The 56265-nt window shown below is 67.0% G+C and carries 55 protein-coding genes and 1 pseudogene (2 of these 56 only partly in view); 28 read left to right on the forward strand and 28 right to left on the reverse strand.

The annotated features are described in order from the left end of the window. Both KVT39_RS15115 and KVT39_RS15120 read right to left on the reverse strand, forming a co-directional pair. On the reverse strand, nucleotides 1-394 hold the 5' portion of the coding sequence (locus KVT39_RS15115; RefSeq protein ID WP_034181225.1) for a membrane protein. Its footprint begins 56 nt before the window's first position; only the first 394 of its 450 coding nucleotides appear in the window; the start codon lies at nucleotides 392-394; the stop codon falls past the left edge of the window. 303 nt (nucleotides 395-697) lie between these two features. Continuing rightward, complete coding sequence (locus tag KVT39_RS15120; RefSeq protein WP_034181226.1) at nucleotides 698-988, reverse strand: PsiF family protein; 291 nt, start codon at nucleotides 986-988, stop codon at nucleotides 698-700. 272 nt (nucleotides 989-1260) lie between these two features. Between KVT39_RS15120 and KVT39_RS15125 the strand changes: the two genes are divergently transcribed. Beyond that, nucleotides 1261-2283 carry an asparaginase gene (locus tag KVT39_RS15125; RefSeq protein ID WP_034181227.1) on the forward strand — a complete coding sequence of 341 codons (1023 nt, stop codon included), beginning with the start codon at nucleotides 1261-1263 and terminating at the stop codon, nucleotides 2281-2283. A 96-nt stretch (nucleotides 2284-2379) separates the two neighbouring features. On the opposite strand, the gene lysM is transcribed toward KVT39_RS15125, so the two are convergent. From lysM to gcl, 4 genes are all read right to left on the reverse strand, one after another. Beyond that, entirely contained in the window at nucleotides 2380-2850 is a 471-nt protein-coding gene (lysM, locus tag KVT39_RS15130) for a peptidoglycan-binding protein LysM (protein ID WP_034181228.1), read from the reverse strand. 459 nt (nucleotides 2851-3309) lie between these two features. Further along, nucleotides 3310-4218: a 2-hydroxy-3-oxopropionate reductase gene (locus KVT39_RS15135; RefSeq protein ID WP_368858924.1), complete on the reverse strand. Its 909-nt coding sequence runs from the start codon at nucleotides 4216-4218 to the stop codon at nucleotides 3310-3312. Between the two features lie 26 nt (nucleotides 4219-4244). Next, nucleotides 4245-5054 (reverse strand): hydroxypyruvate isomerase, encoded by an 810-nt coding sequence (hyi, locus tag KVT39_RS15140; RefSeq protein ID WP_217589474.1) that lies wholly within the window; start codon nucleotides 5052-5054, stop codon nucleotides 4245-4247. Between the two features lie 43 nt (nucleotides 5055-5097). After that, the gene (gene gcl, locus KVT39_RS15145; protein WP_217589476.1) at nucleotides 5098-6873 is read right to left on the reverse strand and encodes a glyoxylate carboligase; all 1776 of its coding nucleotides are present in this window, start codon (nucleotides 6871-6873) and stop codon (nucleotides 5098-5100) included. 172 nt (nucleotides 6874-7045) lie between these two features. Here gcl and KVT39_RS15150 point away from each other — a divergent pair, with 172 nt between their 5' ends. The 10 genes from KVT39_RS15150 (at nucleotide 7046) to KVT39_RS15195 (ending at nucleotide 14675) form a co-directional block, all read left to right on the forward strand. Further along, a complete protein-coding gene (locus KVT39_RS15150; RefSeq protein ID WP_034181231.1) occupies nucleotides 7046-7957 on the forward strand; it encodes a LysR family transcriptional regulator in 912 nt (303 codons plus the stop codon). Between the two features lie 177 nt (nucleotides 7958-8134). Next, complete coding sequence (locus tag KVT39_RS15155) at nucleotides 8135-8776, forward strand: RNA polymerase sigma factor (RefSeq protein WP_175750301.1); 642 nt, start codon at nucleotides 8135-8137, stop codon at nucleotides 8774-8776. Then, nucleotides 8766-9659 (forward strand): anti-sigma factor, encoded by an 894-nt coding sequence (locus KVT39_RS15160; protein ID WP_217589478.1) that lies wholly within the window; start codon nucleotides 8766-8768, stop codon nucleotides 9657-9659. The genes KVT39_RS15155 and KVT39_RS15160 overlap by 11 nt, the downstream gene beginning before the upstream one ends. 233 nt (nucleotides 9660-9892) lie before the next feature. Beyond that, nucleotides 9893-10267, forward strand: a complete 375-nt coding sequence (rpsF, locus tag KVT39_RS15165; protein ID WP_004193673.1) for a 30S ribosomal protein S6 — start codon at nucleotides 9893-9895, stop codon at nucleotides 10265-10267. 40 nt (nucleotides 10268-10307) lie between these two features. After that, entirely contained in the window at nucleotides 10308-10607 is a 300-nt protein-coding gene (gene priB, locus KVT39_RS15170) for a primosomal replication protein N (RefSeq protein ID WP_011657069.1), read from the forward strand. A 4-nt stretch (nucleotides 10608-10611) separates the two neighbouring features. After that, nucleotides 10612-10887: a 30S ribosomal protein S18 gene (gene rpsR, locus KVT39_RS15175; protein ID WP_034181234.1), complete on the forward strand. Its 276-nt coding sequence runs from the start codon at nucleotides 10612-10614 to the stop codon at nucleotides 10885-10887. Between the two features lie 27 nt (nucleotides 10888-10914). Continuing rightward, nucleotides 10915-11367 (forward strand): 50S ribosomal protein L9, encoded by a 453-nt coding sequence (rplI, locus tag KVT39_RS15180; RefSeq protein ID WP_105393807.1) that lies wholly within the window; start codon nucleotides 10915-10917, stop codon nucleotides 11365-11367. Nucleotides 11368-11506: 139 nt separating this feature from the next. Further along, the gene (locus tag KVT39_RS15185; protein ID WP_034181236.1) at nucleotides 11507-12889 is read left to right on the forward strand and encodes a replicative DNA helicase; all 1383 of its coding nucleotides are present in this window, start codon (nucleotides 11507-11509) and stop codon (nucleotides 12887-12889) included. A gap of 138 nt (nucleotides 12890-13027) precedes the next feature. Beyond that, on the forward strand, nucleotides 13028-13654 hold the full coding sequence (locus KVT39_RS15190; protein WP_034181237.1) for a DUF47 domain-containing protein: 627 nt from the start codon (nucleotides 13028-13030) through the stop codon (nucleotides 13652-13654). A 10-nt stretch (nucleotides 13655-13664) separates the two neighbouring features. Then, complete coding sequence (locus KVT39_RS15195; RefSeq protein ID WP_217589480.1) at nucleotides 13665-14675, forward strand: inorganic phosphate transporter; 1011 nt, start codon at nucleotides 13665-13667, stop codon at nucleotides 14673-14675. A gap of 143 nt (nucleotides 14676-14818) precedes the next feature. On the opposite strand, the gene KVT39_RS15200 is transcribed toward KVT39_RS15195, so the two are convergent. Both KVT39_RS15200 and KVT39_RS15205 read right to left on the reverse strand, forming a co-directional pair. After that, nucleotides 14819-15901 carry a C40 family peptidase gene (locus tag KVT39_RS15200; RefSeq protein ID WP_217589482.1) on the reverse strand — a complete coding sequence of 361 codons (1083 nt, stop codon included), beginning with the start codon at nucleotides 15899-15901 and terminating at the stop codon, nucleotides 14819-14821. A gap of 238 nt (nucleotides 15902-16139) precedes the next feature. Continuing rightward, a complete protein-coding gene (locus KVT39_RS15205; protein ID WP_034181240.1) occupies nucleotides 16140-17942 on the reverse strand; it encodes a PhoH family protein in 1803 nt (600 codons plus the stop codon). Here KVT39_RS15205 and KVT39_RS38020 point away from each other — a divergent pair. Next, nucleotides 17844-18082 (forward strand): annotated as a pseudogene (locus KVT39_RS38020) (hypothetical protein); the annotation flags it as partial. The gene KVT39_RS15205 and the pseudogene KVT39_RS38020 sit on opposite strands and share 99 nt — an antisense overlap. Before the next feature lie 192 nt (nucleotides 18083-18274). Here KVT39_RS38020 and KVT39_RS15210 read toward each other — a convergent pair. From KVT39_RS15210 to KVT39_RS15250, 9 genes are all read right to left on the reverse strand, one after another. Further along, nucleotides 18275-18736, reverse strand: coding sequence for a peroxiredoxin (locus KVT39_RS15210; protein WP_006756046.1), 462 nt, complete (start codon nucleotides 18734-18736; stop codon nucleotides 18275-18277). A gap of 107 nt (nucleotides 18737-18843) precedes the next feature. Continuing rightward, nucleotides 18844-19740, reverse strand: coding sequence for a polysaccharide deacetylase family protein (locus tag KVT39_RS15215; protein WP_034181241.1), 897 nt, complete (start codon nucleotides 19738-19740; stop codon nucleotides 18844-18846). A 13-nt stretch (nucleotides 19741-19753) separates the two neighbouring features. Beyond that, nucleotides 19754-20809, reverse strand: coding sequence for a bifunctional UDP-4-keto-pentose/UDP-xylose synthase (locus KVT39_RS15220; RefSeq protein WP_051983717.1), 1056 nt, complete (start codon nucleotides 20807-20809; stop codon nucleotides 19754-19756). Then, a complete protein-coding gene (locus KVT39_RS15225; protein ID WP_217589484.1) occupies nucleotides 20806-21753 on the reverse strand; it encodes a formyltransferase in 948 nt (315 codons plus the stop codon). Before KVT39_RS15225 ends, KVT39_RS15220 begins: the two co-directional genes overlap by 4 nt. Beyond that, on the reverse strand, nucleotides 21750-22787 hold the full coding sequence (locus KVT39_RS15230; protein WP_034181243.1) for a glycosyltransferase: 1038 nt from the start codon (nucleotides 22785-22787) through the stop codon (nucleotides 21750-21752). The genes KVT39_RS15225 and KVT39_RS15230 overlap by 4 nt, the downstream gene beginning before the upstream one ends. A gap of 6 nt (nucleotides 22788-22793) precedes the next feature. Continuing rightward, complete coding sequence (locus tag KVT39_RS15235) at nucleotides 22794-23945, reverse strand: DegT/DnrJ/EryC1/StrS aminotransferase family protein (protein ID WP_034181244.1); 1152 nt, start codon at nucleotides 23943-23945, stop codon at nucleotides 22794-22796. A gap of 131 nt (nucleotides 23946-24076) precedes the next feature. After that, nucleotides 24077-24448, reverse strand: coding sequence for an SMR family transporter (locus KVT39_RS15240; protein ID WP_034181245.1), 372 nt, complete (start codon nucleotides 24446-24448; stop codon nucleotides 24077-24079). A gap of 13 nt (nucleotides 24449-24461) precedes the next feature. Next, nucleotides 24462-26138 (reverse strand): glycosyltransferase family 39 protein, encoded by a 1677-nt coding sequence (locus tag KVT39_RS15245; protein ID WP_034181246.1) that lies wholly within the window; start codon nucleotides 26136-26138, stop codon nucleotides 24462-24464. A gap of 123 nt (nucleotides 26139-26261) precedes the next feature. Further along, nucleotides 26262-26636: an Mth938-like domain-containing protein gene (locus KVT39_RS15250; RefSeq protein ID WP_034181247.1), complete on the reverse strand. Its 375-nt coding sequence runs from the start codon at nucleotides 26634-26636 to the stop codon at nucleotides 26262-26264. Nucleotides 26637-26952: 316 nt separating this feature from the next. Here KVT39_RS15250 and KVT39_RS15255 point away from each other — a divergent pair, with 316 nt between their 5' ends. The 6 genes from KVT39_RS15255 (at nucleotide 26953) to KVT39_RS15280 (ending at nucleotide 33361) form a co-directional block, all read left to right on the forward strand. Next, complete coding sequence (locus KVT39_RS15255; protein ID WP_217589486.1) at nucleotides 26953-28191, forward strand: pyridoxal phosphate-dependent aminotransferase; 1239 nt, start codon at nucleotides 26953-26955, stop codon at nucleotides 28189-28191. Between the two features lie 53 nt (nucleotides 28192-28244). After that, nucleotides 28245-29573 (forward strand): homoserine dehydrogenase, encoded by a 1329-nt coding sequence (locus KVT39_RS15260; RefSeq protein ID WP_034181249.1) that lies wholly within the window; start codon nucleotides 28245-28247, stop codon nucleotides 29571-29573. 10 nt (nucleotides 29574-29583) lie between these two features. Then, entirely contained in the window at nucleotides 29584-31035 is a 1452-nt protein-coding gene (thrC, locus tag KVT39_RS15265; RefSeq protein WP_217589488.1) for a threonine synthase, read from the forward strand. 299 nt (nucleotides 31036-31334) lie between these two features. Then, nucleotides 31335-32582, forward strand: coding sequence for a gephyrin-like molybdotransferase Glp (gene glp / locus KVT39_RS15270; protein WP_105392289.1), 1248 nt, complete (start codon nucleotides 31335-31337; stop codon nucleotides 32580-32582). A 19-nt stretch (nucleotides 32583-32601) separates the two neighbouring features. Next, on the forward strand, nucleotides 32602-32859 hold the full coding sequence (gene moaD / locus KVT39_RS15275; RefSeq protein ID WP_011352296.1) for a molybdopterin converting factor subunit 1: 258 nt from the start codon (nucleotides 32602-32604) through the stop codon (nucleotides 32857-32859). Nucleotides 32860-32884: 25 nt separating this feature from the next. Further along, nucleotides 32885-33361, forward strand: a complete 477-nt coding sequence (locus KVT39_RS15280; protein WP_072437206.1) for a molybdenum cofactor biosynthesis protein MoaE — start codon at nucleotides 32885-32887, stop codon at nucleotides 33359-33361. A 75-nt stretch (nucleotides 33362-33436) separates the two neighbouring features. On the opposite strand, the gene KVT39_RS15285 is transcribed toward KVT39_RS15280, so the two are convergent. Then, nucleotides 33437-33997: a group III truncated hemoglobin gene (locus tag KVT39_RS15285; RefSeq protein ID WP_217589489.1), complete on the reverse strand. Its 561-nt coding sequence runs from the start codon at nucleotides 33995-33997 to the stop codon at nucleotides 33437-33439. A gap of 252 nt (nucleotides 33998-34249) precedes the next feature. Between KVT39_RS15285 and KVT39_RS15290 the strand changes: the two genes are divergently transcribed. Beyond that, the gene (locus KVT39_RS15290) at nucleotides 34250-34768 is read left to right on the forward strand and encodes an Rrf2 family transcriptional regulator (protein WP_034181254.1); all 519 of its coding nucleotides are present in this window, start codon (nucleotides 34250-34252) and stop codon (nucleotides 34766-34768) included. Between the two features lie 158 nt (nucleotides 34769-34926). After that, a complete protein-coding gene (clpB, locus tag KVT39_RS15295) occupies nucleotides 34927-37524 on the forward strand; it encodes an ATP-dependent chaperone ClpB (protein ID WP_034181255.1) in 2598 nt (865 codons plus the stop codon). 118 nt (nucleotides 37525-37642) lie between these two features. On the opposite strand, the gene KVT39_RS15300 is transcribed toward clpB, so the two are convergent. Further along, nucleotides 37643-38074, reverse strand: coding sequence for a YidB family protein (locus KVT39_RS15300; protein WP_175750308.1), 432 nt, complete (start codon nucleotides 38072-38074; stop codon nucleotides 37643-37645). Between the two features lie 88 nt (nucleotides 38075-38162). Further along, the gene (locus KVT39_RS15305; RefSeq protein ID WP_105392285.1) at nucleotides 38163-38762 is read right to left on the reverse strand and encodes a helix-hairpin-helix domain-containing protein; all 600 of its coding nucleotides are present in this window, start codon (nucleotides 38760-38762) and stop codon (nucleotides 38163-38165) included. Between the two features lie 285 nt (nucleotides 38763-39047). Between KVT39_RS15305 and KVT39_RS15310 the strand changes: the two genes are divergently transcribed. Continuing rightward, nucleotides 39048-39509, forward strand: coding sequence for a MerR family transcriptional regulator (locus KVT39_RS15310; RefSeq protein WP_175750310.1), 462 nt, complete (start codon nucleotides 39048-39050; stop codon nucleotides 39507-39509). Beyond that, the gene (locus tag KVT39_RS15315; protein ID WP_217589490.1) at nucleotides 39493-39927 is read left to right on the forward strand and encodes a carboxymuconolactone decarboxylase family protein; all 435 of its coding nucleotides are present in this window, start codon (nucleotides 39493-39495) and stop codon (nucleotides 39925-39927) included. Before KVT39_RS15310 ends, KVT39_RS15315 begins: the two co-directional genes overlap by 17 nt. A 19-nt stretch (nucleotides 39928-39946) precedes the next feature. Here KVT39_RS15315 and KVT39_RS15320 read toward each other — a convergent pair whose 3' ends face one another. Next, nucleotides 39947-41863, reverse strand: a complete 1917-nt coding sequence (locus KVT39_RS15320; protein ID WP_034181260.1) for a sigma-54-dependent Fis family transcriptional regulator — start codon at nucleotides 41861-41863, stop codon at nucleotides 39947-39949. A 537-nt stretch (nucleotides 41864-42400) separates the two neighbouring features. On the opposite strand from KVT39_RS15320, the gene KVT39_RS15325 reads away from it, so the two are divergent. From KVT39_RS15325 to lipA, 6 genes are all read left to right on the forward strand, one after another. Further along, complete coding sequence (locus KVT39_RS15325; RefSeq protein ID WP_105392282.1) at nucleotides 42401-43459, forward strand: ATP-NAD kinase family protein; 1059 nt, start codon at nucleotides 42401-42403, stop codon at nucleotides 43457-43459. Nucleotides 43460-43518: 59 nt separating this feature from the next. Beyond that, nucleotides 43519-44295 carry an SDR family NAD(P)-dependent oxidoreductase gene (locus KVT39_RS15330; protein ID WP_217589491.1) on the forward strand — a complete coding sequence of 259 codons (777 nt, stop codon included), beginning with the start codon at nucleotides 43519-43521 and terminating at the stop codon, nucleotides 44293-44295. 77 nt (nucleotides 44296-44372) lie between these two features. Next, nucleotides 44373-45356, forward strand: a complete 984-nt coding sequence (locus tag KVT39_RS15335) for a thiamine pyrophosphate-dependent dehydrogenase E1 component subunit alpha (RefSeq protein ID WP_217589492.1) — start codon at nucleotides 44373-44375, stop codon at nucleotides 45354-45356. Nucleotides 45357-45410: 54 nt separating this feature from the next. Further along, on the forward strand, nucleotides 45411-46415 hold the full coding sequence (locus KVT39_RS15340; RefSeq protein ID WP_072437216.1) for an alpha-ketoacid dehydrogenase subunit beta: 1005 nt from the start codon (nucleotides 45411-45413) through the stop codon (nucleotides 46413-46415). A gap of 4 nt (nucleotides 46416-46419) precedes the next feature. Next, complete coding sequence (locus KVT39_RS15345) at nucleotides 46420-47535, forward strand: acetoin dehydrogenase dihydrolipoyllysine-residue acetyltransferase subunit (RefSeq protein WP_217589493.1); 1116 nt, start codon at nucleotides 46420-46422, stop codon at nucleotides 47533-47535. 2 nt (nucleotides 47536-47537) lie between these two features. Continuing rightward, nucleotides 47538-48503 carry a lipoyl synthase gene (gene lipA, locus KVT39_RS15350; protein WP_034181265.1) on the forward strand — a complete coding sequence of 322 codons (966 nt, stop codon included), beginning with the start codon at nucleotides 47538-47540 and terminating at the stop codon, nucleotides 48501-48503. A gap of 41 nt (nucleotides 48504-48544) precedes the next feature. On the opposite strand, the gene KVT39_RS15355 is transcribed toward lipA, so the two are convergent. The 7 genes from KVT39_RS15355 to rho form a co-directional block, all read right to left on the reverse strand. Next, the gene (locus KVT39_RS15355; RefSeq protein ID WP_105392280.1) at nucleotides 48545-49903 is read right to left on the reverse strand and encodes an MATE family efflux transporter; all 1359 of its coding nucleotides are present in this window, start codon (nucleotides 49901-49903) and stop codon (nucleotides 48545-48547) included. Between the two features lie 2 nt (nucleotides 49904-49905). Then, entirely contained in the window at nucleotides 49906-51738 is a 1833-nt protein-coding gene (locus KVT39_RS15360) for a glycosyltransferase family 39 protein (protein WP_105392279.1), read from the reverse strand. Between the two features lie 145 nt (nucleotides 51739-51883). Next, nucleotides 51884-52144, reverse strand: coding sequence for a type B 50S ribosomal protein L31 (locus KVT39_RS15365; RefSeq protein WP_006753671.1), 261 nt, complete (start codon nucleotides 52142-52144; stop codon nucleotides 51884-51886). Between the two features lie 157 nt (nucleotides 52145-52301). Beyond that, nucleotides 52302-53135, reverse strand: a complete 834-nt coding sequence (locus tag KVT39_RS15370) for a zinc-dependent peptidase (protein WP_131947881.1) — start codon at nucleotides 53133-53135, stop codon at nucleotides 52302-52304. Between the two features lie 38 nt (nucleotides 53136-53173). Next, entirely contained in the window at nucleotides 53174-54730 is a 1557-nt protein-coding gene (locus KVT39_RS15375; RefSeq protein ID WP_217589494.1) for an MFS transporter, read from the reverse strand. Further along, complete coding sequence (locus KVT39_RS15380; RefSeq protein ID WP_131947883.1) at nucleotides 54727-55227, reverse strand: MerR family transcriptional regulator; 501 nt, start codon at nucleotides 55225-55227, stop codon at nucleotides 54727-54729. The genes KVT39_RS15375 and KVT39_RS15380 overlap by 4 nt, the downstream gene beginning before the upstream one ends. Nucleotides 55228-55359: 132 nt before the next feature. Next, nucleotides 55360-56265: the 3' portion of a transcription termination factor Rho gene (gene rho, locus KVT39_RS15385; protein ID WP_006478662.1), read on the reverse strand. The gene runs 357 nt beyond the window's last position; the window shows 906 of its 1263 coding nt (coding positions 358-1263); its start codon lies off the right edge, out of view; the stop codon is at nucleotides 55360-55362.

Consider the following 56265-nt stretch of genomic DNA (forward strand, 5'->3'; position numbering starts at 1 on the left):
GGATCAGTGCGATCACGACGCCGCAGGCGAACAGGAACGCGGCCGGTACGACCCAGTAGCCGACGAACGCATGCCACAGATAGCCCGCGAGCGTAGCGCGGCGCACCACGTATTCGTCGCGGGCCGCCTGCTGGCGCGGCGCGTTGGCGGCGAGCACGTCGGCCGGGCAGCCGGCCGCGCGCGCGTCGTCAGGATCCCCGTGGCACTTCGCGGCGGCGCCGGCTGCCTGCTGCGCGTCGGTGAGCTGCCAGGTGGTCAGCGCGAGCTGCAGGTCCGCCTTGTTGTAAGCCATTTCCTCGCGGATCTCGCGCACGGCGACGATCGCGACGGGCACGGCCCAGAACACGATCACGATCAGCCAGCGGCGGAACCAGCGGTGTTGTCTCCATGCCATCCATGCCTCCAATTGACGCGCGTGCGCGTCCGTCTCGAGGGCGGCCCGATGGCGCTTCTTGTACTTGGGTGGGCCGCGTTGCAGCCATCATAGAAGAAAACGCGGCGAATTGCCGCACCATGTGGCGGCGCCGGTACGGCGGGCCCGGAAAGCGGGACGGGTGGAGGCGGGCGGTCGAACGGCGGCGGCGGAACGCGTGCGGCAGGCGTTTCACGCGCGTATGCGTCGATGCGCATGCAACGAAAACAAAAATGCCGCGCCCGCCGAAGCGGTGCGCGGCATTCGATACGGGAGCGCCGGAACTCAGGCGGCCGGCTGGCTGCTCAGGCAGCTCTTCATGAACGCCTTGCGGTCGTCGCCCTTCTTGCCGGTGGCCTGCGTGTTGCAGGCCTTCATCTTTTCCTGCTGCGTCATCGCCTTCGCGGGCTTCGCCGACAGGCAGTCCTTCATGAACGCCTTGCGTTCGTCGCCCGTCTTGCCTGCTGCCTGGGTGTTACAGGCCTTCATCTTGTCCTGCTGGCTGTTCGCCGCGAACGCGGGGGAAGCCAGCATGCCGCCGAGGAGCACTGCGGCTACGAGCGATTGGATTTTCATTTCGACACTCCCATGGGGTGAATTGCGTGTTATCGATGCCGTCACGAAGCACGTTGCGATGAGGATAGGGCCACATCGCACCGCGCGCTCCGATTATGGCGAATCAATGTGAAAAACACCGAAACGGCACTTCCTATAACGTTGCGGGCGCCGCGGCCGTTGACGGCGCGCGCGACCGGACGATCGGGACAAACCATGATGCGCGGCGGCCGGCATCGGCCGTGGCGCCGGAACCTGCCGGATCCCGGCCGCGAGCCATTACAATCGCGGCCATGAATACTCCGAATCCCGCATCCCCCCCGTCCGCGGCGGCCCTGCCGCGCATCGCCGTGCTGGCCACCGGCGGCACGATCGCCGGTGCCGCGCCCGACGCGGCCAGCACGGCCGGTTACCAGGCCGGCGCGCTCGGCGTCGGTTTCCTGGTCGACGCGGTGCCGGCGCTCGCGTCGGTCGCACGCATCGACGCCGAGCAGATCGCCAGCATCGACAGCAAGGATCTCGCACTGCCGCTGTGGAACACGCTCGCCGCGCGGATCGACGCGCTGATGGCCGATCCGGCGGTCGACGGCATCGTGATCACGCACGGCACCGACACGCTCGAGGAAACCGCGTATGCCCTTCACCTGGTCGTGAAAGGCGACAAACCGGTGGTGATGACGGCCGCGATGCGGCCGGCGACCGCGCTGTCGTCCGACGGCCCGCTGAACCTGCTGAACGCGGTGACGGTGGCCGCGCATCCGGCCGCGCGCGGGCAGGGCGTGCTGATCGCGTTCAACAACCGGATCCACGGCGCGCGCGACGTCGTGAAGACGAGCACCTATGCGGTCGACGCATTCCAGTCGCCGGAACTCGGTGCGCTCGGCTGGGTGCAGGACGGCCGCGTCGAATTCGCGCGCCGCGTCACGCGCTCGCGCGATGCGCAACTGGCGATCGCCGCAACGTGGCCGCCCGTCGAAGTCGTCGCGAGCTACGCGGGCGTGACGCGCACGGCCGTCGATGCGCTGGTGGCGACCGGCGTGCGCGGGCTCGTCGTGGCCGGCACCGGCAACGGGTCGATCCATGCAACGCTGCAGGCGGCGCTCGCCGATGCGGTGAACGCGGGCGTTGCCGTGATCCGTGCGTCGCGCGTCGGCTCGGGGCACGTGATGCGCAACGGCGCGGCCAACGACGACGCGCTCGGCTTCGTCAGTGCGGGCTCGCTGAATCCGTTCAAGGCGCGCGTGCTGCTGATGCTCGCGCTGGCGAACGGCATCCGGGCGCGTGACGAACTGCAGCGCGTATTCGATACGTTCTGACCGATGTCCGTCCGCCGCTCGGGCGGTGCGGCATTGCCAAAGAAAAAGGCAGGCCGGATGGCCTGCCTTTTTTGTTTTTCAATCCTGCGCGGATGCTCAGGACTGCGGCGGAATCACGAGCTTCTGGCCCGGGTAGATCCGGTCCGGGCTCGACAGCATCGGCTTGTTCGCCTCGAAGATCGCCGGATACTTGTTCGCGTCGCCATACACTTCCTTGGCGATCGCCGACAGCGTGTCGCCCGGCTTCACGTCGTGGTATTGCACTTCCGGATCGTCCGGCTGCAGATCGTCGTCGTTGACGCCCGCGACGCCCTGCACGTTGCCGGCCGCGACCTTGACCTTGGCCTTCGTGTCGAGATCGGCGACGCTGCCCGACAGCGTGACGGTGCGCGATGCGCCGTCGAACGCGACCGTCAGGTTCGACGTGTCGAGACCCTGCGTGCTGATGTAGTTCTTGATCGCATCGGCCGCGGTCTGGTTCGCGGCATTCGGATCTTCCGCCGCTTGCGCGTCGGCATGACCCAGCAGTTTTTCACCCGCCTCTTTGATAAACGAAAGAAGACCCATCGCTGCACTCCTTAGGTGGTTGAAAAGAAAACGCGCCATGAAGTGGCGAAAAAAACACCGCGCTGGGCGCATTCACCGGAGTGAACGCAAGCGCGGCGGTTTTCTCGAAAGGCGTGGCGAAAGTGTAGGCGTTCAGCGCGACGATTGCATGAAAAATCGCAAGCTTGAACGTAAAGAAATGTAATACGCGAAATCCGACAGGCGGACACCCGACGACGACGTCTGACCGACCAAGGCTTCCCCGGCGCCGCCGGGTGCCGCTGCGGACCCCACCACGCCGCTCTCAGCCCAGAGCGGCGTTTTTCGCCCCGTCGCGCATGCGGTTAGCGATGCGCGGCGGGGCGCCCCACCGTGATGCGCGCGTGCGTCGCGCATCGATGCGATCGGCCGCGGCCGGATCGCGCGTGTTCTGCGCGCGCGTCCGCCATTGCAGCGGAACCGCGCGTCTTTGCGTCCGCGTTACGCGGCCGGTGTCTGGCCGATCTCGAAGTTCGACATGATCTCGAGCGCGCGCACGAGTGCCGAGTGATCCCATGCCTTGCCGCCGTGCGATGCGCACACGCTGAACAGCTGCTGCGCGCTCGCGGTATGCGGCAGCGCGAGGCCGAGCTTGCGTGCGCCGTCGAGCGCGAGGTTCAGGTCCTTCTGGTGCAGCTCGATGCGAAAGCCCGGATCGAACGTGCGCTTCGTCATCCGCGCGCCATGCACTTCGAGGATGCGCGAGGCGGCGAAGCCGCCCATCAGTGCCTGGCGAACGCGCTCCGGATCGGCGCCCGAGCGTGCGGCGAACAGCAATGCTTCGCCGACGGCCTCGATGTTCAGCGCGACGATGATCTGGTTCGCGACCTTGCAGGTCTGGCCCGCGCCGTTGTCGCCGACGAGCGTGATGTTCTTGCCCATCTTCTCGAACAGCGGCTTCGCGCGCTCGAAGGCCTGTTCCGGGCCGCCGACCATGATCGTCAGCGTCGCTTCGCGTGCGCCGACTTCGCCGCCGGACACCGGCGCGTCGAGGTAGTCGCAGCCGAGCGCGTTGATCTGCTTTGCGAATGCCTGCGTGTCGAGCGGCGAGATCGAGCTCATGTCGATCACGAGCTTGCCGGCCGTCAGGCCCTTCGCGACGCCGTCGTCGGCGAACAGCACGTTACGCACGTCGGGCGTGTCCGGCACCATCGAGATGATGATGTCCGCGTTCTGCGCGACTTCGGTCGAGTTCGCGACGACCTTGGCGCTCGCGCGCAGGTCGTCCGGGATCGGGAACGCACCGTTCACGACGAGCTGATGATCGCCCTTGAGCAGGTTGCGCGCCATGTGCGCGCCCATGATGCCGAGGCCGATGAAACCGATGGTTGCCATGTGAAAGTCTCCTATAGGGGCGAAAGCGGGAAGGGCGGATCTCAGGCGGCGCGGCGCGCCGAGCCCGGCGCGCAGCCGGCGATGCTGTGCAGCCAGCCGAGGCCTTCCGTCGTGGTGGTGCGAGGCTTGTATTCGCAGCCGACGTAGCCGTCGTAGCCGAGCCGGTCGAGCAGCGCGAACAGGAACGCGTAGTTGATCTCGCCCGTGCCCGGCTCGTTGCGGCCCGGGTTGTCCGCGAGCTGGACGTGGCCGATCGATGCGAGGTTGCGTTCGATCGTCGCGGCCAGTTCGCCTTCCATGCGCTGCATGTGATAGATGTCGTACTGCAGGAACAGGTTGTCCGAGCCGACCGCGCGGATCACGTCGAGCCCTTCGGACGAGCGGTTCAGCGCGAAGCCCGGGATGTCGAAGCTGTTGCACGGCTCGACGAGCAGGCGGATGCCTTCGCGCTTCAGCGCATCGGCCGCAAAGCGCAGGTTGTCGACGATCGTGACGAAGGTCTTGTCGCGCGCGGTGCTGGCCGACGGGATACCGACGAGGCAGTTCAGTTGCGGCACCTTCAGTGCCTTCGCGTATTCGATCGCACGGCCGACGCCTTCCTGGAACTCGCCGACGCGATCGGGCAGGCACGCGATGCCGCGCTCGCCCTGGTCCCAGTTGCCGGCGGGCAGGTTGTGCAGCACGAGGCGCAGGCGGTGCGTCTCGAGCCGCTCGGCGAGTTCCTCGTTCGCGTACGGATACGGGAACAGGAACTCGACGGCGTCGAAGCCCGCGTCCGCGGCCGCCTTGAAGCGGTCGAGGAACGGCACTTCGTTGAACAGCATGGTCAGGTTTGCAGCAAACTTCGGCATGAGCTAAGCCTCTTCGGTCGGTCAGTCAAAAATGTCCTGCGGATCAGTCGAGCATCGAGATGGCGGTCGGTGCGTGCTCGGCCTTTTCGGCGAGATCCTCGAATTCGTTGATCGCGTCGATTTCGGTGCCCATCGAGATGTTCGTCACGCGCTCGAGGATCACTTCGACGACCACCGGCACGCTGAACTCTTCCGCGAGCGATTGCGCCTGCCGCAGCGCCGGCTCGATTTCTTCCGGCTTGAACACGCGCAGCGCCTTGCAGCCGAGGCCTTCGGCGACGGCCACGTGGTCGACGCCATAGCCGTTCAGTTCCGGTGCGTTCACGTTGTCGAACGCGAGCTGCACGCAGTAGTCCATGTCGAACGCACGCTGCGCCTGGCGGATCAGCCCGAGGTACGAGTTGTTCACGACGACGTGCACGTACGGCAGCTTGAATTGCGCGCCGGCTGCCAGCTCCTCGATCATGAACTGGAAGTCGTAGTCGCCGGACAGCGCGACGATCGGGCGGCTCGGGTCGGCTGCACGCACGCCGAGCGCGGCGGGGATCGTCCAGCCGAGCGGGCCGGCCTGGCCGCAGTTGATCCAGTTGCGTGCCTTGAACACGTGCAGGAACTGCGCGGCGGCGATCTGCGACAGGCCGATCGTGCTGACGTAGCACGTATCGCGGCCGAACACCTTGTTCATCTCTTCGTACACGCGCTGCGGCTTGACCGGCACGTTGTCGAAGTGCGTCTTGCGTTGCAGCGTGCGCTTGCGTTGCTGGCATTCCGCGACCCATGCGCTGCGGTCCTTCAGCTTGCCGGCGGCCTTCCATTCCTGCGCGACGGCGACGAACAGTTCCAGCGCGGCCTTCGCGTCGGACACGATGCCGAGATCCGGGCCGAACACGCGGCCGATCTGCGTCGGCTCGATGTCGACGTGCACGAACTTGCGGCCCTTCGTGTAGACCTCGACGCTGCCCGTATGGCGGTTCGCCCAGCGGTTGCCGATGCCGAGCACGAAGTCGGACGCGAGCATCGTCGCGTTGCCGTAGCGGTGCGACGTCTGCAGGCCGACCATGCCGGCCATCAGCGGGTGGTCGTCCGGAATCGCGCCCCACGACATCAGCGTCGGGATCACCGGCACGCCGATCGTTTCGGCGAACCGGACGAGCAGGTCTTCGGCCGCTGCGTTGAGCACGCCGCCGCCCGATACGATCAGCGGCTTGTCCGCGTCGTTGAGCATCGCGAGCGCCTTCTCGATCTGCGCGCGGGTGGCCGCGGGCTTGTAGGCCGGCAGCGGTTCATACGTGTCGATGTCGAACTCGATTTCGGCGAGCTGCACGTCGATCGGCAGGTCGACCAGCACCGGGCCCGGACGGCCCGAGCGCATCAGGTGGAATGCCTGCTGGAACACGCGCGGCACCAGCGCCGGCTCGCGCACGGTGACGGCCCACTTGGTGACCGGCTTCGCGATCGACTCGATGTCGACGGCCTGGAAGTCTTCCTTGTACAGGCGCGCACGCGGTGCCTGGCCCGTGATCGCGAGGATCGGAATCGAGTCGGCCGATGCGGAGTAGAGGCCGGTGATCATGTCGGTGCCGGCGGGGCCCGACGTGCCGATGCACACGCCGATGTTGCCCGGGGCGGCACGGGTGAAGCCTTCGGCCATGTGCGAGGCGCCCTCGACGTGGCGGGCCAGCACGTGGCTGATGCCCCCCGACTTGCGCATGGCGGAGTAGAACGGGTTGATGGCTGCGCCCGGCACGCCGAACGCGGTCTGGATGCCTTCCTTCTCGAGCACGAGCACTGCTGCGTCGACGGCTCTCATCTTGGCCATGAATGTCTCCTTGAATGTGGCGGATCGTGCGAATCGGTCTGTTGGGGACACTTTAGGGATGCAGGAAAGGTTTGATAAGATCAGCCGGAGTCGCTTATTTCGAAACTAAAAGTATGGAATGACGGCCGGGCGGGGTTTCCCGCCGGTGTCGGAACGAAGACGGAGACGGCAGATGGATCGCTTCAAGCAGATCGAGACGTTCGTGCGGGTTGCCGATGCCGGCAGCCTCGCGGCGGCGGCACTCGAGGAGGGCGTGTCGCCGGTGGTGCTCGGGCGGCGCATCGACGCGCTCGAGAAGCGCCTCGGCGTGAAGCTGATGTATCGCTCGACGCGGCGGCTGGTGGTCAGCGAGGAGGGCGCGGCGTTCCTCGAGCGCTGCCGCGGGCTGCTGTCCGAATGGGACCAGGCCGAGAACGAGCTGGCCGCCGGGCGGCGCGCGGTCAGCGGGCACCTGATCGTGTCCGCGCCGGCCGCGTTCGGGCGCAAGCACGTCGCGCCGCACGCGCCCGGCTTTCTGGCCGACAAACCCGAGATGCAGCTGTCGTTCAACCTGACCGACCGTGTCGTCGATCTCGTGCGCGAAGGCTATGACCTGTCGATCCGGATCGGGGGTGCCGTCGATCCGAACTTCGTCGCGGTGAAGCTCGCGTCGAACCGGCGTGTCGTGTGCGGCACGCCCGACTATTTCCGCCGGCACGGCCGGCCGAAGTCGCTCGACGACCTGCTGAAGCACAACTGCCTCGCGTTCAACCTGCAGGGCGGGCAGAACCGCGGCTGGTATTTCCAGCGCCACGGCAAGATCGCGACGATGCGCGTCGCGGGCAATCTCGACTGCAACGACGGCGAGCTGCTGCACCGCTGGGTGGCCGAAGGCCTCGGGCTCGGCTGGCGCTCGACGTGGGAAATCGCCGCGCAGCTCGAGACGGGCGAGCTCGAGACCGTGCTCGACGAGTATGCGCTGCCCGACTACGACATCCTCGCCGTCTACCCGCAACAGCGCTACGTGCCGGCACGCGTGCGCTATTTCATCGACTACCTGCGCGACGCGTACGCGCGCCCCGGCTACTGGAGCACCACGCCGTAACGGCGGCGGGCGGCACGGCCACACGGCTGACCATGGATTTTTTGCGCTTCACGTGCGTTGCGCGGGAATAAACTCGACGCAACGACGGTAAGGTCATCGAGCGCGCACGTTGCCGGTCTGTCCGGGCGCCATGCGCGGAACGGGCGCGGTTTCGGCCGCCGGGACCAGGGAGGCCATGTGGGGCAAGCCGGACAGGCGGTCGATGAGCGGGCGGAGGGCGATGCGATAGCGCGCGGCGAGCGGTTTCGTACACTCGTGCTGCCGCATCTCGACGCCGCGTACAACCTCGCGCGCTGGCTGAGCGGCAACGCCGGCGATGCGGACGACGTCGTCCAGGACGCGTGCATGCGCGCGCTGCGCTTCATCGATTCGTGTCGCGGCGACAACGCGCGGCCGTGGCTGCTGACGATCGTGCGCCACACCTGGTACACCGAGTGGCGGCGCCGTACGCACGCGCACGAGGTCGCGCTGCCCGACACGCTCGACGACACCGACGTTCCCGACGACTGGCAACCGGCGACCGAGGATCCGCTCGCGCAGTTGCTGCGCGGCGAGAACGTGCGGCTCGTGAATGCGGCGCTCGCGAAGCTGCCGCCCGAATACCGCGAGGTGCTCGTGCTGCGCGAGATGGAGGACCTGAGCTACCGCGAGATCGCGGCGATCGCGGACGTGCCGGTCGGCACGGTGATGTCGCGGCTCGCGCGCGGCCGTCGCAGGCTCGCCGTGCTGCTGGGCGGCGAGTCCGCGCCGGCGGCCAAAGGCAGGCCGGGCCATACGCCGGCAGGCGGAACCGCATCGGAGGCTATCGATGGACTGTAACGAAGCGCGAGCATTGCTGGACGCGGACGTCGACCGCGAACTGTCGGCGCCCGATGCGTTGCGCGTCCAGCAGCATGTCGACGGGTGCGACGCGTGCCGCCGCGATCGCGCGCGGATCGTCACGCTGGTGCAGGCCGTGCGGCAGGCCGACTATCACCGCGCGCCGGAGGTGCTGCGGGCGAGCATCCTTGCGAGCCTGCCGGCAGCCGGGGACGGGCGGACCCGTGGGCAATCCCGGGCGGAACCCGAGCCTGAACCCGCGCCGCGATCGCAGCCGCGCCCGCGCGGCCGTCGCTGGTTCAGCTGGCTGGGCGGCGGCGTATCGGCACGCCCGGCGCCGACGGGCCCGGGGCCGCGTGTCGCCGCGCTACCCGGGCTCGGCTGGGGCGTGGCGCTGATGGTCGCGCTTGCCGCGGCGGCCGGGATGGCGCTGTCCGCGCGCCACGCCGACACCGACCGCACGGTCGACGAACTCGTCGCGAGCCACGTGCGGGCCGACCTGTCGGCGCGCGCCATCGACGTGATCTCGACCGACCGGCATACGGTCAAGCCATGGTTCAACGGCCGGCTCGACTATGCGCCGCCGGTCGAGGATCTCGCGGCGAGCGGCTTCGCGCTGGTCGGCGGCCGGCTCGACTACGTCGGGCGGCGCCGCGTCGCGGTGCTCGTCTACCGTTACCGGCAGCACGTGATCGACGTCTACGTGCGGCCGGCAGGCGTTGGGCCGGCGGCCCCGTACGCGACCGTGTCGCAGGGCTATGCGCTCGACCGCTGGGACGCGGCCGGGATGACGTGGTGGGCCGTGACCGACGCGGAGCCGTCGGCCCTCGCGGCGTTCAGGACGGCGCTCGACGCGCGACTCGCCGGCACGCATAGCGAGTGACGGTGCGCCGGGCCGCGGCCCGGTGCGCTTGTGTCCCGACCCCGATCGCAAAAGGGCGACGGGTGGCCGATTACGCAGGCCCGGCCCTTCAAGTCTTTGAAAACACGGCCGAATCCGGCCGCGAATCGTTGATTGGCCTTGCATGCGCCCCGTATCCGGGTTAGAATCTTCGGCTTCTCACTTGCCACACCGGTTCAGACGCCCGGGTGGCTTTAATCCACAAGGAGTGTGTAATGCGTCATTACGAAATCGTATTCATCGTGCACCCCGATCAAAGCGAGCAAGTGCCCGCGATGATCGAGCGTTACAAGTCCACGATCACGTCGCACGGCGGTCAGATCCACCGCGTCGAAGACTGGGGCCGTCGCCAACTGGCCTACATGATCGAGAAACTCGCGAAGGCTCACTACGTCTGCATGAACATCGAGTGCGACCAGACGACGCTCGACGAACTCGAACACGCGTTCAAGTTCAACGACGCCGTGCTGCGCCACCTCATCGTCAAGATGAAGAAGGCCGAAACCGGCCCGTCGCCGATGATGAAGGAAGTTCAGCGCGAAGAAGCCAAGAAGGCGGCTGCAGCTCAGCCGACCGAAGCGCAGGCTTAAGTTCGTCATTCATTAAGCCATCAAGGAGCGCGCCACTCACGTGAACAGGTTGCAATTGACGGCGAGCGTCGTCGAACGCGCACCGGTGCGATATACGCCGGCAGGTGTTCCGATCGCAAGCGCCACATTGCATCACCGCACGGAAGTCGTCGAAGCAGGCATTCCCCGTCAGGTCGAAATGACGATCGAGGCGGTGGCGGCCGGTGAGGCGAGCGGCAGGCTGGAAAGCCGTGAAATGGGCGTCGAGACGCTGTTCACGGGCTTCCTGGCAAAGAAAAGCCGCAACGCGAGAACCTTGGTGTTTCACATCACTGCATTGCAGGACATTGGAAAGGACTGAAATCATGGCCCGCCCGACTGGTAAAAAATTCGACAAGCGTCGTCAGCAACAAAACCCGCTCTTCAAGCGCAAGAAGTTCTGCCGTTTCACGGCCGCCGGCGTCGATCAGATCGACTACAAGGACACGGAAACGCTGAAGGACTTCATCGGTGAAAACGGCAAGATCACGCCGGCTCGCCTGACGGGTACGAAGTCGCACTATCAGCGTCAGCTCGACACGGCAATCAAGCGTGCGCGTTTCCTCGCGCTGCTGCCGTACACCGATCAGCACAAGGCGTAACTCGGCGACGCCATAAGGAGAATTCGAATGCAAATCATTCTGTTGGAAAAAGTCGCCAATCTGGGTAACCTCGGCGACATCGTCAAGGTCAAGGACGGTTACGCTCGCAACTTCCTGATCCCGAACCGCAAGGCTCGCCGCGCAACGAAGGAAGCGATCGCCGAATTCGAAGTGCGCCGCGCTGAACTCGAAAAGATCGCCGCTGAAAAGCTGGCAGCGTCGCAGGCAGTCGGCGAGAAGCTGAACGGCCAGGCGTTCGAAATCACGCAGAAGTCGGGCGTTGACGGCCGTCTGTTCGGCTCGGTCACGAACGGCGACGTCGCGGAACTGCTGAAGAAGGCAGGTTTCGAAGTCGAGAAGCTGCAAGTTCGCATGCCGGAAGGCCCGCTGAAGATGATCGGCGAGCACAACGTCCAGGTCGCACTGCACACGGACGTCGTCGTCGACGTCACGGTCAACGTGATCGGCGACCACGCGTAAGCGTACGCAAGCTTTCCGGGCGGCCTCCGCTGTCCGGACAAGGGCAGGCGCCCGGGCAACCGGGGCCTGCCTTTTTTATTGCCGCATCACTGGCGGCCGGTATGGCGTCGTCCTGTGTAATTCGCGATAATCCCAACCCATGAACGCGCCGCAAGATCCTCAAATCGAATCGCTGAAAGTCCCGCCGCATTCGGTCGAAGCCGAGCAGTCGGTGCTCGGCGGCCTGTTGCTCGACAACGCGGCCTGGGACCGGATTGCCGATTTCCTGTCGCAGGGCGATTTCTATCGCTACGACCACCGGATCATCTACGAGCACATCGGCCGGCTGATCGCGTCGACGCGCCCGGCCGACGTCGTGACCGTGTACGAAGCGCTGACCACGTCCGGCAAGGCCGACGACGTCGGCGGGCTCGCGTACCTGAACGCCCTCGCGCAGAACACGCCGAGCGCGGCGAACATCCGCCGCTATGCGGAAATCGTGCGCGACCGTGCGGTGCTGCGCCGGCTCGTGTCGGTCGCCGACGAAATCTCGGCCGACGCGTTCAATCCGCAGGGCAAGGAAGTCCGCCAGCTGCTCGACGAAGCCGAGTCGAAGGTGTTCTCGATCGCAGAAGAGGGCGCGCGCGGCAATCAGGGCTTCCTCGAGATCGGCCCGCTGCTCACGCAGGTCGTCGAGCGCATCGACACGCTGTACCACACTGCGAACCCGAGCGACGTCACCGGCACGCCGACGGGCTTCGTCGACCTCGACCGGATGACGTCCGGGATGCACGGCGGCGAACTGATCATCGTGGCGGGGCGCCCGTCGATGGGTAAGACCGCATTTTCGATGAACATCGGCGAATATGTCGCGGTCGAGTACGGGCTGCCGGTCGCGGTGTTCTCGATGGAAATGCCGGGTACCCAGCTCGTGATGCGTATGCTCGGCTCGATCGGCCGGCTCGACCAGCACCGGATGCGTACGGGCCGCCTGACGGACGAGGATTGGCCGAAACTGACGCACGCGGTGCAGAAGATGAGCGAGGCGCAAATCTTCATCGACGAGACGGGCGGCCTGAACCCGATGGAATTGCGCTCGCGCGCGCGGCGTCTCTCGCGGCAATGCGGCAAGCTCGGCCTGATCATCGTCGACTACCTGCAGCTGATGTCGGGTTCGTCGCAGGGCGAGAACCGCGCGACCGAAATCTCGGAAATCTCGCGGTCGCTGAAGAGCCTCGCGAAGGAACTCGACGTGCCGGTGATCGCGCTGTCGCAGCTGAACCGCGGCCTCGAGCAGCGCCCGAACAAGCGTCCGGTGATGTCCGATTTGCGCGAATCGGGCGCAATCGAACAGGACGCGGACGTGATCCTGTTCATTTATCGCGACGAAGTCTACAACCCGGACAGCCCGGACAAGGGCACGGCCGAAATCATCATCGGCAAGCAGCGTAACGGCCCGATCGGCCCTGTTCGGCTCACGTTCCTGGGTCAATACACGAAGTTCGACAACTTTGCCGGGGCGCAGACCTTCTACGGCGAGTAGCGCCGGATGTAAACTCTTATTTCGCCAAGCGTTGTATCCAATCCCGGCGTGCGCATATGCGCGCGTCGCGGCGCGACCGAAAACGGTACAATGTCGCCCGTTTTCGTGACAGTAGTTTGACAATCTCTCAGGAATCCCATGTTCGGTCGATTCATGCCCACCGAGGGCAAGTTCTTTGAACTCTTCAACGCGCACGCGAAGCACATCGTTGCCGGCGGACGCGAACTCGAACTGCTGATCGACAATCTCGCCGACGCCGAGATTCACAAGCAAAACGTGCAGACGGCCGAGAAGGCCGCCGACAAGCTCACGCACGAAGCGATCGATCTGCTGCACAAGACTTTCATCACGCCGCTCGATCGCGACGAGATCCACAAGCTGATCACGACGATGGACGACATCCTCGACCTGATGGAAGACGTCGCGACGGCCGTGTCGCTGTACGACGTGCAGGCCGTCACGTCCGAGGCGAGCCAGCTCGCGCACATCGTCACGCAGTCGGCGCAGCACGTGCAGCAGGCGGTCGGGATGCTGTCGGACATGAAGCAGTCGGCGCAGATCCTCAAGCAGTGCGAGGAGATCGACCGCTGGGAGTCGGAGGCCGATCGCGTGCTGCGCGCCGCGATGTCGAAGCTGTTCCGCGAAGAAGACGACGTGAAGACGCTCATCAAGCTGAAGGCGATCTACGAGCTGCTCGAAGAGATCACCGACAAGTGCGAGGACGTCGCGAACATCATCGAAGGCATCGTGCTGGAAAACGCCTGAGCGGACCACGATGCATTCGATACAACTCGCCCTATGGATGGTCGCGACGCTGGTGCTCGTCGCGCTCGTATTCGACTTCATGAACGGCTTCCACGACGCGGCGAACTCGATCGCCACCGTCGTGTCCACCGGGGTGCTGAAACCCCAGCAGGCCGTGGTGTTCGCGGCGGCGTTCAACGTCATCGCGTATTTCATCTTCCACCTGAAAGTCGCGCAGACCGTCGGTAAAGGCACGATCGATCCCGATATCGTCGACCACTACGTCGTGTTCGGCGCGCTGGTCGGTGCGATCGGCTGGAACGTGATCACCTGGTACTACGGGATTCCGTCGAGCTCGTCGCACGCGCTGATCGGCGGCCTCGTCGGCTCGGCACTCGCGAAGTCGGGCTGGAGCTCGCTGAACATCGACGGGCTGATGAAGACCGTCGCGTTCATCTTCATTTCGCCGCTGCTCGGCTTCATCCTCGGTTCGCTGTTCATGCTCGGCGTGTCGTGGCTGTATTTCCGTACCGCACCCAGTAAGGTCGACCGGCGGTTCCGCCGGCTCCAGCTGCTGTCGGCCGGCCTGTACAGCCTCGGCCACGGCGGCAATGACGCGCAGAAGACGATCGGCATCATCTGGATGCTGCTGATCGCGTCGGGCTATGCGTCGGCGACGGGCGATGCGCCGCCCGCATGGGTGATCGGCGCGTGCTACCTGTCGATGGGCCTCGGCACGCTGTTCGGCGGCTGGCGCATCGTGCGCACGATGGGCCAGAAGATCACGAAGCTCAAGCCGGTCGGCGGTTTCTGTGCCGAAAGCGGCGGGGCGATCACGCTGTTCATCGCGTCGTTCCTCGGCATCCCCGTATCGACCACGCATACGATCACCGGCGCGATCGTCGGCGTCGGCGCGACGCAGAAGCTGTCGGCCGTGCGCTGGGGCGTCGCCGGCAACATCGTGTGGGCGTGGGTGCTGACGATTCCGGCGTCCGCGCTGATCGCGGCCGGCGGATGGTGGCTCGGGCACCAGATCTTCTGATCGCCAACGCTGTCGGTTCGACATGAAATGCGCCGCAAGCCGAAAGGCTGCGGCGCATTTTCTTTGGGGGCGAGGAAATTTGCGACGAACGGCGGGGCTGCGGCGGATACTGCCGAGGTTGCCGTTGGAATTTGAGCGCCGGGTTAGTAACTTCCGTTCGCGAACCGGGCAATCGGATCGTCCACGGTGCCGGTGCGCGGGCTGACGGGCGCGGATTGCGTCGACGCACGCAGCACCTGCACGGGCCCGGTGCTGCGCGGCCACGTCGCGGCTGCCGCGGGCGGCGGTTCCGCATCGAATGCGGCGGCCTGGGCGGCCGTCAGTGCCGTCGTCGGAATCTGCGTGCCGGCTTCTACCGGGCCGGCCGGCGCTGCATTCGCCGTCATCGCGGTCAGGCCGCCATCGCCATTCGCCGACGTTGCCTGTTGCCGGGCTGCCTGCACGCGCGGCGGCGGCGCTTCGTACGGATCGGCGGGCGCGACCGCAGGCGCGACTGCGGCGGTCGTCACGGCCTGCGCGGCCGGCATGACCGGAGCTGGAGACTGCGTCGCTCCGGCTTGCGACGAAGCATAGGCAGGCGGCCGCGGCGCGGCGGCAGTCATGACGGGGGCGGGCGCAACCACCGGCGGGTTGCGCGGCTCGTCGCGCTTCGCCTCGTAGGTCGGCGCATCGAACGGCGTGGGCGTCGCGCGCGGCGGCGCGACGCGGCGAATGCCGTCGAAACGCTTGGCCCAGTACGGGTTCGTCAGGTAGTCGAGCCGCACGGTGCCGCCCGTCGACGGTGCGTTGACGAAGCGCAGCTTGCCGACATAGATGCCGACGTGCGAATGCGGCCGCCCGGTCGTGTTGAAGAAGATCAGGTCGCCCGGCGCGATCTGCTCGGGCTCGATCGACACGCCGCGGCCGCTCATGTCGGCGGTCGTGCGCGGCAGGTTCACGTCGGCCGCGCGGCCGATCACGTAGCGCACGAGTCCGCTGCAGTCGAAGCCGCTCGTCGGCGTATTGCCGCCCCAGCGATACGGGACGCCGACCAGGCTCATCGCCTGGATCGAGATTTCTTCCTGGCCGACGCTGTGATCGACGAATTTCGGGAAATTGGCGGGAGCGGGGAACGCGCGCGGCGTCGTGATCTTCATTCCCGGCTCGCGCGATGCCGACTGCGGCGGCATGCTGGAGCAGGCCGCAAGCAGCGAAACGACGGCGACGGGAACGCAGATTCGAAGCATGGCAAGGCGGGCGAGCGCGGCGCGCTCGCGAATCGTATGACAACAGACAGACCCGATGGTAGACGCTCCGGCGGGGCTTAAGCAACCATTCCTGAGAATTTACTTGAAGTTTCGCGCGTAAGTGAGGCTGTTGCGTGACGATGCGTTACCTGAGTTTTCGACCCCAAATAAAAACGGCGCTCCGGAAAACGGAGCGCCGCGATGCGTCGAAAGCCGGCGGGTGGGCCGGCCTGCCGCGTTACAGGATGTCCGACGCGTAGTCGGCGAGCCGCGAGCGTTCGCCGCGCGCGAGCGTCACGTGGCCGCTGTGGCCCCAGCCCTTGAAGCGGTCGACGACGTAGGTCAGGCCCGAACTGCCTTCGGTCAGGTAAGGCGTGTCGATCTGCGCGATGTTGCCGAGGCACACGATCTTCGTGCCGGGGCCCGCGCGCGTGACGAGCGTCTTCATCTGCTTCGGCGTCAGGTTCTGCGCCTCGTCGATGATCAGGTACTTGTCGACGAACGTGCGGCCGCGCATGAAGTTCATGCTCTTCACCTTCAGGCGCGAACGGATCAGTTCCTGCGTCGCGGCACGGCCCCATTCGCCGGCAGCGTCGTCGGTCTTCTGCAGCACTTCGAGGTTGTCGTCGAATGCGCCCATCCACGGCTGCATCTTCTCTTCTTCGGTACCGGGCAGGAAACCGATGTCCTCGCCGACGGGCACGGTCGCGCGCGTCACGATGATCTCGTTGTAGCGCTTGTCGTCGAGCACCTGCGCGAGGCCGGCCGCGAGCGCGACGAGCGTCTTGCCGGTGCCGGCCTGGCCGAGCAGCGTGACGAAGTCGATCTCGGGGTTCATAAGCAGGTTCAGCGCGAAGTTCTGCTCGCGGTTGCGCGCGGTGATGCCCCACACGTTGTTCTTGTGGTGGCTGTAGTCGCGCAGCGTCTGCAGCAGCGCCGTCTTGCCGTTCAGCTCGCGGACGATCGCGTGGAACGTCGGTTCGCCGTTCTGCGGCTCGAGATAGACGAACTCGTTGACGAGCATCGACGCGACGAGCGGGCCCGTCACGCGGTAGTACGTGGTGCCCGTCTTCGTGTCCTGCCAGCTCTCCATGCCCTTCGCGTGCTTGGTCCAGAAGTCCTGCGGCAGTTCGCGCACGCCGTTGTAGAGGAGATCCGAGTCCTCCAGCACCTGGTCGTTGAAGTAGTCTTCCGCGGGCAGGCCGAGCGCGTGCGCCTTGATCCGCATGTTGATGTCTTTCGACACCAGCACGACCTGACGGTCGGGCCGGTCGCGCTGCAGCGCGCGCACGACGCCGAGGATCTGGTTGTCCGCCTTGCCGGTGGGCAAGCCTTCGACGGGTGCGATGTCGGCGAGCTTCGTCTGGAAGTACAGGCGGCCGAGCGCCTCGCGGCTGCCGAGGCGCGACAGCGGGATGCCGGCCGTGATCGCGCCCGCATCGGCGACGAGTGCGTCGAGCGTGCGGCTGACCTGGCGTGCGTTGCGCGCGACTTCGGACATCCCCTTCTTGTGGTTGTCGAGTTCCTCGAGCGTCATCATCGGCAGATAGACGTCGTGTTCCTCGAAGCGGAAGAGGCTGCTCGGGTCGTGCATCAGCACGTTGGTGTCGAGCACGAACAGTTTCTGCAGTTCGGCGTCGGCGGGCTTGCGGCCGCGCGATTTCGTCGCCGCACCGGCATCGCGCGCGGGAGCCGCGGCCGGTTTGTCGGCGGCCGGCTTGTCGTTGCGCGCGACGACCGGCGCCGCGGGTGCGGCGGGCGCCGGCATCGGCTGCAACAGTGCGGCCGTCTGTCTGGTCTTGCGGCCGCGTGCGGGTGCGCTCGCGGCATCTTGCGCCGAAGACGCGACGGCGCGCAGCGGCGCGGCCGTGTTCGCGGCTTCGATCATCGGTTGGGCCACGCTGGCCGGACCATAGTCACCGGCTGTGGATGCGTCCCCTTCGGCGGATTTCTTCGCGGCTTTCGCGGGCCGCGCTTTCGCCTTGTATTCGTCGGGCGGCAGAAGGCTGCCGAGCTTGCTGGGGGGAGTAGGCAAAGGCATGGTGTCCCTCGGGAGGAATCGTGTCGCAAGGCGTGCGCCGCTGATCGCATCCTGCGTGACGTAGACGCATGCAGTTTGCGCGCGGTGGCGCACAGGAATTTCGTCTAGCCGGTTCGCCTAAGTGTCGATCAGCTCCTTGACGGGGTGAGGGCCGGACCGAGGGCCGGCGCGCAATCCATAAAAAAAGCCGCTGCCCCGTCGACAGGGGCATGCGGCTCGGCTGATACCGTCGTGATGCGCGTCAGGTGCCGGGAAGCATCGCATCGAGCACCGGCGCAGCTACGAGAAATATGGGGCGAACTGGCATTCATTGCGGCCCAATATAACGCGCCTCAAAGCGCTTGTACAGCACTTAGCACGTCGTCCACATGCCCCGGCACCTTGATGCCGCGCCATGCCTGACGCAGTACGCCGTCGGCGTCGATCAGGAACGTCGAGCGCTCGATTCCGCGCACTTCCTTGCCATACATTTTCTTCATCTTGATGACATCGAACAGCGCGCACAGCGCTTCGTCGGCATCGGAGATCAGCGGGAACGGCAGTTCGAGCTTTGCCTTGAAATTGTCATGCGAGCGCAGGCTGTCGCGCGACACGCCGATGACTTCCGCACCGGCTTTCTTGAACTTCGGATAGAGATCGCGGAACTGCAGCCCTTCGGTCGTGCAGCCCGGCGTGTTGTCCTTCGGATAGAAGTACAGCACGAGCTTCTTGCCCTTCAGGTCGGACAGCGAAATGTCGCCGCCCGTGGCCGGTGCGGTGAAATCGGGAACTTGACGGTCAACTTCGACAGACACGTGTTTCTCCTGTTGTTATGGAAAGGCGCCGCTGCGACGCGGTTCGGCGGGGCGTCGCGGCAGCGCGCCGCAAGGGCGCGGCGGGCGACGCCGGCTCGCGTGCGAACTCAGTCGGGCTGGACGATCAGTTCGCCGGAGCGGCCGGGGATTTCGCCCCACGTGACAGGGTACGATGGCAGCGAGTCGCGGTCCAGCGTCGCGTGGTAGTCGCCCATCGTCGCAAACGTGTGGCCTTGCGCGCGCCAGCCGGCGAGCAGTTGCTCGAACACGGGCGCGAGCTTCTGGCCTTCCAGTTCCGCGTGCAGCGTGAACACCTGGTCGTGCGGATTGGTTTCGGTGAACCTGAGGATGTGCGCGGCGACGTTGTGCGTGTCGACGCCGTCGATGCCGAGCACTTCGTCGAGCGTGGGCAGCGTCGTCGGCATCTGCACGTGCGACAGCGTGCGGCCGCCGACGACGGGCAGGTACGGCGAATGGCCGCGGCCGTCGGATGCGTAGCGCATCCCCCATGCGTCGATCTGCTCGAACGCGGAGTCGTTCATCTGCCAGCCGGCCGCGCCGTGCGTGACGGGCGGCGTGCCGAAGATCTCGATGAAGCGCGCGTGGCTCTTCTGCATTTCACGCGCGGTCCAGTCGCGATCGCGCACGCGGACGTTGTCCTGCCAGTACACGTGATCCCATGTGTGGATCCCGCATTCGAAGCCGGCCTCGTGGATCGCGCGCATGTCGGAGATCGCACGGCGGCCGATGTCGGGGCCCGGCAGCAGCACGCCGTACATCAGCTGCTTCACGCCGTAGTGCTCGACCACCGACGTGCGCGACACTTTCTTCAGGAAGCCGGGGCGGAACACGCGCCGCAGCGCCCAGCCCGTGTGATCGGGCCCGAGGCTGAAGAGGAAGGTCGCGCGCGCACTGAAGCGGTCGAAGATGCGCGCGAGGTTCGGCACGCCTTCGCGCGTGCCGCGCAGCGTGTCGACGTCGATCTTGAGGACGATGCGAGCCAAGCGAGCGTCCCGATCAGCCTTGCTGTTCGACGAGCGCGCGCGCGTCGGCGACGTGGCCGCGATACGCCTCGAAGATGTTGCGCAGCGCGTCGTCGAACGTCGCTTGCGGCGCCCAGCCGAGTTCCTGCATCGTGTTGTCGATCTTCGGCACGCGGTTCTGCACGTCCTGGTAGCCGTTGCCGTAGTAGGCGCCGGACGTCGTCTCGACGAGCTTCACCTGCTTGGCCGAATCGGCGTACTCGGGGAATTCCGCCGCCAGTTCGAGCATCTTGTGCGCGAGCTCGCGAACCGAGAAGTTGTTCTTCGGATTCCCGATGTTGTAGATCTTGCCCGATGCGACGCCGTTCTTGTTCTCGATGATCTTCATCAGCGCGCTGATGCCGTCGCCGATGTCGGTGAACGCGCGCTTCTGCGAGCCGCCGTCGACGAGGCTGATGTTCTCGCCGCGCACGATGTGGCCGAGGAACTGCGTGACGACGCGCGAGCTGCCTTCCTTCGGCGTGTAGATCGAGTCGAGGCCCGGGCCGATCCAGTTGAACGGACGGAACAGCGTAAAGTTCAGGCCTTCCATCCCGTAACCCCAGATCACGCGGTCCATCAACTGCTTCGAGCACGCGTAGATCCAGCGCGGCTTGTTGATCGGGCCGTAGGTAAGGGCGGACGCGTCCGGGTCGAACTGCTCGTCCGAGCACATGCCGTAGACCTCGGAGGTCGACGGGAACACGAGGTGCTTGCCGTACTTGACGGCCGAACGCACGATCGGCAGGTTCGCCTCGAAGTCGAGCTCGAACACGCGCAGCGGCTGCTGGACGTAGGTGGCGGGCGTCGCGATCGCGACGAGCGGCAGGATCACGTCGCACTTCTTCACGTGATACTCGACCCACTCCTTGTTGATCGTGATGTCGCCTTCGAAGAAATGCATCCGCTCGTGGTTGACGAGGTCGCCGAGCCGATCGGTCTGCATGTCCATGCCGAACACTTCCCAATCGGTGGTTTCAAGAATGCGCTTCGACAGGTGATGGCCGATGAAGCCGTTCACACCCAGGATCAGGACTTTTTTTGCTTTCATGAATGACGGGAAGAATGAATGAACTGCGCGAATTCCGCGGGCGTCACGACGGTTTCGCTGCCGTCGCGCTGCTGCCACAGCTCGAGAATGGATAGGGCGCGGCTGTCGCCGCAGACGCCGAATAGCGCATTATCGCTTACGTGCAGGCCGGGCGGCAAATCCGCCGCGGCGGCCGCTGCCGCGCTGCCGGGCGCCGCGAGACGCGCGCGCGCGATCACGAAACGCGTGCCGCCGACGTCCGTGAACGCGCCCGGATACGGCGGCGCCACCGCGCGCACCAGGTTGTAGACCTGCGCTGCCGGCTTCGACCAGTCGACGCGGCCGTCCTCGGGCTTGCGCCCGCCGAAATAGCTGCCGGTCGCGAGATCGTTCGGCAGGTGCGCCGCCTCGCCCGCGAGCAGCGCGGGCAGCACGCGCCAGAGCGTCTGCTCGGCGGCCACCGTGACCTTGTCGAACACCTGCGTGGCCGTGTCGTCCGGCAGGATCGGCACCGCGGTCTGGCCGATGATCGCGCCCGCGTCGGGCTTCGCGGCCATTTCGTGCAGCGTCGCGCCGGTTTCGGTCTCTCCGTTCAGCACGGCCCAGTTGGTCGGTACCCGACCCCGGTATTTCGGCAGCAGCGAACCGTGCATGTTGTACGCGCCGCGCGGCGCGATCGCGAGCAGGTCCACCGGCAGCATGTGCCGGTAGTAGAACGAGAAGATGAACTCCGGCTGCGCGTCCGATACCGCGCGGCGCAGCGCCGGATCGGCAGGATCGGCCGGCGTGACGACCGGAATGCCGTGCTCGGCCGCGACGGACGCGACGCTGCCGAACCAGATGTTCTCGTTCGGGTTGTCCTCGTGCGTGACGACGAGCGCGACGTCGACGCCGCGCGCGAGCAGCACCTGCAGGCACCGCACGCCGACGTTGTGATACGCGAAGACGACCGCGCGCGGCTTCATTGCGCGGCTCCCGTGCGGTTCGCGCCGGCCGGCACCGCCGGCATGCCGTCGTGCTGCTCGAGCACGGCCTGGATCAGGTAGCGCGGCCGTGCGCGCACCTGCTGGTAGATGCGGCCGACGTATTCGCCGAGCAGGCCGAGCGCGAAGATGATCACGCCGAGCAGGAAGAACGTGATCGCGAACAGCGTGAACACGCCTTGCACTTCCGCGCCGACGATGAAGCGCCGCACGAGCAGCAGCACGAACAGCGCGGCGGAGCCGAGCGACAGGATCACGCCGATGAACGACAGCCACTGCAGCGGTACGACCGAGAAGCCCGTCACGAGGTCGAAGTTCAGCCGGATCAGGCTGTACAGCGAGTACTTCGACTCGCCTGCGAAGCGCTCCTCGTGCGCGACCTCGATTTCGGTCGGCTTCTGCGCGAACGTATAGGCGAGCGCGGGGATGAACGTGTTGACTTCGCCGCACACGTTGATCGTGTCGATGATGCGGCGGCTGTACGCGCGCAGCATGCAGCCCTGGTCGGTCATCTTGATGCGCGTGATGCGCTCGCGCAGCCGGTTCATCATCTGCGACGCCTTGCGCCGCCACAGGCTGTCCTGGCGCTGCTTGCGGATCGAGCCGACGTAGTCGTAGCCCTCGCGCATCTTCGCGATCAGCTTGCCGATTTCCTCGGGCGGATTCTGCAGGTCGGCGTCGAGCGTGATGACGATCTCGCCGCGCGATTGCGCGAAGCCCGCGAGGATCGCCATGTGCTGGCCGTAGTTGCCGTTGAGCAGCACGACGCGCGTCGTGTCGGGGCGCACGTGGAACTGGTCGGCGAGCATCGCGGCCGAGCGGTCGCGGCTGCCGTCGTTGATCAGGATCACTTCGTATGACGTGTCGAGTGCGTCGAGCGCCGGATACAGCCGCGCGAACAGCGCGGCGAGGCCGTCTTCCTCGTTGTACACGGGGATGATGACCGATACTTCGGGCCGGCCGGCGTCCAGGTGCCCGGCGCCCGGATGCCCGGCGCGTGCTTCAAGGTGACTCATGTACGCTTATTTTCCGTATTGTTCACAAATCTGGTTGATGGCGTCGACCACGCGACGCACGTCGCCCTCCGTCATCTGCGTGAACAGCGGCAGCGTGACGGTCGACGCGCCGTACCGTTCGGCGTGGGGGAACATGCCCTCCTTGAAGCCGCGCGCACGATACAGCGTGAAAAGATGGATCGCCGGGTAGTGGATGCCCGTGCCGATGCCGCGTTCCTTCATTTGCGCCATGAACTCGGCGCGCGGGATCGACAGCCGCTCGAGCGGCAGCGTGATCTGGAACATGTGCCAGTTGCCGTTCTCGAATTCGGCGACCGGCAGGCCGACGCCGAGCTTCGCGGCCGGGCCGCCGTCGAACGCGGCGAAATACGCGCGCGCGAGCGCACGGCGCTGCGCGGTGAAGCGCTCGAGGTGCGGCAGTTGGCCGAGGCCGACGCGCGCGGCGACGTCGGTCAGGTTGTACTTGCCGCCGAGCACGTCGCAGTCCATCCCGTCGAAGCCCGTGCGCGTGATGCCCTGCAGCCGGTACTTCTGCGCGAGCGTCGCTTCGTCCTCGTTGTTCAGCACGAGTGCGCCGCCTTCGATCGTCGTCAGGTTCTTGTTCGCGTGGAAGCTGAACGACACGATGTCGCCGAACGCGCCGATGCGCTTGCCGTTCCACGTCGAGCCGAGCGCCTGCGCCGCATCTTCGATCACGCGCAGGTTGTGCGCGCGCGCGATCGCGTACAGGCGGTCCATGTCGACCGGCAGGCCGGCCAGGTAGACGGGGATGATCGCCTTCGTGCGCGGCGTGATCGCCTGCTCGAGCTTGTCGAGGTCGATGTTGCGCGTGACGGGATCGATGTCCGCGAACACGGGTGTCGCGCCCGTCTCGAGGATCACGTTGCTGGTCGAGACCCACGACGCCGGCGTCGTGATCACCTCGTCGCCGGCGCCGACGCCCGCGATGCGCAGGCCGATCTCGAGCGTGCAGGTGCCCGAGTTGAACGCGCGGACCGGACGGCCGCCGCAGTATTCGGACAGTGCCGCTTCGAATTTCTGGCACTGCGGGCCGGTGGTGATCCAGCCCGAGCGCAGCACTTCGACGACGCCCTGGATGGTTTCCTCATCGATCTCGGGGCGGGTGAACGGCAGAAACGGAGCGGTAGTCTGGCTCATGAACGCTTTTGGCCTGTAATGGCGTGTAATAAAAGGGTCGGGCAATCCCGTCCGAAACCGGCATTAAACACCGGTTGGCGGATTCGTACCGTGATTTTTTGTAGGCAGACGCTTAACGCCGCGAGGCATGCTCAGCTTCGTGCAAGCACGAGCACCCCGATCAAAATGATGCCGATGCCGACGAGCCGCTGGACCGACAACACCTCGCCGAACAGGTACCAGGCCGCGAATGCGTTGACGACGTAGCCGAGCGACAGCATCGGGTACGCGATCGACACGTCGACCCGCGACAACCCGAGGATCCAGACGACGACGCTCAGCACGTAGCAGCTCAGGCCGCCGATGATCGGCAGCTGGGTCGCGATCTTCAGGCCGACCGGGATGATGTTCGCACGGCTGAATTCGAAGTGTCCAACGGCGTTGACGCCGGCTTTCAGCAGAAGTTGCGCACAGGCGTTGAGCATCACGCCGGTGATGATGCAGACGAACGAAACGGGATTCATGCGGCGGGCGTCCTTACGATTGCGGTTTCTCGACGATCACGCGGCGGTTGTCGCGCGCGATCACGCGCATCGGCACGCCTTGCTTGACCAGCGCGTCGTACTGGCCGGGCGGCATGATCGCGAGCGCATGGGTTTCCTGTTTCCAGCGCGTGATCCATTCGTTGACGGTCGGAATCCATTTGTTCGGCTCCACCGAGATCCCGAACGCGAGTTCGTCCTGACGCTGGACCATGATCGTCGTGTGGCCCATATAGAACGGGAACGTGTGATCGAGCATCTCGATCGAGTAGAACGGCGTGTCGGGCGGCAGCTTCGCCAGTTCGGCGCGCACGGCGGGCGCGAGTTGCGCGCCCGAGCTGTAGCGGCCGAACTCGTCGTGCCCGGTGCCGCCGATCGTGCCGAACGCGAGCCAGGCGGCGCCGAACGCGGCGATCGCGGCGGCCACGCCCGCGCGGCGGTTCAGCCACGCGGCCGCGAGCGTCAGCGCGGCCGCGATCGCGAGGCCCGCGTACAGCCACATCTGGAACGCGCGGTACAGCGCGTTCGGCGTGCGGGCATCGCCCTGGTACGCGAGGAAGATGATCCCGAATGCCGCGGCGACGAAGAACACGAGGTAGCCGAGCAGGTGGCGGCGGAACCGGTCGGCCGACACCAGCGGCAGGTACGCGCCGATGATCAGCGCGAGCGCCGGCGCGATCGGCAGCACATACGAGATCAGCTTCGAATGCGACGCGCTGAAGAACAGGAAGATGAACGCGCTCCAGATCAGCAGCACGAGCATCGGCGAGAAGCCGTTCGGCTGGCGCGGCATCCGCAGCGCATGGCGGATGCTCTGCCACGCGACCGACAGCCACGGCAGGAAGCCGACCAGCAGCACCGGCACGAAGTAGTACAGCGGTCCCGGGCGGTTCTGTTCCGGGGTCAGGTAGCGGCGGAACTGCTGGACGATGAAGAAGAAGTTGAAGAACTCGGGGTTGCGCTGCTGGACGAGCACGAACCACGGCGTGACGATCGCGAAGAAGATCACGAGGCCGCTGACGAGATACAGGCGCTTCCACAGCGCCCAGTCGCGCGCGATCAGCGTGTAGAGCACGAGCACGGCGCCGGGCAGGATCAGGCCGACGAGGCCCTTGGACAGCACCGCGAACGCCATCGCGGCCCAGCACGCCCACATCCAGCCGCGCGCCGCGGCCGGGCGCAGCCCGGGCCGCTGCGCGAGCAGCAGCGAGCACAGCGACAGCGCCATCCAGAACGCGAGCCCCATGTCGAGCGCGTTGAAGTGGCCCATCAGGTTCCAGTACGGCGAGCTCGCGAGCACGACGGCCGCGAGGAAGCCCGACAGCGGGTTGAACAGGCGCGCGCCGGTGAAGCCGACGAGCAGCACGCCGGCGAAGCTCACGACGGCCGTGTAGAGGCGCGCCTGCCATTCGCCGATGCCGAACCATGCGAACGTCAGCGCGTTCAGCCAGGTCTGCAGCGGCGGCTTCTCGAAATACTTGTAGCCGTTGTAGCGCGGCGTGATCCAGTCGCCGGTGACGAACATCTCGCGCGCCATCTCCGCGTAGCGGCCTTCGTCGCTCGGGATCAGGTGGCGCAGCCCGAGTGGCGCGAACCAGACGATCGCGAGCGCGACGAGCAGGAGGACGAGCGTGATGCGATTGAGCGGTAGCCTCGACGGCGTATCGTTCATGGGTTTTCAGCCTGTTGGTTGTTGTGACGGGCCGCCGGCGAGTTGCGCCGGGGGCGGGCGGCCTGGCCGGGCCGATCCGGGGATCGACCCGCTGCGCCGGCCCGAGTTTTACCGCATCGGGGATTAACGTTCAATTAAGAGCGCAGCGGCGACCTTGCGGCCCTCGGCCATCAGGATGTTGTAGGTGCGGCACGCGGCCTGGAAATCCATCGTCTCGACGCCGATCCGCCTGGCCGTGAGCGCGGCGACCAGCCGCGGGTGCGGGAAGCGCAGCCGCGCGCCGCTGCCGAAGATCACGAGTTCGGGCGTCGGGTCGAGCAGCATCGCGAAATGCTCGGGCGCGAGCGCGTCGAACGACGACACGGGCCATGCCTGGACCGGCGCGCCGGGCAGCACGATGACGCTCGTTTCATGGCGTTCGAGATTGACGTCGACATAATCGGGGCCGTAGCCGGTGACGGTGTTGAGCGCGCCGCTCGCGTCCTGGTGCAGTTTCAAATCGGTATTCCGCGGTTCCGTAGGGGAATGTGTTGCAGGGCCGCACGGGCCCGGGGCGGCTGGTTTCGCGCGCCTGTGCACGCGGGACGCCTGACGGCGCGGGCCCGGCGCGGCTATGGTGCATTGCGAAAGTCGGCCAAAATCCGCTAAATTATAACTTTTTGGTCGCCCCCGGGCGCCACTTGCATCGCGCGCTGCCACAAGCCGCGCCCGATCGCCCGCTTTTTCCCAGTCTAGACAGCGCGCACAGACCGGCCGCTTTCCAGTTTTGATCCCGTCCCCCCGGCCGCAAGGCCAACCCAGGAACCGTGTCGTCGTGAAACCGATTCAGAAGTCGAACAAGCTGCTCAACGTCTGCTACGACATCCGTGGCCCGGTGCTCGAGCACGCGAAGCGCCTCGAGGAAGAAGGCCACCGCATCATCAAGCTGAACATCGGCAACCTCGCGCCGTTCGGCTTCGACGCACCGGACGAGATCATCCAGGACATGATCCGCAACCTGCCGGCGTCGTCGGGCTATTCGGATTCGAAGGGCGTGTTCTCGGCCCGCAAGGCCGTGATGCACTACACGCAGGAAAAGGGCGTCGTGGGCGTCGGCCTCGACGACATCTACATCGGCAACGGCGCGTCCGAGCTGATCGTGATGGCGACCCAGGCGCTGCTGAACGACGGCGACGAAGTACTGCTGCCCGCGCCCGACTACCCGCTGTGGACGGCCGCGGTGAGCCTGTCGGGCGGCACGCCCGTGCACTACGTGTGCGACGAGCAGAACGCGTGGATGCCCGATCTCGACGACATCCGCCGCAAGATCACGCCGAACACGAAGGCGATCGTCGTGATCAACCCGAACAACCCGACGGGCGCGCTTTATTCCGACGAATTGCTGCTGGACCTGCTCGAGATCGCGCGCCAGCACGGGCTGATCGTGTTTGCCGACGAGGTCTACGACAAGATTGTCTACGACGGCCTCGAGCACACGGCGATGGGCTCGCTGTCGGAGGACGTGATCACCGTCACGTTCAACAGCCTGTCGAAGAGCTATCGCTCGTGCGGCTACCGCGCGGGCTGGATGGCCGTGTCGGGCCTCGGCGGCGACAACCGCCGGCGCGCGAAGGACTACCTCGAGGGGCTCGGCATCCTGTCGTCGATGCGCCTGTGCGCGAACGTGCCGGGGCAGTTCGCGATCCAGACGGCGCTCGGCGGCTACCAGAGCATCAACGAGCTGATCGTGCCGAGCGGGCGCCTGTACAAGCAGCGCGAGCTCGCGTACGACATGCTCACGTCGATTCCGGGCGTGACCTGCGTGAAGCCGCAGGCCGCGCTGTACATGTTCCCGCGCCTCGATCCGAAAATCTATCCGATCCAGAACGACCAGCAGTTCATACTCGACCTGCTGCTCGAAGAGCGCGTGCTGCTCGTGCAGGGCACGGGTTTCAACTGGGCGACGCCGGACCACTTCCGCGTGGTCTTCCTGCCGAACCTCGACGACCTGACCGATTCGATCAACCGGATCGCACGCTTCCTCGACGGCTACCGCAAGCGCCATTCGGCCTGAGCGGGCAGGACCACACGGAACCCATTACTTCTTACTCATCGATCACACGCAGCATGGAACCGATCAAAGTTGGCCTGTTGGGCTTCGGCACGGTGGGCAGCGGCACCTTCACGGTGCTGCGCCGCAACCAGGAAGAAATCAAGCGACGCGCGGGGCGCGGCATCGAGGTGACGCGCATTGCCGTGCGCAACCCGGCCAAGGCGCAGGCTGCGCTCGGCGGCGACGCCGGCGCCGCGCAGATCACCGACGATTTCAATTCGGTGGTCGACGATCCGTCGATCGCGATCATCGCCGAGATGATCGGCGGCACCGGCATCGCGCGCGAGCTCGTGCTGCGCGCGATCGCGAACGGCAAGCATGTCGTGACGGCGAACAAGGCGCTGCTCGCGGTGCACGGCACCGAGATCTTCGAGGCCGCGCGCGCGAAGGGCGTGATGGTCGCGTTCGAGGCGGCCGTCGCTGGCGGCATCCCGATCATCAAGGCGCTGCGCGAAGGCCTGACCGCGAACCGCATCCAGTACATCGCGGGCATCATCAACGGCACGACGAACTACATCCTGTCGGAAATGCGCGACCGCGGGCTCGACTTCGCGACCGCGCTGAAGGCCGCGCAGGAGCTCGGCTACGCGGAAGCCGATCCGACCTTCGACATCGAAGGCATCGACGCCGCGCACAAGGCGACGATCATGAGCGCGATCGCGTTCGGCGTGCCGGTGCAGTTCGACCGCGCGTACGTCGAGGGCATCAGCAAGCTCGACGCAACCGACATCCGCTACGCGGAAGAACTCGGCTACCGGATCAAGCTGCTCGGCATCGCGCGCCGCGCCGAAAACGGCATCGAGCTGCGCGTGCACCCGACGCTGATCCCGGAAAAGCGCCTGCTCGCGAACGTCGAAGGCGCGATGAACGCGGTCGTCGTGCACGGCGACGCGGTCGGCACGACGCTGTACTACGGCAAGGGCGCGGGCGCGGAGCCGACCGCGTCGGCGGTGGTCGCCGATCTCGTCGACGTCACGCGCCTGCATACGGCCGACCCCGAGCATCGCGTGCCGCACCTCGCGTTCCAGCCCGACAGCCTGTCGAACACGCCGATCCTGCCGATCGAGGAAGTCACGAGCGGCTACTACCTGCGCCTGCGGGTGGCCGACCAGACCGGCGTGCTCGCCAACATCACGCGCATCCTCGCCGAATCGGGCATTTCGATCGACGCGCTGCTGCAGAAGGAATCGGAGCAGGTCGACGGTGCGAACGGCGAGACCGACATCATCCTGATCACGCACGAGACGCTCGAGAAGAACGTCAACGCGGCGATTGCGCAAATCGAAAGCCTCGCGACGGTCGTGTCGAAGGTGACGAAGCTGCGCATGGAAGCGCTGAACTGAGGCGGAAGACATGAACTACATCTCCACGCGCGGCGCCGGCTTCGGCGAGCGCCATACGTTCTCCGACATCCTGCTCGGCGGCCTCGCGAAGGACGGCGGACTGTACCTGCCGGCCGAGTATCCGAAGGTGTCCGCCGACGAGCTCGCGCGCTGGCGCGCGCTGCCGTACGCGGATCTCGCATTCGAGATCCTGTCGAAGTTCTGCGACGACGTGCCGGCCGACGACCTGCGTGCGATCACGCGCCGCACGTACACGGCCGACGTGTACAGCAACACGCGCCACGGCGAGAACGCAGCCGACATCACGCCGCTGAAGACGCTCGGCACCGAGAACGGCGCGCCGATCTCGCTGCTCGAACTGTCGAACGGCCCGACGCTCGCGTTCAAGGACATGGCGATGCAGCTGCTCGGCAACCTGTTCGAGTACACGCTCGCGAAGCACGGCGAAGCGCTGAACATTCTCGGCGCGACGTCGGGCGACACGGGCAGCGCGGCCGAATATGCGATGCGCGGCAAGGCCGGCGTGCGCGTGTTCATGCTGTCGCCGCACAAGAAGATGAGCGCGTTCCAGACGGCCCAGATGTTCAGCCTGCAGGATCCGAACATCTTCAACCTCGCGGTCGAAGGCGTGTTCGACGACTGCCAGGACATCGTGAAGGCCGTGTCGAACGATCACGCGTTCAAGGCGCAGCGGAAGATCGGCACGGTCAACTCGATCAACTGGGCGCGCGTCGTCGCGCAGGTCGTGTACTACTTCAAGGGCTATTTCGCGGCGACGCAGTCCAACGACGAGCGCGTGTCGTTCACGGTGCCGTCGGGCAACTTCGGCAACGTGTGTGCGGGCCACATCGCGCGGATGATGGGGTTGCCGATCGCGAAGCTCGTGGTCGCGACCAACGAGAACGACGTGCTCGACGAGTTCTTCCGCACGGGCGCGTATCGCGTGCGCAGCGCCGAGAATACGTATCACACGAGCAGCCCGAGCATGGACATCTCGAAGGCGTCGAACTTCGAGCGCTTCGTGTTCGACCTGCTAGGCCGCGATCCGGCGCGCGTGATGCAGCTGTTCCGCGACGTCGAGGAGAAGGGCGGCTTCGATCTCGCGGCGAGCGGCGATTTCGCGCGCGTCGCGGAGTTCGGCTTCGTGTCGGGCCGCAGCAGCCATACGGACCGCATCGCGACGATCCGCGACGTGTTCTCGCGCTACGACACGATGATCGATACGCACACGGCCGACGGCGTGAAGGTTGCGCGCGAGCATCTCGACGCAGGCGTGCCGATGGTCGTGCTCGAGACGGCGCAGCCGATCAAGTTCGGCGAGACGATCCGTGAAGCGCTCGATCGCGAAGCCGAGCGGCCGGCCGCATTCGACGGGCTCGAGGCGCTGCCGCAGCGCTTCGAGGTCGTGAAGGCCGACGCGCAGCAGGTGAAGGATTTCATCGCCGCGCATACGGGCGCGTGACGCGCGGCCGGGCCCGCGGGCCCGGCCGCGCAGGACGGCCGGAATGCCGATTCGTCGAACGGATCGGGGTTCCGGCCGTTTCGTTTGGCGGTGCGGTGCAGCGGTACTGCGATATGCAGGCGTTCGGCAGCCCGCCGCGCGTCTGCAGTCGAACGTCGCACGAAACAGGTGCCAGACCCGCAGGTGCCAGACCCGCGCGTCCACGACGATCACAGTTCTCGCATGTCGGCCATATCGCGCGCCCGCGCGACGGCGTCGCTACAATGACGTATTGACTCCAACGTTCCCCGATTCCATCGATGTCGAACCCGAATCCCGCGGCGCCGCGCGCGCCGATGCTGTCGACCGCCGAGGCGCTCGCCGCGCTGCTCGATGCCGCGAAGCCGCTGCCCGGCACCGAAACCGTCGCCACGCTCGACGCGCTCGGCCGCGTGCTGGCGGCCGACGTGAGCTCGCCGCTCGACGTGCCGCCGATGCATACGAGCGCGATGGACGGCTATGCGGTGCGCGTCGCCGACCTGCTGCACGGCGAGCGGCGTCTGCCGGTGTCGCAGCGGATTCCGGCCGGTCATCCGGCCGTGCCGCTCGCGGCCGGCACGGCCGCGCGGATCTTCACCGGCGCGACGGTGCCGCCCGGCGCCGACGCCGTCGTGATGCAGGAGCAGACGTCGGCCGACGGCGATGCGGTCGAGATCCTGCATACGCCGAAGGCCGGTGAATGGATCACCGCGCAGGGCGCGGACATCCGGCAGGGGGCGGTGATCCTGCCGGCCGGCACGCGGCTCACGCCGCAGGCGCTCGGCCTTGCCGCGTCGGTCGGCTGTGCGCAACTGTCGGTCGCACGGCGGATTCGTGTCGCGGTGTTCTTCACCGGCGACGAGCTGACGATGCCGGGCGAGCCGCTGAAGCCCGGCGCGATCTACAACTCGAACCGCTTCACGCTGCGCGGGCTGCTGGAGCGGCTCGGCTGCCACGTGACCGATTACGGGATCGTGCCCGACTCACTCGCCGCGACGCGCGACACGCTGCGCGAGGCTGCGCGCGATCACGACGTGATCCTGACGAGCGGCGGCGTATCGGTCGGCGACGAGGATCACGTGAAGCCGGCCGTCGAGTCCGAAGGGCGGCTCGCGCTGTGGCAGATCGCGATGAAGCCCGGCAAGCCGCTCGCGTACGGCGCGGTGCGGCGCGGCGACGATCGCCCCGATGCGCACTTCATCGGGCTGCCCGGCAACCCCGTATCGAGCTTCGTCACGTTCCTGCTGTTCGTGCGGCCGTTCCTGTTGCGCCTGTCCGGCGTGCGCGACGTCGCGCCGCGCGCGCTGTCGCTGCGCGCCGACTTTTCGCAAGGCAAGGGCGACCGGCGCAACGAATTCCTGCGCGCACGCGTCAATGCGGCCGGCGGCCTCGATCTGTTCCCGAACCAGAGCTCGGCGGTGCTGACGTCGACGGTCTGGGGCGACGGCCTGATCGACAATCCGCCGCAGCACGCGATCAGCGCAGGCGAGACCGTGCGTTTCATTCCGTTTTCCGAATTGCTGTCGTAACGCGGCGGCTTCCCGAACCATGAAGATTCAGCTGAAATTTTTTGCAAGCGTACGAGAAGCGCTGGGCGTCGCCGACGAGCAGGCCGACGTGCCGGACAGCGTAACGACCGTCGGCGACGTGCGCGCGTGGCTGCGCGTGCGCGGCGGTGCGTGGGCCGAGACGCTCGCCGAAGGGCGCGCATTGCGCATGGCGTGCAACCACGAGATGACCGATCCCGACACGCGGCTCACCGAAGGTTGCGAGGTCGCGTTCTTTCCGCCGGTGACGGGCGGTTGAGCTCGGCATGGGACCGGAGCGTGTGATGGCAACGATACGAATCCAGACCGACGACTTCGATCTGAACGCCGAAGTCGCGGCATTGCGCGCGCGCAATCCGAAGATCGGCGCGATCGCGTGCTTCGTCGGCACCGTGCGCGACCTGAACGAAGGCGATTCGGTCGCCGCGATGGAGCTCGAGCACTATCCGGGGATGACCGAGAAGGCGCTCGAGAAGATCGCCGCCGAGGCCTGCCGGCGCTGGCCGGGCATCGACGTCGCAATCGTGCATCGGGTCGGCAGGCTCCTGCCGCTCGACCAGATCGTGATGGTGGCGACGGTCGCCGCGCATCGCGGCGATGCGTTCGCGTCGTGCGAATTCGTGATGGACTACCTGAAGACCGAAGCGCCGTTCTGGAAGAAGGAAACGACGCCGGACGGCGAGCGCTGGGTCGATGCGCGCAGCACCGACGATGCGGCGCTCGCGCGCTGGGGCGTCGAATCGGGTAACACGCCGCGCTGAGCGCGGCGTCCGCGCGATGCGGCGATGTGCCGCATGTGCCGCATGTGTGTAATCGTCGCGCGCGATGTGTGCGCGTTACGCGTCCGGATCGGCGCTGCGCCCGACGATCTTCGTCGGAAACGGTTCGCCGCGGGCACGCGACGGCAATGCGTGCGGATCGTCGCCCGCGTCGCGGCGGCGCGGCGCGATCGCATCGAGCAGCGCCTGCTGCTCGGGCGGAATCCGGTAATCCCAGCCGAACCGGCTCAACTGCAGGCTCTGTGCGATCCGCAGCGCGGGTTCCATGAAGCGGATCGCCGCGGGCGGCGCGTAGCGCGCCTCGACGGTCTTCAGGAACAACGACAGCCAGCGGCTGAAATGGGCCGGCTCGATCCCGTCGAGCGGCTGGTGCGCCTGCTGCACGTTGCCGTGATAGCCCTTGGTGCCGAGCACGAGGCTCGACCAGAACGTGACCATCTTCGGCAGATGGTCGTCCCAGCGGCCGGCCAGCTTCGCGTCGAACACGGGCCCGAGCAGCGGATCGGCGCGCACGCGGTCGTAGAACGCGTAGACGAGATCGTGGATGTTGTCTTCGGTCGGCTCGGCATCGCGAGGGCGGGCCGGGGCGGTTTCGGGCGAGGCAGGCAGGGCGGTCATGGCAAAAAGGGCCGGGAGATCGAGGCAACGACGAAGCGGCGGCGCGGGCAACGCGCAGGACGCCGGCAGAATTTTGACGCAAAATAGCGTCCAACAACCCCTGAAAAACGTGCAGATGTAACGCATCTTATTGTGCGCGCGCCATCCGGGCAACCCGGGGCAGCGGAACGGGACCGTCAGCCGGCCCGGCGCGCTTCCCGACCGGCCCGGCCCGCGCAATCGGGGCACGATCGATCTTTTCCGAATTCGCCCATGAGACTCACCGACTACACCGACTACTCGCTGCGCGTGATGCTGTACCTTGCCGTGCGCGGCGAGGGGCTCGCGACGATCCAGGAGATCTCGGATGCCTACGGCATCTCGAAGAACCATCTGATGAAAGTCGTGCAGCAGCTCGGCGAGTTGGGATGGGTCGACACGGTCCGCGGCCGCAACGGCGGGCTGCGGCTGTTCCCCGAATCGCTGCTGCTGACGGTCGGCCAGGTCGTGCGCGCGACCGAGAACGACTTCGCGCTGGTCGGCTGCTTTTCGACCGACGGCAGCGAGTCGCGCGGCTGCGTGATCGAGCCGCAGTGTCGCCTGAAGGGGGTGCTGGCGGCCGCGCGCGATGCGTTCTTCGCCGAGCTCGATCGTCACACGCTCGGCGAACTGGTCGAACCCGCGTCGCCGCTTGCTGCGTTGCTCGGCATCCGTCCGGTCGCGCTCGTGCGCGCCGCGCCGTCACCGGACGAATCGCCCGCGCCCGTCGAGCCGCCGTCGACGGCCGGCTGACACGCGGGCGCCGCGTCCCGCGATCCGGCTGCGTCCCGCCTCTCGGCCGCGGCATTGCCATCCAGCGACTTTTTGCGCTGAATCAACCCGAATTTCGCTTGAAAGGCGCATAACCATCCTCATCTTGGTGTTAATCGAAAATTGGAGGTCTCGACAAAATGAGAATCGACAAGCTCACCACCAAGTTCCAGGAAGCACTCGCGGACGCGCAAAGCCTTGCGGCAGGCCGCGACAATCAATACATCGAACCCGTTCACGTACTGGCGGCGCTGGTCGCGCAGCACGACGGTTCCGCCCGTTCGCTGATGTCGCGTGCGGGTGTTCACGTGCAGGCGCTGCAAGGCGCGCTGAACGAAGCGATCTCGCGCCTGCCGCAAGTCACGGGCACGGGCGGCGACATCCAGATCGGCCGCGAGTTGGCCGGGCTGCTGAACCAGGCCGACAAGGAAGCGCAGAAGCTCAACGACACGTTCATCGCGAGCGAGATGTTCCTGCTCGCCGTGTCCGACGACAAGGGCGACGCCGGCAAGCTCGCGCGTCAGCACGGCCTCACGCGCAAGGCGCTCGAAGCCGCGATCGCCGCGGTGCGCGGCGGCTCGCAGGTGCACAGCCAGGATGCCGAAAGCCAGCGCGAGGCGCTGAAGAAGTACACGGTCGACCTGACCGAGCGCGCCCGTTCGGGCAAGCTCGATCCGGTGATCGGGCGCGACGACGAAATCCGCCGCTCGATCCAGATCCTGCAGCGCCGCACGAAGAACAACCCGGTGCTGATCGGCGAGCCGGGCGTCGGCAAGACCGCGATCGTCGAAGGGCTCGCGCAGCGGATCGTCAACGGCGAAGTGCCCGAGACGCTGAAGGGCAAGCGCGTGCTGTCGCTCGACATGGCCGCGCTGCTCGCCGGCGCGAAGTACCGCGGCGAGTTCGAGGAGCGGCTGAAGGCCGTGCTCAACGACATCGCGAAGGACGAAGGCCAGACGATCGTCTTCATCGACGAGATCCACACGATGGTCGGCGCGGGCAAGGCCGAAGGCGCGATGGATGCGGGCAACATGCTGAAGCCGGCGCTGTCGCGCGGCGAGCTGCACTGCATCGGCGCGACCACGCTCGACGAATACCGCAAGTACATCGAGAAGGATGCCGCGCTCGAACGCCGCTTCCAGAAGGTGCTCGTCGACGAGCCGAGCGTCGAGGCGACGATCGCGATCCTGCGCGGGCTGCAGGAGAAGTACGAACTGCACCACGGCGTCGACATCACCGACCCGGCGATCGTTGCCGCGGCCGAGCTGTCGCATCGCTACATCACCGACCGCTTCCTGCCCGACAAGGCGATCGACCTGATCGACGAAGCCGCTTCGAAGATCAAGATGGAAATCGATTCGAAGCCCGAAGAGATGGACAAGCTCGATCGCCGGCTGATCCAGCTGAAGATCGAGCGCGAAGCCGTGAAGAAGGAGCAGGACGAAGCGTCGCAGAAGCGCCTGCAGCTGATCGAGGAAGAGATCGACCGCCTCGGCCGCGAATACGCGGACCTCGAGGAGATCTGGACCGTCGAGAAGGCCGCGGTGCAGGGCAGCGCGCAGCTCAAGGAAGAGATCGAGAAGGCGCGGGCTGACATCGCGCGGCTGCAGCGTGAAGGCAAGCTGGAGAAAGTCGCGGAGCTGCAGTACGGCAAGCTGCCGCAGCTCGAGGCGCAGCTGAAGCAGGTCACGCAGGCCGAAGAGCGGGAGCAGCACAACCCGACGCGTCCGCGCCTGCTGCGCACGCAGGTCGGCGCCGAGGAAATCGCGGAAGTCGTGTCGCGTTCGACGGGGATTCCCGTGTCGCGGATGATGCAGGGCGAGCGCGAGAAGCTGCTGCACATCGAGGAAAAGCTGCATGAGCGCGTGGTCGGCCAGCATGAGGCGATCGGCGCGGTGGCCGACGCGATCCGCCGCTCGCGCGCGGGTCTCGCCGATCCGAACCGTCCGTACGGCTCGTTCCTGTTCCTCGGCCCGACGGGTGTCGGCAAGACCGAGCTGTGCAAGGCGCTGGCGTCGTTCCTGTTCGATTCGGAAGAGCACCTGATCCGCATCGACATGAGCGAGTTCATGGAGAAGCACAGCGTCGCGCGGCTGATCGGCGCGCCGCCGGGTTATGTCGGCTACGAGGAAGGCGGCTACCTGACGGAAGCCGTGCGCCGCAAGCCGTACAGCGTGATCCTGCTCGACGAGATCGAGAAGGCGCATCCGGACGTGTTCAACGTGCTGCTGCAGGTGCTCGACGACGGCCGCATGACGGACGGGCAGGGGCGCACGGTCGACTTCAAGAACACGGTGATCGTGATGACGTCGAACCTCGGCTCGCAGGTGATCCAGGCGATGACCGGTGCGCCGCAGGACGAGATCAAGGACGCGGTGTGGCTCGAGGTGAAGCAGCATTTCCGCCCCGAGTTCCTGAACCGGATCGACGACGTCGTCGTGTTCCATGCGCTCGACCGCAGCAACATCGAGTCGATCGCGAAGATCCAGCTGGCGCGCCTGCACGACCGGCTCGCGAAGCTCGACATGGCGCTCGACGTGTCGGAAGCGGCGCTCGAGCAGATCGCGAAGGTCGGCTACGATCCGGTGTTCGGCGCGCGGCCGCTGAAGCGCGCGATCCAGCAGGAGATCGAGAACCCGGTCGCGAAGCTCATCCTCGCGGGCCGCTTCGGTCCGAAGGACGTGATTCCGGTCGACGTCAACGACGGCAAGTTCGTGTTCGACCGCGTCGTTCACTGAACGCCGGCCACCGGCCGCACGCCCGGCGCGCAAAAACAAACACCCCGCCTCGGCGGGGTGTTTGCATATGGAGCGGCCCGATTGGGCCATGAAGCGGGGGCCGCGAAGCGGCGCGGACTCAGGCCTGCTTGTTGCCGCCGAACATGCCGGCGAGCTGCGTCAGCGTGCCGAGCACGTTCGACGTATCGATCTGGCCGCCGGCCGGCACTTCGCCGTTCGGCGTCGCGCTGTTGACGACGTGCGGCAGCACCTGCGCGAGGATCGACGAGGCCTGACCCGGATCGATGCCGACCTTGCTCGCGAGCGAGCCGACGACGTCCGAGCCGAGCACGTTCTGCAGCGTGTCGGCCGAGATCGGCTGGTTCTCGCCGGTGCCGACCCATGAGCCGATGACCTCGCCGGCGTCGCCTTTCTGGAACTTCTCGATCAGCCCGTTCAGGCCGCCCGGCTGGTTGTTGATGAATTCGAGCGCGGTCGTGATCAGTGCGCTTTGCGAGTTGCCGCCGGCCTGGCCGCCGATCAGACCGCCGACGATGTCGAGGAGACCCATGATTCTTCACCTTTACCGATAAGGGCGCCGCAATAAGGGCGCCCGTTGAACGAATGCCGCGCGCACGCCGTCGCGCGCGCGGCGCACATCAGGCGCCCGACGCCGCGGCGGCGGAGGCTGCCTTGTCCTTCTTGCTCTTTTTCTTCGAACCCTTCGCCGCCTTCGCGGACGACGCTGCGGCCGGTGCGCTCGCACCCGCGTCGGCGGATGCCGCTGCGGCCGCTGCCGCCTTTTCCTTCTTAGACGCGCGCTTGGTCTTGGCCGGCTTCGCGGCCGCATCCGGCGCGCTTGCCGCCGGGGCCGGCGCCGTGGCCGTCGTGCCGGCCGTCGCGGTCGTGGACGTCGATGCGGTGCCTGTCGACGTCGTTGCCGACGTCGTCGCGGCCGGCTTCGACAGCTTCACGCCTTTCGGCGGCGTCGACGAGCCGCCGATCGTCAGGCCGTTTTCCTCGAGATGCCCGACCGATTTCGTGCCGAGACCCTTCACCCGATTTGCGAGATCGTCGGCGTCCTTGAATGGGCCGTTCTTGGTGCGTTCGTCGATGATCGCCTTCGACTTGACGGGCCCGAGACCCTTCACGGCTTCGAGCGCGGCCTGGTCGGCCGTGTTGACTTCGACGGCCGCGGCAAAGCCTGCGGCGAGCGACAGCGATAGCGCGACGAACAGCATCAGCAGCTTTTTCAGCATGGCAAAGGCTCCCTGGTTCTGACGGATGAATGGCTGTTGCAACGGACGGCGGGGCGAGACCTGGCCGGGCGTCGCCGTTAAGCATAGGACAAATGCGTGCCCTTTTTAAGACAGGCTGACCGAATCTTGCTGAAGGCTTGCGTCGCTGTAAAGGCCGAAAGCCGCGCCGGGCGGCGGTTTTGACCATTCTTTACGGTGTCGAGGGGCGTTGCGGGTTGTCGTCGCGCTGGCCGTTCGATAGTGCTTGACTTAGAGTTAGCTCTAACTCCTAACCTTGTTCCTGCCATGTCGAAACCCGTATCCAAACCTTCCGCCGCCGGTCCACTGACGATCGGGCAAGTCGCCGAGCTGACCGGCGTGTCGACGCATACGTTGCGGTATTACGAGCAGGCCGGCCTGCTGCGCGCGATTTCGCGCACGGCGGCCGGGCACCGGCTCTATGCGCCGGCCGACCTTGACTGGCTGGCGTTCGTGATGCGCCTGAAGGCGACCGGCATGCCGATCGCGCAGATGCAGCAGTTCGCGGCGCTGCGCGCGCAAGGCGAGCCGACGTTCGGCGCGCGGCGGCGGTTGCTGGTTGCGCATCGCGACGCGGTGCGCGCGCATATCGCGGAGCTGCAGGCGAGCCTCGACGCGATCGGCGACAAGATCGCGTACTACGAGGCGCGGGAACGCGATACGGAACGACGGGCGACACCTTCTCACTCTCAATCGGAACAGGACGGACACGATGGAACAACTCGTTGAAGATCGTTATACGCGCGGCTGGAACAAACTGAAGGAAATCGACGGCGAAGTGGGCGAACGCGTGATCGCGGCGCTTGCACCGATCGCGCCGGATTTCGGGCGGCTCCTGGTCGAGTTCAGTTTCGGCGACATCTACAGCCGGCCGCAGCTCGACCTGAAAGCACGCGAGATCGCGACGATCGCGGCGCTGGCCGCGCTCGGCAACGCACAGCCGCAACTGAAGGTGCATATCGAGGCCGCGCTGAACGTCGGCTGCACGCGCGACGAGATCGTCGAGGTGTTCATGCAGGTGGCCATCTACGCGGGTTTCCCGGCCGCGCTGAACGCGCTGTTCGCCACGCACGAGGTGTTCGTGCGGCGCGACGAAGCGGCCGGTGAGGCCGGGAAAGCAAGCGAAGCGGCCGCGCAGGCCGCGTGATGGCGGTCGCGCCGGCTCGTCACGCGCGGTGCGGCGCGACGATCCGGTGTTTCGCGATCCGCCGGTACAGCGTCGCGCGCGAGATGCCGAGCGCCTGCGCGGCCGCGTCGGGCCGCCAGCGGTGCGCGGTGAGCGCCGCGACGATGCGGCCGCGCTCGTCGTCGGGCAGTGCGCCGGCCGGGGCGCCGCCGAGCTGCGCGGCGAGGTCGGCCGGCAGGTCGCGCCGCGTCACGCGCGCGGCGTCGCACACCGCGCACGCATAGCGCAGCACGTTGCGCAGCTGCCGTACGTTGCCGGGCCACGGATAGGCGGCGAGCTGTTCGGCGAGCGTCGCGTCGAGCGTGAGGACGTGGCCGGTCGCCTGCGCTTCCTCGGCGAACACGGCGGCAATCACGTCGCGCACGTCTGCGCGCTTGCGCAGCGGCGGCAGTTCGAACGTCGCGCCGCTCAGCCGGTAATACAGATCTTCGCGGAACGTGCCGTCAGCCACCATGCGCGCGAGATCGCGGTGCGTCGCGCAGATCACGTCGAGGTCGACGCGCACCGGCGTATCGCTGCCGAGCGGCACGACCTCGCCGTCGGCGAGCACGCGCAACAGCCGTGTCTGCAGCGCGAGCGGCATGTCGCCGATTTCGTCGAGAAACAGCGTGCCGCCGTCGGCGAGTGCGATCTTGCCGCGTGCGCCGTGCTTGCGCGCGCCGGTAAACGCGCCGGCTGCATAGCCGAACAGTTCGCTCTCGATCAACGCTTCCGGCAGCGCGCCGCAGTTGACGGCAACGAACGGCCGCGCGCGCCGCGCACCGGCATCGTGGATCGCGCGCGCGAACACTTCCTTGCCCGCACCGGTTTCGCCGAGCACGAGAATCGGCAGCCGCTTGCTCGCGACCCGCAGCGCGAGCTCCGCCTGTTGCGCGATGTGCGTGTCGCTGCTGTGCAGGAACGGCGTCAGCGCGCCGACGTGGCGCGTCGCGGTGCCCGCGCGCCGCGATACCGTGCCGGGTTCGCGGCCGGCGCGTCGTAGCGGCGCACGCAGCCGCGCATAGAGCGGTGCGCCGGTCGCGCGCAGCCGCAGCGCGACGATCGTATCGAGCCGCGCGGCATCGCGCAGCGGCATCTCGGTTGCGTCGAAGATCTCGTCGATATGGCGCGGTTCGCGCAGCGCCGGCAGCGCATCGCGCGCCTGCCGGTTCGCGGCGACGATATTGCCGCATTCGTCGAACGCGATCAGCCATTCGGGTTGCGCTTCGACGTAATGACGGTTCGGATGCCCGAACAATATCCAGTGCTGCGCGGTGCTGTGCACGAAGTAGCCGTCCTCGATCAGCGCCGCACTCTGCCGCACGAGCTGGTAGACGAGGCGCTGGCTGTCGCGGCCGTCGGGCGAATGGACGGCCGACGCGTCGAGCACGCCGATCAGTTCGCCGCCCGGCGAGAAGATCGGCGCCGCGCTGCAGGTGAGCGTCGTGAACGCCGCGCGAAAGTGATCGGTCTTGTGCACGGTGATCGGCGCGAGATCGGTCAGCACGCTCGCGACGCCGCACGTTCCTTCCTCGCTTTCCGACCAGCACGAGCCGATGTGCAGCCCCGCATGGCGGAAGTCGTTGCGGCGCTCGCGGTCGATCCGATAGTCGATCGTCACGCCGTGCGCGTCGGTCAGCATCACGCAGTAGTCGGCGACGCGGATCATGTCGTGCAGCCGTGTCAGGCACTGGCCCGACGCACGCAGGAAGGCTTCCTCCTTGTCGCGCACTTCGCGCAGCTCGGACGCGGTCAGCACGCGCGGGCCGATCGACGAAGCGGGGTCGAGACGGTAGCGCTCCAGCGAACGTTGCCACGACGACACGAGGCGCGCGGAATCGGCCGGCGCGGGCAGGCGTCCGGCGAGCGCGCCGAGCACACGGTCGGCGTGCTGGGCCTGGGGGACGGCGTAGGGCATGGTCGGCTCCGGTTCCGTACGGCGGGGAATTCGATGTTCTTGTAGCACATCCGGTCCGGCGGATCACATTGCATCGCAGCACGCGGCGGGCGTGAGACGTTCGTCTCATGCGTCTCTTGCCCGGTCTCGCGCGGTTGAGACACCCGCATGCGTGGCACACGGCGGTCGTCCGGCTTGTCGCGGCATGCGCCACGCCGCGTCAACGCAGGGTTTGCGGGCAGGGCGGCGCGCTTGCGCAGGCGCCGCGACGAGCGCGTCGTCGCAACGACGGCGTGAGACGCACGCGCGGATTCGCCGCGCGCTGCGTCGTCACGGTCGCGAACCCGGAACATGTGCATGCCCGCCGCGCCAGCGTGGGCGCGGGTTTCGCGGTCATTGCACACACGATGGCACGCCGCTTGCAGAGATCACGTGCAAGCCCGGCGCAGTCGCGTCGGCGACGACGATCCGCAGCCCGTCGATGGCAGCGGACGAAACAGGCAGGGCCGGAGCGGGCGCCAATGCGCCGGTGCCGGTCAACTGGATGGAGACAAACCCGTGACGACGCCCGTTACCGTCGGTGTGATCGCGAACCCCGCATCGGGGCGCGACATCCGCCGCCTCACGACGCATGCATCCGTGTTTCCGACGGCGGAGAAGGCGAACATGATCGTGCGCCTGCTGGCCGGCCTCGGCGCGATGGGCGTCGAGCGCGTGCTGACGCTGCGCGACCGGACGGGCATCGCGACGCTGCTGCTGCGCGCGCTCGACACACATCGCGCGGTCGCGCCGCACGAGCGCTGGCCCGAGGTCGAGTTCGTCGACCTGCCGATCACCGATACCGTCGCCGATACGCAAGCCGGCGCCGCGTACCTGCACCGGATGGAAGTCGCGCTGATCGTCGTGCTCGGCGGCGACGGCACCCATCGTGCGGTGGCCGCGCATTGCGGCGCGACGCCGCTCGTCGCGCTGTCCACCGGCACCAACAACGCGTTTCCCGAACATCGCGAGGCGACCGTCGCAGGCGTCGCGGCCGGACTCGCCGCGACCGGCGCCGTGCCGGCCGAGGTTGCCTTCACGCGCAACAAGCGGCTCGTCGTGCGCTGCGTGGCAGGCACACAGTCGGGGCGCGAAGAGATTGCGCTCGTCGACGTGTGCGCGGCGCGACAGCGCTTCATCGGCGCCCGTGCGATTTCGGGGCCCGACGACATCGATTCGCTCTACCTGACGTTCGCGGAACCGGACGGCATCGGCCTGTCCGCGCTCGGCGGAGCATGGGCGCCGCTCGAGCGCAGCGCGCCGCACGGGCTCGCGATGCGCTTCGCAGACGAAGGCAAGACGGCCGGCACGCCGCTCGTCGCGCCGATTGCACCGGGCCGCGTCGACCGCGTCGTGATGCGCAGTTGCGAGCGGCTCGAACCGGGCGCGTGGCAGACGATCCCGTTCGAGCGCGGCACGCTCGCGTTCGACGGCGAGCGCGAGATCGAGGTTGCGCGCGGCGATCGCTACGAGATTTCGCTCGACTGGCGCGGGCCGCTGACGGTCGATGTCGGCCGCACGCTGCGCTACGCGTCTTCGCGGCAATTGCTGCGCGATGCCGGCGCATGGCGCAACTGAACCTCCGTTGTTCCGAACGACATTTCGACATCCATAACGAACATCAAGGAGACATTGCCATGACAGCCCCACTCGAAGGACAGGTCGCCATCGTCACGGGTGGCGCGCGCGGCATCGGCCGCGGCATTGCGCTGACACTCGCCGGCGCGGGCGCCGACATCCTGCTGGCCGACCTGCTCGACGACGCGCTCGATGCCGCCGCGAGCGCGGTGCGCGCGCTCGGCCGCCGGGCGGCGGTCGCGAAGGTCGACGTCACGCAGGCCGTGCAGGTCGACGCGATGGTCGCGCAGGCGCTCGCCGAACTCGGCCGGCTCGACATCCTCGTGAACTGCGCGGGCGTGATCAGCATTCATCCGGTCGAAGCGCTGACCGAACGCGACTGGGATTTCGTGATGGACGTGAACGCGAAGGGCACGTTCCTCGGCTGCCGCGCGGCGCTCGCGCATCTGAAGGCGCAGGGCCGCGGCCGGATCATCAACGTCGCGTCGATTGCCGGCAAGGAAGGCTTTCCGAATCTCGCCCATTACAGCGCATCGAAGTTCGCGGTCGTCGGCTTCACGAACGCGCTTGCGAAGGAGCTCGCGCGCGACGGCGTGACCGTCAACGCGATCTGCCCGGGCATCGTGCGTACCTATATGTGGGACCGGCTGTCCGACGAATGGAAGACCGACGGCGAATCGGTCGAGGAGTCGTGGCAGCGGCACCAGTTGACGCTGATCCCGCAGGGCCGCGCGCAGACGCCCGAAGACATGGGCCGGCTCGCGCTGTTCTTCGCGACGATGGACAACGTGACGGGCCAGGCCGTGAACGTCGACGGCGGCTTCACGTTCCACTGACGGCCGCAGGCCGTGCAATCCGTCGCCGCGGCACGGCCGCGGCGGCATTCGCAGTCAGACCTACCCAGGAGACACACATGACCGTTTCGACCCAGCTCAGCAGGGACAAGCTGCTGGACGCATACCGGCTGATGCGCACGATCCGCGAATTCGAGGAGCGCCTGCACGTCGAATTCGCGACCGGAGAGATCCCCGGCTTCGTTCACCTGTACGCGGGCGAGGAGGCGTCCGCGGTCGGCACGATGCTGCACCTCGGCCTCGCCGACTACGTTGCCACCACGCACCGCGGCCACGGCCATTGCATCGCGAAGGGCGTCGACGTGCGCGGGATGATGGCCGAGATCTACGGCAAGAAGACCGGCGTCTGCCACGGCAAGGGCGGCTCGATGCACATCGCCGACCTGTCGATGGGGATGCTCGGCGCGAACGGGATCGTCGGCGCGGGCGGCCCGCTCGTGTGCGGCGCGGCGCTCGCGGCGAAGCACAAGAAGTCCGGCGGCGTCGGCGTGTGCTTCTTCGGCGACGGCGCATCGAACCAGGGCGTGATCTTCGAATCGATGAACCTCGCGTCGGTGTGGCGGCTGCCCGCGATCTTCGTCGCCGAAAACAACGGTTATGCGGAAGCGACGTCGTCGAGCTGGTCGGTCGCGACCGACAACATCGCGGATCGCGCGAACGGGTTCGGGATGCCGGGCGTGATTGTCGACGGCTTCGACTTCTTCGCGGTGCACGAAGCGCTCGGCGAGGCCGTCGAGCGTGCGCGCAACGGCGGCGGCCCGACGCTCGTCGAGGTGAAGTTCACGCGCTATTTCGGCCATTTCGAAGGCGATGCGCAGACCTACCGCGCACCCGGCGAGGTGCAGAAGCTGCGCGACGAGAAGGACTGCCTGAAGCACTTCGAGACGCGCGTCGTGCGTGCCGAGGCGCTGACGACCGACGACCTGCGCGCGGTCGACGCCCAGGTGAAGGCGCTGATCGACGACGCAGTCGCGCAGGCGAAGGCCGCGCCGCTGCCCGACGCGGCCGACCTGCTGACCGACGTCTACGTGTCGTACCCGTGAGCGCGGCCTGACACTGCAGCCGGCACGGCGAACCGAACATTCCAGGAGACAGACATGGCAAGGAAGATCACTTATTCGCAGGCGATCAACGAGGCGCTCGCGCAGGAGATGGCGCGCGACGACAGCGTGATCGTGATGGGCGAGGACAATGCGGGCGGCGCGGGCGCGCCGGGCGAGGACGACGCGTGGGGCGGCGTGCTCGGCGTGACGAAGGGGCTGTTCCACAAGTTTCCGGGCCGCGTGCTCGATACGCCGCTGTCCGAAGGCGGCTACATCGGCGCGGCGGTCGGCGCGGCCGCGTGCGGGATGCGGCCGGTCGCGGAACTGATGTTCATCGATTTCATGGGCGTGTGCTTCGACCAGATCTTCAACCAGGCCGCGAAATTCCGCTACATGTTCGGCGGCAAGGCCGTGACGCCGGTCGTGATCCGCGCGATGTACGGCGCCGGGCTGCGCGCGGCCGCGCAGCACTCGCAGATGCTCACGTCGCTGTTCACGCACATCCCGGGGCTGAAGGTCGTGTGCCCGTCGACGCCGTACGACGCGAAGGGGCTGCTGATCCAGGCGATCCGCGACGACGATCCCGTGATCTTCCTCGAGCACAAGCTGCTTTACACACGCGAGGGCGACGTGCCGGAGGAGTCCTATGCGATTCCGTTCGGCGAGGCGAACGTGATGCGCGACGGCGACGACGCAACCATCGTCACGTACGGCCGGATGGTGCATCTCGCGATGGATGCAGCCGCGAAGCTCGCGAAGGACGGCATCCAGGTCGACGTGATCGACCTGCGCACGACGTCGCCGCTCGACGAGGAAACCATCCTCGAAAGCGCGGCGCGCACCGGGCGCGTGGTGGTGGTCGACGAAGCGAACCCGCGCTGCTCGATCGCGACCGACATCGCCGCGCTCGTCGCGCAGCGCGCGTTCCGAACGCTGAAGGCGCCGATCGAGCTCGTGACCGCGCCGCATACGCCCGCGCCGTTCGCGAGCGTGCTGGAAGACCTGTATATCCCGTCCGCCGATGCGATTGCGCAGGCGGTCCTGAAGACGAGGAGCTGACACGATGTCGATTCACATGATCACGATGCCCAAGTGGGGGCTGTCGATGGAGCAGGGGCAGGTCAACGGCTGGCTGAAGGCGCTCGGCGAACGCGTGACGAAGGGCGACGAAGTGCTCGACGTCGAGACCGACAAGATCTCGTCGGGCGTCGAATGCGCGTTCGACGGCACGCTGCGCCGGCAGGTCGCGCAGGAGGGCGAGACGCTGCCGGTCGGCGCGCTGCTCGGCGTCGTCGCGGCGGCCGACGCGAGCGATGCCGACATCGATGCGGCGATCGCCGAGTTCCAGCGCGATTTCGTGCCGAGCGCGGCGTCCGACGAAGCGACGGGCCCGCAGCCCGAGAAGGCGCAGATCGGCGGCCGCACGGTGCGCTTCCTGAAGCTCGGCGACGGCACGGGCACGCCCGCCGTGCTGATCCACGGCTTCGGCGGCGACCTGAACAACTGGCTGTTCAATCACGCGGACCTCGCCGCGCACCGGTCCGTGTGGGCGCTCGACTTGCCCGGTCATGGCGAGTCGGGCAAGGCGGTAGACAAGGGCAGCCTCGACGAGCTGGCCGACGCGGTGCTCGCGCTGCTCGATGCGCAGCACATCGAGCGCGCGCACCTGATCGGCCATTCGATGGGCGGCGCGGTCGCGATGGCCGCGGCCGAACGCGCGCCGCAGCGCGTTGCGTCGCTGACGCTGATCGCGAGCGCGGGGCTCGGCGCCGACATCAACCGTGCCTATATCGACGGCTTCGTCGCCGGTAACAGCCGCAATACGCTGAAGCCGCATCTCGGTGCGCTGTTCGCGGATAACGCGCTCGTGACGCGGCAGCTCGTCGAGGATCTCGTCAAGTACAAGCGGCTCGAAGGCGTGCAGGCGGCGCTGGAAAAGATCGCGAACGCCGCGTTCGACGGCGCGGCGCAGCGGCGCGTGTTCCGCGACCGGCTCGCGTCGCTTGCGCCGCGCACGCTCGTGATCTGGGGCGAGCGCGACCAGGTAATCCCCGCGCAGCACGCGCAGGGCTTGCCGGACGGCGTGCGCGCCGAGGTGATCGCCGGCAGCGGGCACATGGTGCAGATGGAGGCGGCCGCCGACGTGAACCGCCTGATCGTCGCGTTTCTCGGAGACTGACGATGGCCGCCGCGCTCGAACGACCCAGCCTCACGGCGCTCGGCCAGCCGGGCGCGAGAAGCCGCGACAAGCTCGCGCGCATTCCGGTGCGCGTCGAGCCCGCGGCCGGCGCGGCGCTGCCGAAGCCGCCGTGGCTGCGCGCGCGGCCGATGATGAGCGCGGCGGTGGCCGACATGGCGGCCGTGCTGCGCGACCATCGGCTGCATTCCGTCTGCGAGGAGGCGATGTGCCCGAACATCGGCGAATGCTTCGCGCAGCGCACCGCGACCTTCATGATCATGGGCGGGCTGTGCACGCGGCGCTGCCCGTTCTGCGACGTCGCGCACGGCCGTCCCGAGCCGCTCGATCCCGACGAGCCCGCGCGGCTGGCCGATGCGGTCGCGGCGCTCGGGCTGCGCTACGTCGTGATCACGTCGGTCGACCGCGACGACCTGCGCGACGGCGGCGCCGCGCATTTCGCCGCGTGCATCGCGGCGGTGCGCGCGAGCGTGCCGGGTATCGGCGTCGAGGTGCTGACGCCGGACTTCCGCGGCCGCGTCGCGCGCGCGCTCGACGCGCTGTCGTCGGCCTGGCCGGACGTGTTCAACCACAACATCGAGACGGTGCCGTCGCTGTATCGCGCGGCGCGGCCGGGCGCCGACTATCGTGGCTCGCTCGAACTGCTCGCGCAGGCGAAGGCCGCGCGGCCGACGCTCGTGACGAAGTCGGGGCTGATGCTCGGGCTCGGCGAGCGCGACGACGAGGTGCGCGACACGCTGCGCGACCTGCGCGCGCACGAAGTCGACGTGCTGACGCTCGGCCAGTATCTGGCGCCGTCCGAGCACCATCTGCCGGTGCGGCGCTACGTGAGTCCGGACGCATTCGCCGCGTGGCGCGAAGAGGCGCTGGCGCTCGGTTTCAGGGAAGTCGTAGCCGGTCCGCTCGTGCGGTCGTCCTATCACGCGGCCGACGTGCTGGCGGATGCGTAGCGGGCGGATGCGTAGCGGGCGGATGCGTAGCGGGCGGCGCGTCAGGCCGGCTGAGTCGATACGTGCGCGCGGCTTACGTGGCGCAGGTAGAACACGAGCCCGGCGCCCGCGAGCATCAGGCTGACGGTGTTCGCGAACCAGAAGCCGCGCGCGCCCGTCAGCCATGCGGGCGCGATGCCGCCGACGTCGAAGCCGAGCACGTAGCCGCCGCTGAGTCCGACGCCCCACAGCGCGACCGCATAGATCACGGTCGGCACGATCGCGACCTTGTACGCGCGCAGCACGAACGCCGACGTGACCTGCAGCGCATCGAACACGTGGTAGCACGCGACGATCGCGACGAGCGGCAGCGCGGCCGCGGCGACGGCCGGGTTCGGCGTATAGCCGCCGACGATCAGCGGGCGCAGCGTGAATACGAGCACGCCGTATGTCGCGGCAACGCCGCACGCGAACATCACGCTGTGCCGGCCGAGCAGCCGTGCTTCTTCGGGGCGTCCGGCGCCGAGCGCGCGCGCGACCAGCGTCGAGGCTGCCACGCCGATCGACAGCGGTGTCATGTACAGCACCGCGCCGATGTTGCCGGCGATCTGGTGGCCGGCGAGCGTCGTCGTGCCGAATTGCGCGATGAACAGCGCCATGCAGGTGTACGACGTGACCTCGATCAGGTATGACAGGCCCATCGGCACGCCGAGTTTCAGGATTGCCTTCTGGCGCTCCCAGACGGGCCAGCAGAAGCGCGAGAAGATCGCGAGCGGCGCGAACACGTCGAGCTTCGCGAGCAGCGTGTAGCCGATCAGCGCGAGCGCCCAGTTGATCAGCGTGCTGGCCAGCCCGCAGCCGGGGCCGCCGAGCGCCGGCACGCCGAACCCGCCGAAGATGAACCACACGTTGAGCGGAAACTTGAGCAGCAGCGCGCCGATCTGCAGGATCATCGCGAGCCGCGGCTTGCCGGCCGCGTTGGTCAGCGCGTTGTAGATGCGGAAGACGAGGCTGGCGGGCAGCCCGTACGACAGGATGCGCAGGTAGTCGACGGTGCGGTCGTGCAGCGCGGCGGGCGTGTGCGCGATGTGCAGCAGCGGCTCGGGAAAATGCAGCAGCAGGAAGCCGGGTATCGCGAGCAGCAGCGCGAGCCACAGCGCCTGGCGGACTTCCTCGCCGATCTCGGCATAGCGTCGCGCGCCGTACAGTTGCCCGGTGATCGGCTGCAGCGCGGACAGGATGCCCGTCAGCCCGATGTAGATCGACACGTAGATCGACGAGCCGAGCCCGAGCGCGGCGAGATCGGTGGCCGAGTAGCGGCCGACCATTGCGGTGTCGATCACGCCGAATGCGATGATCGCGAGCTGGCCGACCAGCACCGGCCACGCGAGACCGACGATCCGGCGGATGTCGCCGAACATCGTCAATCGGCCGCCTGGCGGCGCGGCGGGCGCCGCTTGACGGGCGTCTTCGGCCGTTCGATGCGCTCGTACAGGCGGAAGCGTTCGTCGCGGTCGGCGACGCGGCGGCCTTCCCACACGAGACGCCACACATATTGCGACATCGCACTCGGCTCGCCGAAGTCGGAACGGTCCTGGCGCAGGATCACGTCGCAGTCGCCGGAGAAATCGAAGTGCATGTTGCCGAAGTACGCGAAGGTCGCGATCTGCGCATCGCCGAGCCGCACCGGCGAGATGCACTCGTAGTCGGACGGCAGGTGCAGCGCGATCTGTTGCGCGACATCGCGATAGGTTCGGCCGTAGTTGACGATCGGCAGCCACAGCGTCATCAGCAGCACCCACATCAGCGTGGTGCCGGCGCCCGACAGCACGACGCTGCGCCACAGCACCTTCGGCTGCCGCGAGACGCGCCAGCGCACGAGCACGCACCAGCACACGGTGACGATCACCGCGCAGATGAACGACAGGATCTTGAAATGCGGTTCGTAGCCCGGCACGAGGCGTGCGAGGTTGCGCGCGAGCGGATGCGGGAAGCCCGTGAGCGACGCGAGCCACACGAGCCATACGAAGGTGCCGAGGATCGTGAAGCTCAGTACCGCGAACCAGTCGAACGCGTTGATCGCGCCACGCTTGAGGGTCGGCAGCGCGAACGTCGCGAGCACCGCGAGCGGCGGCAGCAGCAGCATGTACATGCGGTTCGACTGCTGGCTCTGCAGGATCACGAGCGCGACGAGCGGCACGGCGACCGACAGCGGAATCGCGATGTGCGCCCGGCGGCGCATGCCGGCCCAGCTCCACCACGCCCAGATCGCGAGCGGCCACGCGGGCCACGTGAACAGCGGCAGATTCTTCGCCGCATACGCGAGCACGGCGGTCGGCGGGCCCGAAAAGCGCATCAGGCTGCCGTGGATCCACTGGTTGAAGAACCACGCGGCGTCGTCGGGCGCCGCGACGAACGCGGCAAGCGGCCACAGCGCGAAGATCGCGGCCGCGAGCGGCACGCCGACCAGCGGCAGCCGCAGGTTGCGCATCTCGGGCGTGACGAGCCACAGCGCGGCGGTGCCGGCGAGCAGCGCGACGACCAGCACCGGGTTGCCGGACAGCGCGACGAGGCCGATCGCGAGGCCCCACCACAGCGCGCCCTGCATCGGCTTGTCGATGCCGCGCACGATCCCGTAGACGAGCATCGCGATCCACGCGAACTGGGCGACCTGCGGCGTCGTCTCGTGCCCGCGTTCCGCGAGGCCGAAGCATGCGACGAGGACCAGCAGCGCGCCGTCGGCGAGCGTTCGGCCGTAGTCGCGCGGTTCCGGCTCGCCGCCGAATGCGTACTTGAACGGTTGGACCTCGGCGCGCCGGCCGAGCAGGTAGGCCGCATACCAGACGAATGCGCACGCGACGCAGAACAGCACGCCCGTATCGATGCGCGACGCATTGCTCGCATCGACCCACGGGCCGAGGCCGCGGATCGACAGCGCACCGAGCCAGTAGCCGAGCGGCCCGTCGGTCGTGATGAACTTGCCGACGAGGTTCGGCAGCAGCCAGTCGTGCCAGCCGCCCTTGGCCATCGTCCACATCACGCCGAAGCCCGCCGCGTCCTCGTTCTTCCACGGGTCGCGGCCGAACAGGCCGAACGCGGCATAGACGAAGCAGAGCGTGAGCAGTAGCCAGCGCGGCAGCGCACGCGTGGCGGAGGCGGTGAGACGGACGACAGGCTTCATGCAGATGAGCGTTTTGTTATGGGCAGGCGGCCGGCGCGGGTGCGCGCGGTCGAGCCGGTTTCGAGCATCCGGCATTGTAGACGCGCCGGCTGCTGCGCGTCAGGTCGTTGCCCGGACGCCGGCCGGCGCTTTTCCGGCGAGCAGAGACAAAAAAGGGCAGCCTGGGCTGCCCTTTTTGTGCGATACCGGTGCGTTGCAACCACCGGATGCGGTGCGAAGCTTACTTCGCCTTGCCGCTGGCGCGTACGCCGAACTTGTTCTTGAACTTCTCGACACGGCCTGCCGTGTCCATGATCTTTTGCTGACCCGTGTAGAACGAGTGCGATTCCGACGACACTTCGATCTTGGCGAGCGGGTAGGTCTTGCCGTCGAGTTCGATGTTTTCGCGCGTCTGGATCGTCGAGCGCGTGATGAACTTGAAGCCGTTCGACATGTCTTGGAAGACGACTTCGCGGTAGTTCGGGTGGATGCCTTCTTTCATGGTCTTTCCTTGGTGAGAGCGGTAGCCAACCCGCCGCTTGCCGTGCCGGAGCGCGCACATTGCGCATACCAGACGACGCCAAGCCCGGCGCGAGCCACTTGCCTAAGATCGAAAAGCGGCGATTATGCCAGAAAATCAGATGGTTGACGAATAATTTTCACGGCGCGTCGAGCGCGCCGGTGCCGGCCGGATCCTGCCGGTAATAGCGGGCGAGCAGCCGGTACAACTCCGGAAATTCGGACTCGAACGCTTTCGGCCGCACGAACAGCGCCTCGCTGCACACTGCGAAGAATTCCGACGGGTGGTCGGCCGCATAGGGATCGATCAGCGATTCCCGCTCGAAGCGCGCCCACGCGCGCTCCGGCACCGCGTCGACGCGCGCGCAGAACTGGTCGTACGCATGTTCGAACACGTCGGCCCACGCCTGCGCGTCGAGGTGCGGCGCGTGCCAGCGGCGAAACAGGGGCGGATAGCCGTCGGCCGCGCCGTTGACCATGTCGATCTTGTGCGCGAACTCGTGGATCACGACGTTGTACGCGTCATGGCCGTCCGTCATCTGCGCGTCTTCCCACGACAGGATCACGGGGCCGCCTTCCCATGCCTCGCCGCTCGCATCCTGCTCGACCTCGTGGACGACACCGTCCTCGTCCTGCACGGTCTTGCGGATCACGAATTCGCCCGGATACACGACGACGCCGACCCAGCCGTCGTACAGCGACAGGTCGAGATTCAATACCGGCAGGCAGGCTTGCGCGGCGATCGCGACGATCATCGCGTCGGTCAGTTCGAGCCCGTGCGCGGTCGAAAACGATTTCTTCGCGATGAACAGGCTCGTCAGCTCGCGCAGCCGGCCGAGCGCATCGGGCGACAGCGTCGCGAGGAACGGCAGGCGCTCGACGGTGTCCTGCCACAGCGCGTCGGGGATCGGGTGGCTGCGCAGCGCGCGGTCGCGGCGGCGGTCGTCGAACCAGCGGGTCAGTTTCGATAGCATGGAGGCTGCGGACGGAAATCCAAAGCCTGTCTTTTAACTCAATCGATCTCTTTTTGCCATGCCGCGAAGAGGCCGCCGACGAGCGCGACGCCCGCCAGGAAGTAAAAACCGTCGAGCGACGCGAGGAACGACGCTTGTTGCGCGACCATGCGGGCGATGGCGGCGATCGCGAGACCGTGCGCTTCGTTCAGCGCATGCCCGGCGGCCGCATAGCTGCGCGTCAGGGCGTCGACGGTCTGCTGGAACATCGGGTCGAACACGTTCGCGCGCTCGACGAGCCGCGTCTGGTGCACGGCCACGCGATGCTGCTCGACGATGATCACCGACGACGTCGCGAACGAGATCGTCAGTTGCCGCACGATGTTCTTCAGCCGGTAGCCGTGCGTGTACTCGTCGATCGCGAAGATCCGGAACGTCAGGTTGGCCACCGGCAGCACGATGAAGAGCAGCAGCAGCCCGCGCAGCAGCAGCGGGACGATCAGCGCGGCTTCGCCGACCTGCGGCGTCATCCGTGTCATCCACAGCGCGGCCGTGACGGCGATCGCGAACCCCGGCACGACGAACCACTTCTTGTGCGTGACGAATTTCGCGTAGCGCAGGTACGCGAACAGCGCCGTGGCCGAAATCAGCGACATCGTGCCGACCAGGCGCCCGGCGTTCTCGACCGGATAGCCGAGCCCGCCTTCGAGAAACCGCGATGTCAGGTAACTGAAGCCCGTCGTCTCGTAGTAATAGAACATGTAGAGCAGCAGCCCGACCTGGAACGTCCGCTCGCGGAACGCATGCAGCCGCACGAGCGGCGTCGGGTGATGCCACTGGTGATACGCGAACCATGCGAGTGCGCCGATCCCCGCGATCGTCAGCAGGATCAGCATCGGCGAGCCGCTGTAGAGCTGGTAATGCACCTGCTGCAGCACGATCTGCAGTGCGCCTTGCGCGAGCGCGAACACGACATACGGCCAGAAGTGTCCGGAGCCGCGTTCGTCGTCGGGTGTCCGGCCCGAATCGGGCAGCGTGAGCAGCGCAAGGATCGCGAACGCGATGCCGGCGGGCGCCGTGCACGCGAACAGCGCGCGCCATGTCGAATACGCGACGAGCAGCCCGCCGACGATCGGCGCGAGCGCACTGCCGAGCAGGATCAGGATCAGGAACGCGCGCGTCGCGGGCGGCCGTTCCTGCGGCTTGAAGCTGATCTGGATCAGGATCCGGCACGCGCCCATCATCGGGCCGATGAAATAGCCCTGGAAACCACGCGCGAACGCGAGTTCCAGCGACGTGTCGGCAAGCGCGGCCGCGATCGCACCGAACGAGAACATCAGCATGCAGCCCGCAACGTAGCGGCGATGCCCGAGCCGGTCGACCCACCATTGCTGCTGCAGGATGCCGAGTACGGCCGTGACCGCGTACGCGCTCGACGACCACACGAGTTCGTCGGGCGATGCGTTGATGCCGCCCGCGATGTAGCTCGCGAAGAACGAGAAGACCGCGTTGTCGAAGTAGTCGATGCCGGTGACGAGTGCGAGCGCCCACGGGAGCAGGTCCGCGCGCAGGTTCGCACGGCTCCACAGCGGCGAGCGGCCGGGCACCGCGTTCATTCGCGATCCTTGCGCGTGCGCCGCGCGCCGGCTTCGGCCCGCCGCTGCGCGATCAGCGCATCGGGGTTTTCGCCGGCGAGACGCCGCTCGACGTAGTCGATGTCGTGCTGCAGTTCCTTGCGCAGCGCGACGGCTTCCTTCAGTTCGCGCTGGACGGCCGCGATTCGCCGGTCGAGCGTGTCGATCTGCTCGGCGAGGCCGGTGCGGATGTCGCGCAGCGACGCATCCGAATAGCGGCGCCGGCCGTCGCCCGTTTCTTCCAGCGGGCGCTTCAGCATTTCGGTGATGCCATGCAGCGAGAAGCCGAGCGCACGCAGCCGCAGGATGCGCGCGAAACGTTCGAGATCGGCTTCGTCGTAGAGGCGGTAGCGGCCTTCGCTGCGCGACGGCGTGACGAGCCCGCGCTCTTCGTAATACTTCAGCGTGCGCGGCGTGACGCCGAGCCGCGATGCGGCGTCGCTCACGGTCAGCAGCGGGGTGGAGGCGTTGTTCGGCATCGGGTGGCGGGGAGAGTCGGTCGGGGCGATGCCGCGATTATAGATCAACCTGTACGTTCACGTTCAGGTTGAGACCGAAAAACGGCCGCCGGGCAGGATGCGCGGGCGGCCGTTCGTTGCGGGGCGGGGCGATCAGCCGCCGCGGCGCATCAGATCGAAGAACTCGGAGTTGCTCTTCGTCTGGCGGATCTTGTCGAGCAGGAATTCCATTGCCTCGACTTCGTCCATGTCGTGGATGAACTTGCGCAACACCCAGATCTTTTGAAGGATCTCGGGCTTGATCAGCATTTCCTCGCGACGCGTGCCCGACTTGTTCAGGTTGATCGACGGATACACGCGCTTTTCCGCGAGGCGGCGCTCGAGGTGCACTTCCATGTTGCCGGTGCCCTTGAACTCTTCGTAGATCACGTCGTCCATGCGGCTGCCGGTTTCGATCAGCGCGGTGCCGATGATCGTCAGCGAGCCGCCTTCCTCGATGTTGCGCGCAGCACCGAAGAAGCGTTTCGGACGCTGCAGCGCGTTCGCGTCGACACCGCCCGTCAGCACCTTGCCCGATGCCGGGATCACGGTGTTGTATGCGCGTGCGAGGCGCGTGATCGAGTCGAGCAGGATCACGACGTCGTGCTTCATTTCGACGAGGCGCTTGGCCTTCTCGATCACCATTTCGGCGACCTGGACGTGGCGCGTGGCCGGTTCGTCGAACGTCGATGCGATCACTTCGCCGGCGACCGAGCGCTGCATTTCCGTCACTTCTTCGGGGCGCTCGTCGATCAGCAGCACGAACAGGATCACGTCCGGGTGGTTCTGCTTGATCGCGTGTGCGATGTGCTGGAGCATCACGGTCTTGCCCGACTTCGGCGACGCGACGAGCAGGCCGCGCTGGCCCTTGCCGATCGGCGCGATCATGTCGATGATGCGGCCCGTGACGTTTTCCTCGCCGCGCATTTCGCGCTCGAGCGACAGCGGCTTGTTCGGGTGCAGCGGCGTGAGGTTCTCGAACATGATCTTGTGTTTCGAGGCCTCGGGCGGCTGCCCGTT

Origin of the sequence: Burkholderia sp. GbtcB21, assembly GCF_019091065.1 — a bacterium.
Classification (GTDB): Bacteria; Pseudomonadota; Gammaproteobacteria; order Burkholderiales; family Burkholderiaceae; genus Burkholderia; species Burkholderia pyrrocinia_C.

Excerpts from the sequence above, each read along its gene's own strand:
- KVT39_RS15120 (WP_034181226.1), bottom strand. The coding sequence starts at position 988 with ATGAAAATCCAATCGCTCGTAGCCGCAGTGCTCCTCGGCGGCATGCTG.
- KVT39_RS15125 (WP_034181227.1), top strand. The coding sequence starts at position 1,261 with ATGAATACTCCGAATCCCGCATCCCCCCCGTCCGCGGCGGCCCTGCCG.
- lysM (WP_034181228.1), bottom strand. The coding sequence starts at position 2,850 with ATGGGTCTTCTTTCGTTTATCAAAGAGGCGGGTGAAAAACTGCTGGGT.
- hyi (WP_217589474.1), bottom strand. The coding sequence starts at position 5,054 with ATGCCGAAGTTTGCTGCAAACCTGACCATGCTGTTCAACGAAGTGCCG.
- gcl (WP_217589476.1), bottom strand. The coding sequence starts at position 6,873 with ATGGCCAAGATGAGAGCCGTCGACGCAGCAGTGCTCGTGCTCGAGAAG.
- KVT39_RS15150 (WP_034181231.1), top strand. The coding sequence starts at position 7,046 with ATGGATCGCTTCAAGCAGATCGAGACGTTCGTGCGGGTTGCCGATGCC.
- KVT39_RS15160 (WP_217589478.1), top strand. The coding sequence starts at position 8,766 with ATGGACTGTAACGAAGCGCGAGCATTGCTGGACGCGGACGTCGACCGC.
- rpsF (WP_004193673.1), top strand. The coding sequence starts at position 9,893 with ATGCGTCATTACGAAATCGTATTCATCGTGCACCCCGATCAAAGCGAG.
- rpsR (WP_034181234.1), top strand. The coding sequence starts at position 10,612 with ATGGCCCGCCCGACTGGTAAAAAATTCGACAAGCGTCGTCAGCAACAA.
- rplI (WP_105393807.1), top strand. The coding sequence starts at position 10,915 with ATGCAAATCATTCTGTTGGAAAAAGTCGCCAATCTGGGTAACCTCGGC.
- KVT39_RS15185 (WP_034181236.1), top strand. The coding sequence starts at position 11,507 with ATGAACGCGCCGCAAGATCCTCAAATCGAATCGCTGAAAGTCCCGCCG.
- KVT39_RS15190 (WP_034181237.1), top strand. The coding sequence starts at position 13,028 with ATGTTCGGTCGATTCATGCCCACCGAGGGCAAGTTCTTTGAACTCTTC.
- KVT39_RS15195 (WP_217589480.1), top strand. The coding sequence starts at position 13,665 with ATGCATTCGATACAACTCGCCCTATGGATGGTCGCGACGCTGGTGCTC.
- KVT39_RS15200 (WP_217589482.1), bottom strand. The coding sequence starts at position 15,901 with ATGCTTCGAATCTGCGTTCCCGTCGCCGTCGTTTCGCTGCTTGCGGCC.
- KVT39_RS15205 (WP_034181240.1), bottom strand. The coding sequence starts at position 17,942 with ATGCCTTTGCCTACTCCCCCCAGCAAGCTCGGCAGCCTTCTGCCGCCC.
- KVT39_RS15220 (WP_051983717.1), bottom strand. The coding sequence starts at position 20,809 with ATGAAAGCAAAAAAAGTCCTGATCCTGGGTGTGAACGGCTTCATCGGC.
- KVT39_RS15225 (WP_217589484.1), bottom strand. The coding sequence starts at position 21,753 with ATGAAGCCGCGCGCGGTCGTCTTCGCGTATCACAACGTCGGCGTGCGG.
- KVT39_RS15230 (WP_034181243.1), bottom strand. The coding sequence starts at position 22,787 with ATGAGTCACCTTGAAGCACGCGCCGGGCATCCGGGCGCCGGGCACCTG.
- KVT39_RS15235 (WP_034181244.1), bottom strand. The coding sequence starts at position 23,945 with ATGAGCCAGACTACCGCTCCGTTTCTGCCGTTCACCCGCCCCGAGATC.
- KVT39_RS15240 (WP_034181245.1), bottom strand. The coding sequence starts at position 24,448 with ATGAATCCCGTTTCGTTCGTCTGCATCATCACCGGCGTGATGCTCAAC.
- KVT39_RS15245 (WP_034181246.1), bottom strand. The coding sequence starts at position 26,138 with ATGAACGATACGCCGTCGAGGCTACCGCTCAATCGCATCACGCTCGTC.
- KVT39_RS15260 (WP_034181249.1), top strand. The coding sequence starts at position 28,245 with ATGGAACCGATCAAAGTTGGCCTGTTGGGCTTCGGCACGGTGGGCAGC.
- thrC (WP_217589488.1), top strand. The coding sequence starts at position 29,584 with ATGAACTACATCTCCACGCGCGGCGCCGGCTTCGGCGAGCGCCATACG.
- glp (WP_105392289.1), top strand. The coding sequence starts at position 31,335 with ATGTCGAACCCGAATCCCGCGGCGCCGCGCGCGCCGATGCTGTCGACC.
- moaD (WP_011352296.1), top strand. The coding sequence starts at position 32,602 with ATGAAGATTCAGCTGAAATTTTTTGCAAGCGTACGAGAAGCGCTGGGC.
- KVT39_RS15280 (WP_072437206.1), top strand. The coding sequence starts at position 32,885 with ATGGCAACGATACGAATCCAGACCGACGACTTCGATCTGAACGCCGAA.
- KVT39_RS15285 (WP_217589489.1), bottom strand. The coding sequence starts at position 33,997 with ATGACCGCCCTGCCTGCCTCGCCCGAAACCGCCCCGGCCCGCCCTCGC.
- KVT39_RS15290 (WP_034181254.1), top strand. The coding sequence starts at position 34,250 with ATGAGACTCACCGACTACACCGACTACTCGCTGCGCGTGATGCTGTAC.
- clpB (WP_034181255.1), top strand. The coding sequence starts at position 34,927 with ATGAGAATCGACAAGCTCACCACCAAGTTCCAGGAAGCACTCGCGGAC.
- KVT39_RS15300 (WP_175750308.1), bottom strand. The coding sequence starts at position 38,074 with ATGGGTCTCCTCGACATCGTCGGCGGTCTGATCGGCGGCCAGGCCGGC.
- KVT39_RS15305 (WP_105392285.1), bottom strand. The coding sequence starts at position 38,762 with ATGCTGAAAAAGCTGCTGATGCTGTTCGTCGCGCTATCGCTGTCGCTC.
- KVT39_RS15310 (WP_175750310.1), top strand. The coding sequence starts at position 39,048 with ATGTCGAAACCCGTATCCAAACCTTCCGCCGCCGGTCCACTGACGATC.
- KVT39_RS15315 (WP_217589490.1), top strand. The coding sequence starts at position 39,493 with ATGGAACAACTCGTTGAAGATCGTTATACGCGCGGCTGGAACAAACTG.
- KVT39_RS15320 (WP_034181260.1), bottom strand. The coding sequence starts at position 41,863 with ATGCCCTACGCCGTCCCCCAGGCCCAGCACGCCGACCGTGTGCTCGGC.
- KVT39_RS15330 (WP_217589491.1), top strand. The coding sequence starts at position 43,519 with ATGACAGCCCCACTCGAAGGACAGGTCGCCATCGTCACGGGTGGCGCG.
- KVT39_RS15335 (WP_217589492.1), top strand. The coding sequence starts at position 44,373 with ATGACCGTTTCGACCCAGCTCAGCAGGGACAAGCTGCTGGACGCATAC.
- KVT39_RS15340 (WP_072437216.1), top strand. The coding sequence starts at position 45,411 with ATGGCAAGGAAGATCACTTATTCGCAGGCGATCAACGAGGCGCTCGCG.
- KVT39_RS15345 (WP_217589493.1), top strand. The coding sequence starts at position 46,420 with ATGTCGATTCACATGATCACGATGCCCAAGTGGGGGCTGTCGATGGAG.
- lipA (WP_034181265.1), top strand. The coding sequence starts at position 47,538 with ATGGCCGCCGCGCTCGAACGACCCAGCCTCACGGCGCTCGGCCAGCCG.
- KVT39_RS15355 (WP_105392280.1), bottom strand. The coding sequence starts at position 49,903 with ATGTTCGGCGACATCCGCCGGATCGTCGGTCTCGCGTGGCCGGTGCTG.
- KVT39_RS15360 (WP_105392279.1), bottom strand. The coding sequence starts at position 51,738 with ATGCCGGATGCTCGAAACCGGCTCGACCGCGCGCACCCGCGCCGGCCG.
- KVT39_RS15365 (WP_006753671.1), bottom strand. The coding sequence starts at position 52,144 with ATGAAAGAAGGCATCCACCCGAACTACCGCGAAGTCGTCTTCCAAGAC.
- KVT39_RS15370 (WP_131947881.1), bottom strand. The coding sequence starts at position 53,135 with ATGCTATCGAAACTGACCCGCTGGTTCGACGACCGCCGCCGCGACCGC.
- KVT39_RS15375 (WP_217589494.1), bottom strand. The coding sequence starts at position 54,730 with ATGAACGCGGTGCCCGGCCGCTCGCCGCTGTGGAGCCGTGCGAACCTG.
- KVT39_RS15380 (WP_131947883.1), bottom strand. The coding sequence starts at position 55,227 with ATGCCGAACAACGCCTCCACCCCGCTGCTGACCGTGAGCGACGCCGCA.